53 protein-coding genes and 5 tRNA genes are annotated in these 56720 nt (G+C 43.8%); 27 read left to right on the forward strand and 31 right to left on the reverse strand.

Going from position 1 to position 56720, the window contains the following annotated elements; genetic code table 11:
• Window positions 1-149: 149 nt before the first annotated feature.
• The gene (locus G3569_RS11470; protein WP_165269250.1) at window positions 150-851 is read left to right on the forward strand and encodes a potassium channel family protein; all 702 of its coding nucleotides are present in this window, start codon (window positions 150-152) and stop codon (window positions 849-851) included.
• Window positions 852-853: 2 nt separating this feature from the next.
• Here G3569_RS11470 and G3569_RS11475 read toward each other — a convergent pair whose 3' ends face one another.
• From G3569_RS11475 to G3569_RS11485, 3 genes are all read right to left on the reverse strand, one after another.
• Window positions 854-3088 (reverse strand): amino acid permease, encoded by a 2235-nt coding sequence (locus tag G3569_RS11475; protein ID WP_165269251.1) that lies wholly within the window; start codon window positions 3086-3088, stop codon window positions 854-856.
• 238 nt (window positions 3089-3326) lie between these two features.
• Window positions 3327-5333, reverse strand: a complete 2007-nt coding sequence (locus G3569_RS11480; RefSeq protein ID WP_165269253.1) for a monovalent cation:proton antiporter family protein — start codon at window positions 5331-5333, stop codon at window positions 3327-3329.
• Window positions 5333-5935: a DUF3124 domain-containing protein gene (locus tag G3569_RS11485; RefSeq protein WP_205720167.1), complete on the reverse strand. Its 603-nt coding sequence runs from the start codon at window positions 5933-5935 to the stop codon at window positions 5333-5335. The genes G3569_RS11480 and G3569_RS11485 overlap by 1 nt, the downstream gene beginning before the upstream one ends.
• A gap of 118 nt (window positions 5936-6053) precedes the next feature.
• On the opposite strand from G3569_RS11485, the gene G3569_RS18415 reads away from it, so the two are divergent.
• From G3569_RS18415 to G3569_RS11510, 6 genes are all read left to right on the forward strand, one after another.
• Complete coding sequence (locus G3569_RS18415; protein ID WP_205720168.1) at window positions 6054-6224, forward strand: hypothetical protein; 171 nt, start codon at window positions 6054-6056, stop codon at window positions 6222-6224.
• 253 nt (window positions 6225-6477) lie between these two features.
• The gene (locus tag G3569_RS11490; protein WP_165269257.1) at window positions 6478-7074 is read left to right on the forward strand and encodes a DUF6088 family protein; all 597 of its coding nucleotides are present in this window, start codon (window positions 6478-6480) and stop codon (window positions 7072-7074) included.
• 57 nt (window positions 7075-7131) lie between these two features.
• Window positions 7132-7482 (forward strand): nucleotidyl transferase AbiEii/AbiGii toxin family protein, encoded by a 351-nt coding sequence (locus tag G3569_RS11495; RefSeq protein WP_165269258.1) that lies wholly within the window; start codon window positions 7132-7134, stop codon window positions 7480-7482.
• A 163-nt stretch (window positions 7483-7645) separates the two neighbouring features.
• On the forward strand, window positions 7646-8332 hold the full coding sequence (locus G3569_RS11500) for a CUB domain-containing protein (RefSeq protein WP_165269259.1): 687 nt from the start codon (window positions 7646-7648) through the stop codon (window positions 8330-8332).
• Entirely contained in the window at window positions 8329-8847 is a 519-nt protein-coding gene (locus G3569_RS11505) for a hypothetical protein (protein WP_165269261.1), read from the forward strand. Before G3569_RS11500 ends, G3569_RS11505 begins: the two co-directional genes overlap by 4 nt.
• Window positions 8848-8858: 11 nt before the next feature.
• Entirely contained in the window at window positions 8859-9785 is a 927-nt protein-coding gene (locus G3569_RS11510) for a ComEC/Rec2 family competence protein (protein ID WP_165269262.1), read from the forward strand.
• 148 nt (window positions 9786-9933) lie between these two features.
• On the opposite strand, the gene G3569_RS11515 is transcribed toward G3569_RS11510, so the two are convergent.
• The 10 genes from G3569_RS11515 to G3569_RS11560 form a co-directional block, all read right to left on the reverse strand.
• Complete coding sequence (locus G3569_RS11515) at window positions 9934-11052, reverse strand: Shedu immune nuclease family protein (RefSeq protein WP_165269264.1); 1119 nt, start codon at window positions 11050-11052, stop codon at window positions 9934-9936.
• 203 nt (window positions 11053-11255) lie between these two features.
• Window positions 11256-11340, reverse strand: a tRNA-Leu gene (locus tag G3569_RS11520).
• Between the two features lie 379 nt (window positions 11341-11719).
• On the reverse strand, window positions 11720-12265 hold the full coding sequence (locus G3569_RS11525; RefSeq protein WP_165269266.1) for a tetratricopeptide repeat protein: 546 nt from the start codon (window positions 12263-12265) through the stop codon (window positions 11720-11722).
• A gap of 88 nt (window positions 12266-12353) precedes the next feature.
• On the reverse strand, window positions 12354-12632 hold the full coding sequence (locus tag G3569_RS11530; RefSeq protein ID WP_205720169.1) for a hypothetical protein: 279 nt from the start codon (window positions 12630-12632) through the stop codon (window positions 12354-12356).
• A gap of 36 nt (window positions 12633-12668) precedes the next feature.
• Entirely contained in the window at window positions 12669-13313 is a 645-nt protein-coding gene (locus tag G3569_RS11535) for a deoxynucleoside kinase (RefSeq protein WP_165269270.1), read from the reverse strand.
• Window positions 13314-13316: 3 nt separating this feature from the next.
• Complete coding sequence (gene folK, locus G3569_RS11540; RefSeq protein ID WP_165269272.1) at window positions 13317-13805, reverse strand: 2-amino-4-hydroxy-6-hydroxymethyldihydropteridine diphosphokinase; 489 nt, start codon at window positions 13803-13805, stop codon at window positions 13317-13319.
• A complete protein-coding gene (folB, locus tag G3569_RS11545) occupies window positions 13790-14152 on the reverse strand; it encodes a dihydroneopterin aldolase (protein WP_165269274.1) in 363 nt (120 codons plus the stop codon). The genes folK and folB overlap by 16 nt, the downstream gene beginning before the upstream one ends.
• Window positions 14153-14154: 2 nt before the next feature.
• Complete coding sequence (gene dnaA / locus G3569_RS11550) at window positions 14155-15606, reverse strand: chromosomal replication initiator protein DnaA (protein ID WP_165269276.1); 1452 nt, start codon at window positions 15604-15606, stop codon at window positions 14155-14157.
• A gap of 395 nt (window positions 15607-16001) precedes the next feature.
• Window positions 16002-16865, reverse strand: coding sequence for a peptide chain release factor N(5)-glutamine methyltransferase (gene prmC, locus G3569_RS11555; protein WP_165269278.1), 864 nt, complete (start codon window positions 16863-16865; stop codon window positions 16002-16004).
• An 18-nt stretch (window positions 16866-16883) separates the two neighbouring features.
• Window positions 16884-17276, reverse strand: coding sequence for a hypothetical protein (locus G3569_RS11560; RefSeq protein WP_165269280.1), 393 nt, complete (start codon window positions 17274-17276; stop codon window positions 16884-16886).
• 205 nt (window positions 17277-17481) lie between these two features.
• Between G3569_RS11560 and G3569_RS11565 the strand changes: the two genes are divergently transcribed.
• From G3569_RS11565 to G3569_RS11585, 5 genes are all read left to right on the forward strand, one after another.
• Complete coding sequence (locus G3569_RS11565) at window positions 17482-18372, forward strand: hypothetical protein (RefSeq protein ID WP_165269282.1); 891 nt, start codon at window positions 17482-17484, stop codon at window positions 18370-18372.
• A gap of 302 nt (window positions 18373-18674) precedes the next feature.
• Complete coding sequence (eno, locus tag G3569_RS11570) at window positions 18675-19961, forward strand: phosphopyruvate hydratase (RefSeq protein WP_165269284.1); 1287 nt, start codon at window positions 18675-18677, stop codon at window positions 19959-19961.
• 101 nt (window positions 19962-20062) lie between these two features.
• Window positions 20063-21193 (forward strand): DNA replication/repair protein RecF, encoded by a 1131-nt coding sequence (gene recF / locus G3569_RS11575; protein ID WP_165269286.1) that lies wholly within the window; start codon window positions 20063-20065, stop codon window positions 21191-21193.
• A gap of 12 nt (window positions 21194-21205) precedes the next feature.
• On the forward strand, window positions 21206-21508 hold the full coding sequence (locus tag G3569_RS11580) for a DciA family protein (protein ID WP_165269288.1): 303 nt from the start codon (window positions 21206-21208) through the stop codon (window positions 21506-21508).
• A 71-nt stretch (window positions 21509-21579) separates the two neighbouring features.
• Window positions 21580-22581: a CdaR family protein gene (locus tag G3569_RS11585; protein WP_165269290.1), complete on the forward strand. Its 1002-nt coding sequence runs from the start codon at window positions 21580-21582 to the stop codon at window positions 22579-22581.
• 13 nt (window positions 22582-22594) lie between these two features.
• Here the strand turns inward: G3569_RS11585 and G3569_RS11590 are convergent, their stop codons facing one another.
• The 8 genes from G3569_RS11590 to rplM all read right to left on the reverse strand — a co-directional run bounded on the left by G3569_RS11590 (window position 22595) and on the right by rplM (window position 31850).
• The gene (locus G3569_RS11590) at window positions 22595-23845 is read right to left on the reverse strand and encodes a 4-hydroxy-3-methylbut-2-enyl diphosphate reductase (RefSeq protein ID WP_165269292.1); all 1251 of its coding nucleotides are present in this window, start codon (window positions 23843-23845) and stop codon (window positions 22595-22597) included.
• Window positions 23846-24052: 207 nt separating this feature from the next.
• Window positions 24053-27574, reverse strand: coding sequence for a chromosome segregation protein SMC (gene smc / locus G3569_RS11595; protein ID WP_165269294.1), 3522 nt, complete (start codon window positions 27572-27574; stop codon window positions 24053-24055).
• Window positions 27575-27655: 81 nt separating this feature from the next.
• Window positions 27656-28225: a ribosome recycling factor gene (gene frr, locus G3569_RS11600; RefSeq protein ID WP_165269296.1), complete on the reverse strand. Its 570-nt coding sequence runs from the start codon at window positions 28223-28225 to the stop codon at window positions 27656-27658.
• 64 nt (window positions 28226-28289) lie between these two features.
• Complete coding sequence (gene pyrH, locus G3569_RS11605; protein ID WP_165269298.1) at window positions 28290-29015, reverse strand: UMP kinase; 726 nt, start codon at window positions 29013-29015, stop codon at window positions 28290-28292.
• Between the two features lie 119 nt (window positions 29016-29134).
• Window positions 29135-29968 carry a translation elongation factor Ts gene (gene tsf / locus G3569_RS11610; protein ID WP_165269300.1) on the reverse strand — a complete coding sequence of 278 codons (834 nt, stop codon included), beginning with the start codon at window positions 29966-29968 and terminating at the stop codon, window positions 29135-29137.
• 54 nt (window positions 29969-30022) lie between these two features.
• The gene (gene rpsB / locus G3569_RS11615; protein ID WP_165269302.1) at window positions 30023-30865 is read right to left on the reverse strand and encodes a 30S ribosomal protein S2; all 843 of its coding nucleotides are present in this window, start codon (window positions 30863-30865) and stop codon (window positions 30023-30025) included.
• A gap of 148 nt (window positions 30866-31013) precedes the next feature.
• Window positions 31014-31400, reverse strand: a complete 387-nt coding sequence (rpsI, locus tag G3569_RS11620; protein WP_165269304.1) for a 30S ribosomal protein S9 — start codon at window positions 31398-31400, stop codon at window positions 31014-31016.
• 6 nt (window positions 31401-31406) lie between these two features.
• Window positions 31407-31850 (reverse strand): 50S ribosomal protein L13, encoded by a 444-nt coding sequence (gene rplM, locus G3569_RS11625; RefSeq protein WP_165269306.1) that lies wholly within the window; start codon window positions 31848-31850, stop codon window positions 31407-31409.
• 261 nt (window positions 31851-32111) lie between these two features.
• Here rplM and acnA point away from each other — a divergent pair, with 261 nt between their 5' ends.
• Window positions 32112-34826, forward strand: a complete 2715-nt coding sequence (gene acnA, locus G3569_RS11630) for an aconitate hydratase AcnA (protein ID WP_165269308.1) — start codon at window positions 32112-32114, stop codon at window positions 34824-34826.
• 151 nt (window positions 34827-34977) lie between these two features.
• Entirely contained in the window at window positions 34978-36129 is a 1152-nt protein-coding gene (locus tag G3569_RS11635) for a histidine kinase dimerization/phosphoacceptor domain -containing protein (protein ID WP_165269310.1), read from the forward strand.
• Between the two features lie 8 nt (window positions 36130-36137).
• Here the strand turns inward: G3569_RS11635 and G3569_RS11640 are convergent, their stop codons facing one another.
• The 4 genes from G3569_RS11640 to G3569_RS11655 form a co-directional block, all read right to left on the reverse strand.
• Window positions 36138-37304, reverse strand: coding sequence for an FAD-dependent oxidoreductase (locus G3569_RS11640; RefSeq protein ID WP_165269312.1), 1167 nt, complete (start codon window positions 37302-37304; stop codon window positions 36138-36140).
• 2 nt (window positions 37305-37306) lie between these two features.
• Window positions 37307-37993, reverse strand: coding sequence for a class I SAM-dependent methyltransferase (locus G3569_RS11645; protein WP_165269314.1), 687 nt, complete (start codon window positions 37991-37993; stop codon window positions 37307-37309).
• Window positions 37990-39099: a type III polyketide synthase gene (locus G3569_RS11650; protein WP_165269316.1), complete on the reverse strand. Its 1110-nt coding sequence runs from the start codon at window positions 39097-39099 to the stop codon at window positions 37990-37992. The genes G3569_RS11645 and G3569_RS11650 overlap by 4 nt, the downstream gene beginning before the upstream one ends.
• 666 nt (window positions 39100-39765) lie before the next feature.
• Window positions 39766-41115 (reverse strand): MATE family efflux transporter, encoded by a 1350-nt coding sequence (locus tag G3569_RS11655; RefSeq protein ID WP_165269318.1) that lies wholly within the window; start codon window positions 41113-41115, stop codon window positions 39766-39768.
• 261 nt (window positions 41116-41376) lie between these two features.
• On the opposite strand from G3569_RS11655, the gene G3569_RS11660 reads away from it, so the two are divergent.
• The 4 genes from G3569_RS11660 to G3569_RS11675 all read left to right on the forward strand — a co-directional run bounded on the left by G3569_RS11660 (window position 41377) and on the right by G3569_RS11675 (window position 45920).
• On the forward strand, window positions 41377-42255 hold the full coding sequence (locus G3569_RS11660) for a hypothetical protein (protein WP_165269319.1): 879 nt from the start codon (window positions 41377-41379) through the stop codon (window positions 42253-42255).
• Window positions 42256-42315: 60 nt separating this feature from the next.
• A complete protein-coding gene (locus G3569_RS11665; RefSeq protein WP_165269321.1) occupies window positions 42316-43845 on the forward strand; it encodes an esterase/lipase family protein in 1530 nt (509 codons plus the stop codon).
• Window positions 43846-43929: 84 nt separating this feature from the next.
• Window positions 43930-45159 carry an outer membrane protein assembly factor BamB family protein gene (locus tag G3569_RS11670; RefSeq protein ID WP_165269323.1) on the forward strand — a complete coding sequence of 410 codons (1230 nt, stop codon included), beginning with the start codon at window positions 43930-43932 and terminating at the stop codon, window positions 45157-45159.
• Window positions 45160-45203: 44 nt separating this feature from the next.
• A complete protein-coding gene (locus G3569_RS11675) occupies window positions 45204-45920 on the forward strand; it encodes a hypothetical protein (RefSeq protein WP_165269325.1) in 717 nt (238 codons plus the stop codon).
• On the opposite strand, the gene G3569_RS11680 is transcribed toward G3569_RS11675, so the two are convergent.
• The 6 genes from G3569_RS11680 to G3569_RS11705 are packed head-to-tail and all read right to left on the reverse strand — an operon-like array spanning window position 45917 to window position 52662.
• The gene (locus G3569_RS11680) at window positions 45917-49804 is read right to left on the reverse strand and encodes an ATP-binding protein (RefSeq protein WP_165269327.1); all 3888 of its coding nucleotides are present in this window, start codon (window positions 49802-49804) and stop codon (window positions 45917-45919) included. The two genes, G3569_RS11675 and G3569_RS11680, sit on opposite strands and share 4 nt — an antisense overlap.
• Window positions 49805-49847: 43 nt before the next feature.
• Window positions 49848-50822, reverse strand: coding sequence for a 2-hydroxyacid dehydrogenase (locus tag G3569_RS11685; RefSeq protein WP_165269329.1), 975 nt, complete (start codon window positions 50820-50822; stop codon window positions 49848-49850).
• 2 nt (window positions 50823-50824) lie between these two features.
• Window positions 50825-51247 carry a hypothetical protein gene (locus tag G3569_RS11690; RefSeq protein WP_165269331.1) on the reverse strand — a complete coding sequence of 141 codons (423 nt, stop codon included), beginning with the start codon at window positions 51245-51247 and terminating at the stop codon, window positions 50825-50827.
• A gap of 6 nt (window positions 51248-51253) precedes the next feature.
• Window positions 51254-51667 carry a ribosome silencing factor gene (gene rsfS, locus G3569_RS11695; RefSeq protein ID WP_165269333.1) on the reverse strand — a complete coding sequence of 138 codons (414 nt, stop codon included), beginning with the start codon at window positions 51665-51667 and terminating at the stop codon, window positions 51254-51256.
• Between the two features lie 6 nt (window positions 51668-51673).
• Window positions 51674-52126, reverse strand: coding sequence for a LytR C-terminal domain-containing protein (locus G3569_RS11700; RefSeq protein ID WP_165269335.1), 453 nt, complete (start codon window positions 52124-52126; stop codon window positions 51674-51676).
• Window positions 52127-52137: 11 nt separating this feature from the next.
• Entirely contained in the window at window positions 52138-52662 is a 525-nt protein-coding gene (locus G3569_RS11705) for a hypothetical protein (protein WP_165269337.1), read from the reverse strand.
• A gap of 363 nt (window positions 52663-53025) precedes the next feature.
• Here G3569_RS11705 and queA point away from each other — a divergent pair, with 363 nt between their 5' ends.
• From queA to G3569_RS11750, 9 genes are all read left to right on the forward strand, one after another.
• Window positions 53026-54072 (forward strand): tRNA preQ1(34) S-adenosylmethionine ribosyltransferase-isomerase QueA, encoded by a 1047-nt coding sequence (queA, locus tag G3569_RS11710; RefSeq protein WP_165269339.1) that lies wholly within the window; start codon window positions 53026-53028, stop codon window positions 54070-54072.
• Between the two features lie 3 nt (window positions 54073-54075).
• Window positions 54076-54762, forward strand: coding sequence for a 2-C-methyl-D-erythritol 4-phosphate cytidylyltransferase (ispD, locus tag G3569_RS11715; protein WP_165269341.1), 687 nt, complete (start codon window positions 54076-54078; stop codon window positions 54760-54762).
• 8 nt (window positions 54763-54770) lie between these two features.
• Entirely contained in the window at window positions 54771-55244 is a 474-nt protein-coding gene (gene ispF, locus G3569_RS11720; protein ID WP_165269343.1) for a 2-C-methyl-D-erythritol 2,4-cyclodiphosphate synthase, read from the forward strand.
• A 4-nt stretch (window positions 55245-55248) separates the two neighbouring features.
• Window positions 55249-55869, forward strand: a complete 621-nt coding sequence (locus tag G3569_RS11725) for a DedA family protein (RefSeq protein WP_165269345.1) — start codon at window positions 55249-55251, stop codon at window positions 55867-55869.
• Between the two features lie 159 nt (window positions 55870-56028).
• Window positions 56029-56100, forward strand: a tRNA-Thr gene (locus tag G3569_RS11730).
• A gap of 67 nt (window positions 56101-56167) precedes the next feature.
• Window positions 56168-56250 (forward strand) — tRNA-Tyr (locus G3569_RS11735).
• A gap of 6 nt (window positions 56251-56256) precedes the next feature.
• Window positions 56257-56329: transfer RNA gene (locus tag G3569_RS11740), tRNA-Gly, on the forward strand.
• Window positions 56330-56358: 29 nt separating this feature from the next.
• Window positions 56359-56430, forward strand: a tRNA-Thr gene (locus G3569_RS11745).
• A 63-nt stretch (window positions 56431-56493) separates the two neighbouring features.
• Window positions 56494-56720 (forward strand): GTP-binding protein (locus tag G3569_RS11750; RefSeq protein WP_240894696.1); only part of this gene is annotated, 227 nt, incomplete at its 3' end.

The raw sequence follows: 56720 nt of genomic DNA on the forward strand, positions 1-56720 counted from the left end.
GAGGAGATAGTTCTTAATATGCTGTTAGAACCGCACTGAACTTTTTGGCAGATGTTGATAAATTAGTTTTTCATATAGCGAAGTTGTTATAAATGAATTCCGGCGATTTAATTTTCGTCTCTTAATGTTAATCACCTATTTTTGAAATTATGAAACGACGAAGTGACCTGCATTTTGCAATTATCGGTATTGGAGCTTTTGGCAGTGCCCTGGCTAAAAAGCTTTCCGAGGAAGGAGCGTATGTAATCGCTATTGATAATAATATGGAGCATATCAACCAGGTCAAAGAATATGTCTCTGATGCCATCTGTTTTGATGCCACCGATCCGGACCTGCTGGAAAACCACGGTATTACCAACGTGGATGTGGCAATTATAGCCATCGGGGAAGCCTTTGAGCCGGTGGCTCTTATAGCCATGCATCTGATTAATTCGGGTGTCACTGAGGTATATGGCCGGGCCGGCACCTATATTCAGGAACAGATTTTGAAACAGATCGGCATTACCGATGTCATCCACCCCGAGCGACAGGTCGCAGAGCGCATGGGAGTGTCACTGGTGCGCAGGGGGATGTCCGATGTGTTTGATATTGGGGAAGGACTGGCGATGTTTGAGATAGAAGCCCCGGAAGCAATGGTGGGATACACGCTGGCAGAACTCGAAATACGTAAGCGCTATGAGCTCAACTTAATCACCATTAAACGACCGGTAGAACTGGAAGGGGAGATCGGTCCCGAGAAACATTATAAACCTATCGGTATCCTGCGAGGTTCAACGGAGGTTAAAGAGGGAGACCAGTTTTTACTGGTGGGACGCAAAGAAGATGTCGACAAGCTGCTTGAAACCAATTAACGCTACCTCGATAACCGTTCAATAATACCCTCCGTTACAGAGCGGGGTTTATATTCTCTGCTCCTTGTTATAATTAAGTTTCCATCGGTGTGTTCGCCAATCTCTTCGGGAATAGAGCCGAATAGCGCCTGCCGGATGGCTGTGCTGCGCGTTGCCCCGATACAGACCGTGTCATAGTCTTCTACGGCTTCCAGCAGTGTTTCACGTACGTTGTCGGATACAATGACTTCTGTATTGTACTGATCGGAGCTAATCCCGGCCTCATGGGCTACTGAATGAATATATCCCTCTCCCTTCGATTGGGGATCGGTGTGGCCATCGGTACCCGGTGTTTGGACCATCAACAGGGTAAGAGAAGTATCGTCGGCACTGGAGGCCAGGTCGTAACCTCGTTTGACGGCCAGTATCGTGTTTGGACCGGTTCCAACTAATACAACAATATTTTTCACCGGTTGTTGCCCGGCTTTTACAAGCGTTATTTCACAGGTGGCTTCATCCACAATATGGTCGATATTGGAGCCCAGGATATGTTCATATCGTTTGCGTTTACCGCTCCATCCTAATATAAGATGTTGGGCTTGCTCTTCTTTAAGCACGTTCAATACGGTAGAACTGATGCTGTGGCCCACAATAGCCCGGGTACGAAGCCCTAAGCCAGCTTGCTCGGCTGTTTGTCGAGCACCGTTTAGCAGCTCTTGTTGGCGCTGAATACGTTCGTCTTCATACTCTATACTCTGCTGAAGAGAGGTCTGCTGAGGAACCTGCAGAACGCTTACAGCTACAATTTCCGCTTCGCCGTAATTGCCGCCAATCATGCCTCCAATATTGATAAGATGTTGCTCGGTCTTTGGGTTGGCCACGGGAATAACAATGCGATATCGCTCATTGGGCGCGGGCGTACGATCACGGGCGGCAATAGCATCTCCCACGAGGCTGGGTTTGATGGCACGGCTAGCTGCATATCCGAAGTACCAAAGTACACCTACTGCGATAATAATACCCCCGATGAGGAGTACCAGCGGACGCATCTGCGCTACAATAACCAAACATGATGCAGAGCCAAGAAGCGGGATCGTAGGATAGGCCCAGGAGGAGAGCTTAAAATCGGGATTATAATCCTCAGGCTCCGCCCGACGCATCACAATAACAGCTATATGAACTAATGCATAGGTGATCAGGTACAAGAAACTGGCGACATCGGCCAGCGTTTCGATACCGACGCCAATCGCGATAAGCAGCAGGATAACCGCTCCCGTAATAAGGATCGCCCGAAAGGGAGTGCGAAATTTGTCGTGAATTTTGTTGAGCCAGCCGGTAAGGATTTTATCGCGCCCCATCGCAAAGTTTACACGGGCCGCCGAAAGAATGGAGGCGTTGGCACTGGATACGGTAGCAAGCAGGGCCCCGACGACCATCATCAAGGCTCCAATAGTACCCAAGTACTCGCTGGCTACATCGGCCACCGGAATATTGGATCCGGCCAGCTCAGCCACCGGCAGTACCCCGGTAGAGACCAGCATCACCAACACATAGAATATCATAGGGGTAAGTACCGAGGCGATCATAGAGAGCGGCAGGTTGCGGCCGGGATTTTTGATCTCTTCGGCGCTGGTGGCTATCACTTCAAATCCTATAAAGGAGACATATACCGTGGCCGCCGTGGATGCTACTGCCCCCCATCCATTGGGATTAAAGGGTTTAAATACGCCCCAGTCGATGTTGAAAACCCCGAAAGAAAGGAATACCAGTATAAAACCGATAAGAAGAATGACAATCAGGTTTTGCAGCGCTCCCGCTTCTTTTACACCCCGGTAGTTGACGCCAATAAGAAGAGCAGCCATCCCCAGGGCCGACCAACCAACGGCAATATTGCCATAGAAGAACGTCAGATATTGCCCGAAGCCAAGCATATAAAAGGCCGTGGCGAACATGAGTCCCGCCCACATGCTCCATCCCACAATAGAACCAAAGAAGCTGCCCATAGCCCGGTTCACATAATAATAGCTGCCGCCGGCCTTGGGCATGCCGGTTGCCAGCTCAGAAAGGGAGAGAGCAGTAAGTAATGATACAACCCCGCCAATGATAAACGAGATCATCCCCGCCGGACCCGCATTATTGGCTACGATACCGGGCAGCACAAAGATTCCGGCCCCGATCATAGTTCCTACCCCAATAGTGTACGCTTCCAGAAAGCCAAGATCCCGTGCTAACTCTTGGTCAGCCGTTGATTCTGTCATATGATATACCCACTGATATTGAAAAAAGATAACGACCGAAAAGGTACAAAATTCTATTTATTTCACAATAGAATTCTGACATCCTATTTATGGCTGATTCCCTTTAGCCAAAAAGGTAGAGGTTTAACTGTTGTTTATAGCAGTCTGATGGCAAGTTTTTCTCCATGGCATAGTCCTGAAAGCCGATTATACCCTATCTCACGTAGATATTTGGAAGGTTGGTCGATGCAAATAGTTATTAGTTTGATAACCGAAAAAGTTCACCACAATTTACAAACTGATCAGCGTTGCCAACTAAAATCAAACGATCATCAGGCTGTAAACGAAAATCCGCAGAGGGATTGCCGATAGTTTGCTCTCCTCGTTTAATTGCCAAAACAGTTAGGCCATATTCATTGCGAAGTTTTAATTCCCGAAGTGTTTTCCCGGCAGCAGGAGAATGCTCTCGCACGGCCACTGCGCGGGTATGAAGACCTTCCTCGTCAAGCCCCTGCAGTACCATCAAATGGGCTTCCTGAATACTTCCCCGAACAATTTCGTAATCATCGGCACGAAGCGCTTGTACATGCTCCTGTATTTCCTGCTGCGGAACTCTGTAAGCACCCAGGACATGGGAAAAAAGTCGCACTGTGGTTTCCATCTCTTCGGGTACAACAATATCGGCTCCCAGCTTTTCAAATCGTTCAATTTCACTCAAATACCGCGTGCGAACCATTATCTGCAGAGTGGGATTCAAGTGGCGAGCCTGCTGGATGATACGGGGGCTCGAAGCCGGATCATTGGTAGCAATTACACAGAGCTTAGCCCTTTTAACGGCTGCCAAATTAAGAATATGCTGCCGGCTTGCATCTCCAAATATGGCCGGAATATCGTTTTTGTGCATCTCTTCCACCGAGTCCGGGTTCATTTCAATAACAATATAGGGGATACCGGTATCGTGTAAGACCTGAACTAAATGGCGGCCCGCCGGGCCGTATCCTACTATAATAACGTGATCCTCTAGAATTGTCTTTGGCTTTTCAACCGAAGCTTGTTTTGAGGCCCGGGCCAGATGTCTCAGAAATGTCTTGCTGAGCAGTTCTCCCATCCAGCTGCTCTTGTGAAGCATAAAGGGAGTAGCAATCATCAACAGGACCGCCACTGCAATAAATGTTTGTACGCCGTCTTCTCCCAGTCCCGCAGGAGTAATTCCGGCTGTACGACCGGCTCTTTCAAGTACAAATGAAAACTCCCCGATTTGGGCCAGTGTAAGCCCGGAAGCGGCAATAATCCGGATCGGATATTTTAAAGTCATTAAGCTGGCTGTAGTAATTAAAAATTTAATGATTACCACACTTACAGCAGTTCCGAGAATGATCAACGGGTTTGCAATGACAAAGTTCAGATCAAGCAACATGCCTACTGATACAAAGAAAACCGCATTAAATATCGTGCGCAGCGGCAATATTTCGCTGATGGCCTGTTCACTAAAATGACTCTCACTTACAACCAAGCCCGCCAAAAAAGCTCCCAGCGCAAGGCTCACACCTGCTAAATTTGTAAGGGCTGCAGTACCAAAGCAGATGGCAACTACCGTTAGCAGGAAGAGTTCTTGTCTCCGGGTTTTAGCTACCTGCTCTAAAATCCAGGGGACAATACGTTCGGCTAATAATAGGACGACCGTTATTAATACTCCTGCTTTGAGCAGTATCCATCCAATATTGGTTATTGATTCTGACTGGCCGGCCAGCATGGGTACGAGCAATACCATCACAATAATGACAAGGTCTTGGAAGATAAGTACAGCCAGCGATAGTTGTCCGGAAGGCGTGTCGGTCTTGTCCTCATCGCTAAGTAAACCCAATATAATAGCAGTACTGCTTAGGGCTACAAGACAGCCGGTATAGATCGCAGAATTCCAGCTAATGCCCCAGTACCATAAAATGAAAGTAACTATGCCAACAGTAATCCCGACCTGTAATCCGCCTCCCAGGAATATGGCCTTTTTGATACGTGAAAGCTTCTCCAGGCTAAACTCGATACCAATGGTAAAAAGAAGAAGGATGATACCAATCTCAGCCAGCATATCTACCAGTTCCTGGTTTTGGACTAGTCCCAGGGCATTGGGGCCAATAATAACACCTGCAATTAAAAAGCCGACGATAGGCACAATCTTAAGCCGGTAACATACGTAGGCAATACCCACGCTTACCGTAAATAGAGCGACGAGTTCTGTCAAGAAAGGAAGCGTAACAGCAAATACCATTAGTTACCACTTGCTTCAGTTGATGAGCGTTCCTGTAAAACGCGTCCCACGCTTAAGAAAGAGATCCCTTGGTTACTTGAAGTGCTGATATTGACGGCTTCAATCACAGGCGGTATTACTGGTTCTTTTGATTTCCAGCTAACCAGAAAGTTTGCCCCTACACCACCCCGCAGATCGCGCTCTTCAATTACGTAAGCTGTTGAAGCCAATGGACTTATTTCGATTTCTGAATCGATATATCGCTGAACGAGTTTTCCCTGGGAATCATAGTACAAAACTTTTGTGAGTGTTAAAGGGCGATAGGGATCAGCATTACGTATACTCAGGGTGGTTGTTAAATTAAACGTTCTTTTTCGATCCTGTTGGTAGATATGAGAATAAACCGGTACATAAACCATTTGGCCAATACTGGTGGCATCACGAGTGAATGAATCTGACTGTTTAATCAAAACAGAGTCAACCACAGTAGTATCCGGTGGCGCCGACTGTTCAACCGGATTGGATTCCTGCCGTTCGGTGCAACTGATGATAGCCAATATCAATATAGTGGAGTAAAAGAATTTCATTGTCATCCAATTATAGTATTCATCAAAACCATGCATTATAAATATAATTAAATTATAAGCAACAATGTTGCACCCTTTTCTCGAAGAGATAGCGGAGAGTTTTGGGGGCAGTGAGGAATACTAAGGTTGACGGAAACTAATTTTGAAGGGACCTTTGCAAAACCAGGCAGTCATTCTGAATGTAATGAAGGATCTCCCTTTCAACGACAGCAGATGGATACTGGAGATTCTTCGACAAGCTCAGAATGACGAAATCAAAGGTTTTGCAAAGCGCTCTTTGAAATTGGTGCTTGTTCTCACAGGATTAATACTACTGAGAAATTAGGTTTGTGTAAAAATTAATATAAGGGAGGGGCAGGGAGGCTCGGATATTTTTAAGAGATCTTTGCAAAACCTCCAGTTTTCAGCCCGTCATTGCGAGTGCAGCGAAGCAATCTCCTGTTAGAAGCTGCAAAAGGGGATCGCCGTATTTTATTCGCGAAGACAACAAATTGCAAAGTCTTCTTAAAAAGATATTTAGGTGTTCATTTTGTCAGAAATATTTACTAAATTTCTGACAAAATAAGAGGTTTTATTTTATGGAATCCGTTCAAAATCAGATACTTAGTAAGATAAAGAACTATAACCGTGGAAAAATATTTTTCCCTGATCATTTTATAAAAATTGGTAGTGAAGATGCTATTCATAAAGCATTGTCCCGGTTAGAAGATGATGGGGAGTTGATTCGTTTAGCTCAGGGAATTTATCTGCGTCCAAAGAAAGACCCCGATCTTGGTGTTTTATATCCGTCCATCGATGAAATTGCCCGGGCTATTGCGAAAAGAGATAAAGCAGAAATTATCCCAACCGGCACCTATGCTTTGAATAAGTTAGGACTTACCTCGCAAGTACCTATGAATGCGGTCTATTTAACCGACGGATCTCCTAGAAGCATTCAGGTGGGGAAGAGGAAAATTAAATTTAAGCGGACGGTACCTAAAAACCTTGCGGTAAAGGGAGAGATTAACGGATTAGTGATACAAGCGCTCAAAGAAATTGGCAATGGTAACGTGAGCGAGGAACAGCACCATAAAATTGCAGAAATTCTTGCCGAAGAGGATTCAACTACGGTTGAGCACGATGCTAAGCTGGCCCCGGTCTGGATTCGAGAGATAATGTTAAATGCAATAGAATAGATATGGAAAAGTGGTTTGATTTATCAAGGGAGCGAAAGAAACAGATATTTGATCAGGTTGCGGCTCAAAAGAGCTGAACGGTTGAGCAGGCATATCTATGATGTCGAAAAAATGATGGATGAAGAACACGGGAAGCAGGCACTGGAGGATGAGCAGTTGTATAGCGATATCATTAATCACCGACGAAATTTAATTGGAATTAAAGGCATCGATTATGACAGCCATTGGCCCGGCACGGTCAGTCTCATTCCGCCGGGTACAGCCAAGAACCAATGGAAGAAAGATTATAGAAATATGCGAGAGAGTATGATCTATGGGGATACACTGAACTTTGAAGAGTTACTGGAACGCATGCAGGAGTTAATGGAGCGGATTAATTCACTGAAGTTTGGGAAAACAAAAAAGTGAATTTTAATTAGCGTTCATGATATGTGATTATGGGACAAAGGTGGGGCTCTGCCCCTGGCTTGTTTTTAGTCCCAAAATTCACCGATTTGAAAATGGAAGGAAATTTGTAAGGATCAATAAATTTATATATGATGTCATATCATGTTCATCATACATAATTAAGATGCACGAGTTAAAAGCTGAACTCCAAATAAAATATCACACAATTACTGATTTCTCATCCCATGTGAGAAAATTGGTTTCTCCTTATAGTAGTTATGCAAAAAATATTGGGTTTGAAAATGTCAATAAACCTAATGAGAGAGTCTTACTAAGGTTCCCTGATGAAAATTATATAATATCAGTTGATTGGAATCACATTGCAGTCGCTGTATCTGGAAAAACTAAAGATCTAGATAAATATGAAGGGAAATTGAGGTTTATGTATGATTTGATTGAAGATATTAGGGAATTAGATACTTTTGAGGGTATCGAATTTTCTGTATTTCGCACTTGGGATTTATTGCCTAATATACATTCTGATGCAGATTCATTTAGAGAAACTTTTTTTACTGAATCAGTACCTAGTTTAAGCAATACAAATGATTGTGCAATTGTTATAGATGGGGAATTGACTGACTCTAATTTGAGTTTCAGTACTACATTCGGCCCACTAGATTACCCAAGAGACATTGAAAGACATAATTTATCTATTTTTGAGCGTTCAGCTTTTGATCATAATAATATAGATTGCACCGAGGGTTGTTTGATTAATAGCACTCTTAGAAGCACAAGCACTAGTTTTGACTACCTGGAAGTAAGAAAGTTTTTAGAGGCAAATAAAAGAATCATAAATTCTATAGAAGAATGAGTGTTGATAAAACAATAGGTGAAATAATAGGTGACTTTGTTGATTCCAATGAGGATCTGTGGGAAACTGAATATGACTTGAATCCAGAATCAGGTGATATAGGACAGGATCAGTTTGACATAGATACTATTATCCAAGATTTTGGAAAATTAGAGGATTTAGTAAAAGAGAGTGTTCCTCATTTTGCTGGAGTTAATGAAAGTTGGGATACTGTTAAAACATTTGATGCCAGGGTTATAGAAATAAATGATCCAAATGTAGTATTAGATTGCTTAATTGATAGAGAGAATAAGCGGTTTGAAACTCGTATTTTCAGGCTGGAATTGTTTAATAACTTTGAAAAATTAAGAGAAGGGCAATACATACTTATACGTCAATTTACTAAACCCGGTAAAGTATCATTTACTATTAATGATGGTGAAAAGCTAGTCAATAAAGAATATTTTGAAAGCCACCCTGAGCTTTCAGAAATCGATGAAATAGAAAATCAAGAAATTGATCTAAGTAAGTTATAAAAAAATAGTTTGTGAGAGTTACATTTAAGTATGTTGGGTCAGGAGATAGCATTATAATAGAGTGGGAGGATGGAATAGGTTTTATAGATTGTAAAAAGTTGCATGGTGAAAATCCTTCTTTAAATTATCTTAAAGCTACAGAAGAAAACAACATAAGATTTGTTTTCATGTCTCATCCTCATCAAGACCACTATTCTGGGCTTTATGAGTTCTTAGATTATTGTGATAGTAAAGATATTACTATTGATTTATTTGCCTTCACAACTGATGTAAGTAAAAATTATTTGGAAACTGTTTTAATGCCTTATGATGCAAAGAAAAGTTTGCAAAAGATTCTTCTTAAGGCTAAGAGTCTAGAGGATAAAGGAATTATAAAAACGAGAGGTCTAGTTAATAATTTAAGTCAAAATTTAAATTTAAATGATGAAATATTTTTAAGGATTCTCTCACCTTCTCAGCAAGAAAAAGATGAATTTTATAAAACTCTTTTTAATAAAGATTTAGATTTTAAGAGTGCTCCCAATCCTAATTTGCTCTCATTAGTAACATCAATTGAATCTAATGATTGGCAAATTCTTCTAACATCAGATGTTGAAATACAAAGTTTAAGAAGAATTGGGATTAAGGTGTTGAAACATTTTGATAAAGAGGTCTATTTAGGACAAATACCTCACCATGGATCACTAAAGAATCATTATAGAGAGTTTTGGAAAAAAAGAAAATTCAAAAATGATACACCGGTAGCAATTTCTGTGGGCCCGAACAAAAATGGTCATCCTTCTGGTAAGGTTATTTCTGACCTTGAAGATTTAGGATATCAGGTTGATTTAACTGATGAAAGGCAAAGAGAATCTAACGAAAGTGCAAGCCAACTAGGTCTTATAAGCAATAAAGTACCAGAATCAAATGAAGGTTCTGACTTGGTTTATGATATCTGACAAATTGAACCAGTTGATTTGTTGTACCTGTTATTATACTCTTCCCTTTTAAAAAAAATGTAAATAACTGCAAGGCAATAACTTATTGGGTATAGGGCGTTTGGAAGTATTCATGAAGAAGAATGCGAATGCTAAAAAACGAATCAACCTATTTAATAGATTGGTTCGCTATAAATTTTGCTCTGTTATAAAGTTCATCGTAGGTAATTATTTCAACATTTCTTGAGTCTCTTCGATAAAGTTCGAAAGTTTTACCTTTTATTATTTTTTCTTTAGGGTTGTCGTATGTGACTTTATCCCAGTTGCCAATTATCAGTATTACTTTTGAATCATAACTTTTTTGAATAATTGGTTCTCCCTTATCATCGTGTAAATCTTTTTGTTCCAATCTAATTTGTCCACTAGCTTTCTGTTCTAGTATTTGGGATACAGAGTCTATTAAATCATTTGATAAAGCCCAGGCGTTTGATCTATTTTTTGAGTTCCCAAACAAAGGAGTACTAGGCTTTTTTATTTCTACAAATGTTGTAAAGCGTTTATCCCCTATAAGGAAGTCACCAATAACAGCACTAGAACCATCAGCTTCAGTGCTTGACGCATGAAATTCTTTTTGGAGAATTCCTTGAAACCGATAATCTAATCCATAACCAAAAATCCATTCATTTTTGGAAAAGAAGTGTTGCCATGTTTTTTCTTCTTTTTGACTATTAATCTCTTCGTCATTTGAGTATTGTTTCCAATAGTTTTTTTCAGTTAGAAGTCTTTTGAATTCATTTATTTGCCTCTTCCTGTATCCTGTATTTACGATATCTTTAGATGTGACTATTCCTTCAGATATTAAACTTTCTATAATTTCTTCACCACCTTCTTGGGCAAGCAAAGTTTTAATTTTCTTTTTAGTTCCTTCGTCTAATTTATTTTCTTCATCTAGCTTTAATCGTCTTTCGGTTATTGCTCCAAGATCAATCTCATCTATAAAGGCAAGAAAAGCTTTGAGTTGAGCAAAATTGAATTTATTAAGTTTAACTCTTTCTTTTTCGTCCTTATTGACAAGTTTTATGATTTCTAGACCTTCTATATCTCCTTTGTTTTTGATATAGACAACCTTGAACATTGTTCTGGGAGCAAGTCTTACTTCAAAGCCATTTTTATCTTCGTGTACTACTTGAAAGTATCTTCCTCCACCGAAATCATGGGAGTAAAGATGGTTCTCTTTAGATCTCCTGATTATCTCTTCTTCAGTAGGTTCCTGATTCGATTTACTCATATTGGGTAGGTAAAAGGAGAAATTAGTTAATTAATAAATAGTAGGTATTAAATAGATGAGATGAAATTATTCTTATAGATTTAATGTGTAGAGTTTTATTTGATCTATGGGAGTAAATATAACTCTCAATTAGATAGGCCTGAGTATTTCCCCCAACAAAAAAAGCCTTGCCTTCTGAACCTGTCAGAAAGCAAGGCTTTAAGTGCCCTGGACTAGAGTCGAACTAGCACTCCCAAAATGGGAACTGACCCCTCAAGCCAGCGCGTCTACCAATTCCGCCACCAGGGCATAAAACTAAAAGTAGCTACTACCCCAAGCTCTCCGAAGCTTCAGCGCAGGAGAACCACCAGGGCATAGGTCAAAAAATCAATATGTCAAATGTAGCCCCGGCCGGTCAGTTCCCATTGCAGAAGCAAGAACTGACCCCTCAATCCCGACAGCCGTCGGGATACCAATTCCGCTGAGCTCTCCGAAGCTTTAGCGCAGGAGGCCCACCAGGGCATAACAATCAATAATTCAAAAAAGCGCTCCGAAGTTCTGCTAAGTGAGCGCCATTTCAACGGCTTCAAATATAGTGGTTTTTCCACTGAAATTGAAAGAGGAAATTACAAAAAGTTTATGCCGGAACGGCCAAAGCCGATCCGGGCACAAACCGTTTGCCTATATCCTACATCTCTTCGAGCTGCTTCTTCACGTACTCGTTCTCCGGATCCATCTTGGAGGCCTGCTCGTAATAGGTACGCGCTTTGGCTCCTTGTCCGGCACGCTGCATCAGGTCGCCCATCAGAATCCAGTTTTCAACATCCTTGGGATTCTGCTTAATGCGGTTCAGCAGGTATTCGATAGCTTTGTTGCCCTTATCGGTCATAATCATATGCAGCACCTTGTTGCGGTGTGCCGCAGGGGAGTCGTCCAGGTCAATCGCTTTTTCGAAATCTTCAATAGCGAGGTCCAGGTTTTCGAGCTGGAGGTTTGCAAATCCGCGAAGATTATGATAGCCGCTGTTCTGGTCTTCGAGCTCCACGGCTTTGTCCAGGGCGTCAATACTTTTTTCCCACTGGTTAAGCTTCTGAAAAACCATGCCTTCCAGGTGGTAACCGTCAGCCGATTCGGGCTCCATCTTCTGGAGCTGGTGCGAAATATCGAGCGCGTGATCATAATCCCCTTCGTGCAATAGGGCTAATCCTTCTTCGAGCTGTTCTTCAAAATTCATGCGTAAAAACTACTTTCGAGTTAATTTTGGTGTATAAAATGTTAGGTAATATATGCTGCTGCCCCCAAAGATAAGCAAAGTTTGGGCGTTAATCAGACGTTTTGTCGCCGGTTTTTTCCTCTTCGACAATCTCTTCGAACTCGGCTTCTTCGATCTGCTCAAAGCGCTGGGGTCCGTTGCCGGTGTTGCCGGTATTGGTCTGCGAACTGCTGCTTGTGCGGTCTTGTTGCTGCTGTTGGCGCTTTTTCTGTTGCTGCCGGGCCATCTGCTGCATCATACGCACAAAGGTGTTAGGTCCGCGACGCTTTTTGGGGTCGCCGGAAGATAGAAATAAGCGGCTGATGACTTTCACGAGAAAGTACATCACCACGAAAAATAAAAGAGTGCGTAAAAACATGTACTGCTAATCGGGAATGATATGAATATGTGTGTTGCCGCGAATGGGCTCGTTAAAGATCTGTTCTTCTATATAATCTAAGTGTTTTTCGTTACTAACGAAATCGATCTCTGATGTATTAATGATCATCAGGGGTGATTTATTGTAGTGATGGAAAAAATGGTTGTAGGCATCACTCAGTTCCTGCAGGTAAGAGCGTGAGATATGGCGCTCATAGTCTCGGTCGCGCTGACGAATATTTTCCATCAGCCGGTCTACATTAGACTGCAGGTAGATCACCAGGTCGGGCTTGGCCGAAATGCCGGTCATGATATTAAAGATCGAATCGTAGAGCGCTAACTCATCGTCATCGAGATTGAGCCGGGCAAAGATTCGGTCCTTTTCAAAAATATAGTCCGAAATAGTGAGCTGCTGAAACAGATCTTTGCTCAGCATCTGTTGCTGCTGCTTAAAACGGCTGGCCAGGAACGACATCTGGGTGGGAAAAGCATAGCGCTCACGGTCGTTATAGAACTTGGGCAGAAAGGGATTCTCGTCAAATTCCTCGAGCACCAGCCGTGCATCGCGTCGCTTGGTAAGTAGTTTAGCCAGCGACGTTTTGCCGACGCCTATAACGCCTTCTATTGCAATAAATTCAAATTGGTTCTCCATAGTTTACCAACGTAAATCGGATTTTTTTACTCGGAGGGGGTCAGCCTCAGCAATAAGTTTGGTAATAGATCTACCCGTCTGGGGATCTTGCCACTGGGGAATAACCTCTTGCAGCGGTTCTAAAACAAACAGCCGTTTGCCGTATTCCGGATGGGGAATGATAAGATTATCCGTTTGAATCACCAAGTCGTCGTACGAAATAATATCGAGATCGATGGTTCGGGCGCTCCATCGCGGATGATCGGCTTTGCGGCCGTGTTCCTGCTCAAACTTTTTAAAGGATTTGATGAGCGGTTCCGGCTCCATTGTGCTGCTGAGCACCACTATTGAGTTATAAAAGTCGCGCGTGGAGGGGCCCACCGGTTCGGTAATATAGATAGCGGAATGCTGGATGGGCGTCTTGGAAAGATCGCTCAAAAAAGCTTTGGCGTCGGAAAGATGTTGTTGCCGGTCTCCCACATTGGAGCCGAGTGCGACTACGACCGTTGCCATGTCATGCTAATTTCGGAATGAGCAGTTTCGGTGTCGAGGGGAGGGGCCAGCTTTCGAACGGCCACGGTAAGCTCGTGTACCTGCGGCAGGCTTTCAAAGAGATTGTCGCCAATACTTTTGGCCAGGGTCTCGATAAGCTTTACCGAGGGCCCGTGCATTACGGAAGAGACAATTTCTTCGGCCTTTTGATAATCGATGGTATCGGCAAGTTCATCGGATTCACCTGCCCGGCGCAACGGGGCTTTAAAAGTGAGGTCAACTTCAAAATCGTTGCCCTCATCGCGCTCTTCTTGGTAGTAGCCGTGGAACCCCCGGTAGCTAAGTGCTTTAAGTGTGAGCGTTTCCATGGTTAGATCGTGGATACTTCAATTTTTTGGTGCAGTTCATCCACAACACGCTTATGCTTGGCTGTGGTCTGCATACGCTCTTCTACCGTTGAGATGGCGTGTATCACCGTAGAGTGATCACGGCCCCCAAAGTGAAGTCCGATCGTTTTCAAACTGGAATCGGTAAACTGTTTGGCCAGGTACATTGCAATCTGGCGCGCTTCCACGATCTCTTGCTTCCGTGTTTTTTCGCGAACTTTGTTGGTCTCGATGCCGAAATATTCGCAGACGTAATTTTGAATTTGTTCAATAGAAACCGTGGTGTGCGATTCCTGTATCATATCCTTAAGCACGCGCTTGGCCATCTGTGGCTCAATTTCATCCACATGCTGTAGCGAGGCGAAGGCGAGTAACTTAATAATGGCTCCCTCAAGGTCGCGCACGTTAGATTTAAAGTTGTGGGCTATAAATTCGAGCACATTGTGCGGCAGCTCAATGCCGTTGTCGTTGGCTTTACGTTCCAGGATGGCGTATCGTGTTTCATATTCCGGAATCTGCAGATCGGCACTTAATCCCCAGCTAAAGCGAGAGATCAGTCGTTCTTCAATGTCAGGGATCTCGCGCGGTGAACGGTCACTGCTTAAGATAATCTGTTTGCCGTCTTGGTGCAGGGCATTAAAAATATGGAAAAACTCTTCCTGTGTTTTTTCTTTACCGCTAAAGAACTGGATGTCATCAACAATAAGCACATCGATCTGGCGGTAGAACATCGTAAATTCACTGGCCCGGTTATTTCGGATGGCCTGTACAAATTCGTTCGTAAAACTTTCCGACGATATATAAAGAACGGCTAAATCATCTCCGTGCTCTTTCTTAACCCTGTTCCCAATACTTTGGATAAGGTGTGTTTTGCCAAGGCCGGTACCCCCATAAATAAAGAAAGGGTTGAATGAGTTGCTTCCCGGGTTCTCAGCAATAGCCATTGCCGCCGAGCGTGCCAGGCGGTTGCAGTCTCCTTCAATATATCGGTCGAAGACATAGCTGGAATTGAGATTAGAATCAATTTTTGTTTTTTGAATTCCGGGAATCACAAACGGATTTTCAATTTTCCCGGGACTGTACTCAGAATATCCTTTTACATCTTGTTGTTGATTACTGTCTGGCGGCATCGGTTGCTGTGGCAGCCGAACCGACTTGTTTTTACTCTCATCCTCGGATTTCTCCAGAAGAACGGAGTATTCAAGTTTTCCCTCTTCGCCCAACACTTTTGCCAGTGTTGAACGTAACATCCCATAATAATGCTCTTCTAGCCACTCGTACCAAAATTGACTGGGTACTTCTATTGTGAGTGTGCCATTTTCAAGCTTTACCGGATCAATGGGTTCGAACCAAGATTTATACTTCTGGTAGCTTATGTTATCCCTAATAATTTCTAGGCACTGCTCCCACGCAGTATCGGCAGAAATGTTATTCAACGTCCCGTAACCTCCTCTAAAGATTAATAATTATTACACTTGGACTCTTATAGTTATCCACACGTTTTAAGTGCTGACCTTATTTGGCGTGAGATGAAGATGATAATTTCAGCGGCAGATGTCAAAAAAATATTGGGGGTGGTTGCAAAAGTTATCCACATTGCTCTAAACATTATAAAGCCATGCGCAGCAACGACTTAGTATTTTATGCACATTTCTATCAAATAGTACTTGACAGTACGTAATACTACGCTAACAATGATTTTACCTTTGATTAATACATAGCGTGACCTCTAAAAAAAGTTTTCAACAAGTTGTCCACATCCAAATGTTGATTGCTGACGGGTGGGTAAAATTACCTAAAAATGGGCTACGAATTTTTTTATAAAAGAGCTTTATTTGAGAAATGCAGTAATAAAGCGAGGCTTTTTGTCGTAGTCTTTTTCTATGCTGGCCTTCCAGATGTTGGTATCAAAAAGATCCAGTATTTCGTCTGCATAGCTCTCGTGGAGTTCAAGGTATAGAGACCCCTTATCGGTAAGGTGATCGGCGGCGAAATTGATGATGCTGCCGTACATGCGCTCCATGTCATCAAAGAAGAGGGCCTTGTGTGGTTCGTACTCTTTAACCTGGGGTTCCAGCAGTTCTTCTTCATCGGGCCTGATGTAGGGTGGATTCGAAACGATGATCTCGAAAGGCTGCTCGGTGGGTATGCTTTTGGGATCGAGAATATCGGCCTTTGTAAAAGAAACCGTTACCTCATTTTGTGTGGCGTTCTCCCGGGCAACGGTGAGTGCTTTGTCAGAGATCTCAATTCCGGAAACGCTCCACTCGGGTCGCTCCATTTTGAGCGCAATGGGAATGCAGCCCGATCCGGTACCCATATCCAAGACATTCCGGGGGTTGTCATCGCTGTGGTTATCCAGGATAATCTCTACGAGCTGTTCGGTTTCTATACGTGGAATCAGAACACTCTCATCTACCGAGATCTTGGCGTTCATGAAATCGGTGAACCCAATAATATATTGGAGTGGTTCATGTTTGGCCCGACGTTTTACCATCGGCCGTAATGTATTGAGTTCTTTAGGTGAGAGAGGACGGTCGTACTTTAGATATAAGTCGAGCCGTTTAATATCCAGGGTGTGAGCCAGCAGCCATTCGATACTGTGCCGGGGGTCGGGAATGTCTTTTTCTTTAAAAAAGTCAGTAGCCCATTCCAACATGGAAAGGACCGTCCATTCCTCGACCTTGGAGCTCATGGCAACAGTTTGCGTGGTTTACGACTCGTCTTCTTGTGGGCTCTGTTCTTTTTCTTGTTGAACAGTGAGACCAAATCGTTTACCGAAATCAAGAATAAAGTCAACTACTTCGTCATCAATGGTGCGCTTCTCTTCATCCAGAGAGCTTCCGCGAAACCCCATACGTCCGCCGGTTTTTTTGAGTTCAAAACGACTCTGTTTACCGGTGAATTCAATAATACAGGTAAGGGTTACACTTGCGTTTATCTGTTTCTCATATTCTTCATAAACTGCAACGTGAACCTGGTCACCGGTATCCGACGATTTGTAGTCGTACAAGTATTTCGGTTCAATTTGTTCAAATAGTTGGTTCGGCATGCGTCTTAAAGTATCTGCCGGACCATAAACAAGATACTTGCTTACAGTTGCCATAATGTGTTAACTTCTATTGGTAAATTACTTAGATTGTAAAGAGCCTGAATAAAAGTTTTTATTCAACCATAGTCAAGTTTATTTAGTGCTTTTTTCTGACTTATTTTTCTATACATTAAAAGATGTATAATTTTTTGTGCTTAATGACTGTTATACTAGTAACATTTGTTATGTGTACGCGAATATGAATTGTGACAATTATATTATGATGATTTCTAGAACATTGAAGTTTAGTATTGCCTTGCTAGTGCTTTTGGGTATGGCATTGGCTAATGATGCGCATGCACAGCTTGTAGAACCAGAGGTGAAAGAAGCACTTGAACCCAAGACCCCTTTCTCTGAAGATAAAAGTAATGAATACGGTCTTGATCTGTTTGTTAATAACTTCGGCTTTGGCCTGGGTGTACATTATGCAAAGTATGTAGGGCCATTTACTGCTATTACTTTTCGGTCCGGGATAACAGGGGTTCGGGACGATAGTGAACAAACTTTTCAAAGTTATTTTACCGGCAATAAAGTTATTCCTAATAAATATAAAAGGGCTTTCGGCTTCCCTTTTTTAATGGGAATTAAGCACCGTATTTTTCCGGCTAAAATTGAAGATAATTTCCGTGTGTTTGTTAGTGCGGGGTTAGGACCGGCCATGGTTTTTACCTATCCGTACCTCCAGGATAAGAATAATAATGGGTTTCGAGATTTTCGATTGATCAAAGTGCGAGGCGGTGGTTCGGTTTTACGACCGGTTGAACAGGTCAATGACTTTTTTAGTGGATGGAAAAACGGGAGCACACACTGGGGGTTCAATGGAGAAATTAAAATCGGGGCCGACCTGGGAAGCTCATTTGGCGGCCAAACGACTGTCGAAATCGGATACTTTTTCTATTATCTCAAAGATGGCTTACAAATAATGGAGCCTTACAAGCCATATGGTTATACAGAGCCTGATGGCTCCGATCCTGGATTTCCAATAGCATGTATGAAAAATAATACGGCAGTACCGTGCCAAGTAGAAGGAGCCAATCGTAATTCTTTTAATCCGGCCCAGAAGTATTTTGGAACCCCACAAATTAAAGTCACGATCGGCGGCATGTGGTAGTGCTACAGTATACGGTACAAGATGCAGGATACGGGATGAAGGAGGCAGAATCGCTGTGATCAGCACACCTCAGGGATTGCCTCCTATCTCTATCCCCTCCCCATCCCATATCTCATAATCTCAAATCTCATATCTCATAATCTCACATCTCATATCTCATAATCTCACATCTCACACCTCACATCTCACTATCTCAAATCTCAAATCTCATAGTCTCACATCTCACAATCTTCTCTTTACCGATAGATAAAATCCTTGTACCTTAGTCCACAATTCTACAAGTAATAAACAGATATTTTAACATGAGCTTTATAGACGAAGTTATAGGTCGCCAGATTATTGATTCACGCGGAAATCCAACCGTAGAAGTTGACGTTGTGTTGACAAATGATATGATGGGGCGCGCGGCCGTTCCATCCGGAGCATCAACAGGAGAATATGAGGCTGTTGAGCTTCGGGATTCCGATTCCGATGCCTATTTAGGAAAGGGGGTTAGCCAGGCCGTTGAAAATGTCAATACTATCATTGCCAATGAGCTACGCGGACTGGAAGTTTTTAACCAGGTAGAAATTGATAACACCCTGCTAGAAATCGATGGGACCGAAAATAAAAGTAAGCTCGGTGCCAATGCAATGTTGGGGGTTTCGCTGGCTGTGGCCGATGCCGCCTCAAATGCTATGAATCTTCCACTTTGGAGGTACATCGGCGGGGTGAACGCAAAGGTGCTCCCCTTGCCAATGATGAATATCATCAATGGGGGTTCGCATGCCGACAACAATGTAGATCTGCAGGAGTTTATGATTATGCCCAGCGGAGCGGCTTCTTTCACCGAAGCTATTCGAATGGGTTCCGAAATTTTCCATCACCTAAAAAAGGTACTGAGCAGTAAAAACTACAGTACAGCAGTAGGAGATGAGGGTGGCTTTGCTCCCGACCTGAATTCCAATGAAGAAGCTGTTGAAGTGATTTTGCAGGCCGTTGAAAAAGCAGGTTATATCCCTTCCGATGAAGTTGTTATTGCCCTGGATCCGGCAACAGCAGAGTTCTATAACGCTGAGAAAGAAGTGTACGAGTTCCGATGGAGTGATGGCAGTGAACGTACCAACGAAGAGATGGTAGAATTCTGGAGCAGCTGGGTAGACAAATATCCCATCGTATCTATCGAAGATGCCCTTGATGAAAATGACTGGGATGGTTGGAAAAAACTTACCGACGCCATTGGCGATAAAGTTCAGCTGGTTGGTGATGATCTGTTTGTCACCAATACCGACCGTCTTGCCCGGGGCATACAGATGGGAGTAGCAAATTCTATCCTGATCAAAGTGAACCAGATTGGTACGCTTACAGAAACATTGGATGCGATTGAGATGGCCCATAAAAATGATTATACCGCAGTGATTTCACATCGCTCGGGAGAAACAGAAGATACCACTATTGCCGACCTGGCAGTAGCGACCAATGCGGGGCAAATTAAAACCGGTTCAATGAGCCGTACCGACCGTATTGCAAAATACAATCAGCTGCTGCGTATCGAAGAGCAGTTGGGTGATAATGCCATCTTCATGGGAGCAGATGCATTTGGGGTTTAAGTTTTAGCAACTTTCAGCGTTGGGCAGTACCCGGCGGAACGGTCCGGCGCTGGCCTACTTTTCGATATTCATATAAGAATTGGTGCACATAATATTTTTGGATGCAAATAACGAGCCTGAAGCTGCAAAACTTTCGAAATCACGTTGAGACGACGGTAGATTGGGCTCCGCATATGAATGTTATTATCGGGCAGAACGGGGCCGGTAAAACCAATCTTATTGATGCTATCCATTACCTGTGTATGAGCCGCAGTTTTGTATCCAGCAGCGATATGTATGTGGTAAATCAGGATGCTACCTTTTTTATGATAAAGGGGCATTTCGAAGGGAATATTCGCTCCAGTTTTGATGTGGGCTGTTCCTATTCCCGGGGAGAGGGCAAAAAAATATTTGTCAACGAAAGTCCCCTGGATCGCCTTTCCGACCTTATTGGCATGGTACCGGTTGTAGTACTTTCGCCGCGGGATAAAAAGTTAACCAGCGAGGGACCCAGTGAACGCCGCTCTTTTGTCGATTCTTTTATCAGCCAAATTTCTCCGGCCTACCTGCAAGATCTGCTGGATTTTCGAAAGGCGCGTAAGCAGCGAAATAAATTACTGCAGCAGTTTAGGGGCAGCAGAGAGGTGCTTGTTTCGTATCTTGAACCCTGGAACGTACAGCTCTTGGAATACGGTTCGCGTATTGTAGCAAAGCGTACGCAGGTATTGAATAAATTCCAGGATTTCCTGGCACAAGAGTATGAAGTGATATCTGGGATGCGCCACGAGCCTCACCTGGAGTATCAAACCTTTTGTGAGCCCGACGAAGGGGAGGCCACAATACGTGAACGCTATAAGGCCAAGCTCGAAGAAGAGCAGGATCACGAAATTGAACGTGAGCTCACACTGGTGGGGCCGCACCGCGACGAGATCGTTTTTTACCTGGATGATTTTGAACTGCGCAAATATGGCTCTCAGGGTCAACATCGGCTTTTTGCCCTGGCTTTGAAACTGGCCCAGCTTTTGTATTTTTCAGAAGAGCTGGATGATCTGCCCATTTTTTTGCTGGATGATGTTTTTGGGGATCTGGATGCCCAACGCACGGATGTGTTATTAAATGCGTTAATTGAGCATGCCGGGCAAACCTTTGTGACGGCTGCTAATCCTATCCCTTTTGATGATTATCTTACATTTGATGGGGAACGGAACCGTAAATTTAAAGTCGAAAACGGCAATATTAATCGCTTAAAATAGAGATATACTGTTGTGGGACGTTATCGATCAAATACTCCTAAATCGCTGAAAGATGCCCTCAAGGATTTCCTTGATGATTACCCGCATCGTAAGCGGCTAAAGCGCGGCATGATTCTGTCGATGTGGGAGCGTACCGTGGGAAAGAAAATTGCCGAACAGACTGAAAACGTCCATTTCGAACGGGGCAATTTAGTGGTTCATGTGAAGAATCCGGCCTGGCGACAAGAGATACATATGAAACGATTCAGCATTGCCAAAAAGTTGAATGACAAAGTAGAGGAAAAAATTATTAAAGAAATTGTGGTGCGTTCTTAAACGCTTGTGCAAAGTCCTCTTGCAATGGATTAGGCCTCGAATTATATTGGCTGAAACTTTAATGTGTTGTGATGTCCAAATTTGAAGAATATAAAGAGAAATTTATATCAGGCTGGTGGAATGACTTTGTCAAAAAATCTGATGAAGAAGCCGAGCTGGAGATCGGCCGTGAACGTATTGTTGTATTTGCTGTTGCGTTAATTCTCGCCTTTTGTTTTTGGCTGATGGTAAATCTAAGCCGGGAGTATAATTTGAATGTGGAGTTACCCATAACATTGGGAGCTGTACCGGAGGAGCAGGCCCTGGTCGAGGATCTGCCCGATAAAGCGACAGTAAGTGTGTCGGGCGAAGGGTGGAAGCTTATCAGTCTGTACAATAATCCCCCTACAATAAATGTGGACGTTACCAATGCAGAAGTAAATGTATACGACCAGGTTCAGCAACGCATGAATACGCTTCCTGATATTAATGTGCAAAAAGTGCAGCCGCTTATTTTGGATGTGGACCTTGAAGAGCGGGTATCAAAAAAAGTACCGGTACGTTCGCGTGTTAATGTCTCTTTTGATAAGCTATATGATTTTGTAGGATCCCCTGAACTTTCTCCCGACAGTGTTGTCATTAGTGGTGCGCGTTCGCTGATTGCTAATATCAAAGAATGGCCGACGGATTCTGTTAACGTTACGGGGGTTGCCGGTGATTTATCACAGTTGGTGCAGCTTAAAGAATCCGGTGAGCTGCTTAACATTTCCAATGAACAAGTAACGTTTTCCGGGAAGGTATCACAGTTTACCGAAGGGGAAAAAGTCATAGATGTTTCCACTCGTAATATGCCATTGGGGCGCAGTATTAGTTTTAGCCCCTCGTCCATCACCGTAAAATACCGGGTGCCTGTCGGAGAGTATAACGATGTGCAAAAGTTGAATCCCTTTGAGGCATATATCACAAACAGGCAGATTCAACAGGATTCATCCGGTTTTATTACGCCCAAGGTAGAACAGGTCGAGACCAAGTATCATATTAAAATTCGGTCGTTCCAGCCGCGAAGTGTCGCCTATTTTATGGTGCTGGATTGAGAGCAACGAGCTGTTAGGCTACTTCTTCGAGCTCCTCTTCAAAAGGTTTGATAATTTCTTCTACCTCTGCTGCTTCATCAAAGAAAGAGAGTATCTTCAAGATAACTTCATCCACCAGCACATCAGGACAGGATGCACCGGAAGTAATAGCAATATCAACCGGATCGTTCTCCATGGGGAGCCAGTCTTCGGTGTTTTTAAGCTCCTTGTCCCACTGATTAAAATGCTGAATGCTGTCGGGCGAAGAGAACTCTTCGGCATCACGCAGGTGGTAAGTAGGGAACGAATGTTCCAGGATTTCTACCAGGTGCATAGTGTTCGACGAATTGTAACCGCCCACTACTATGGCAAGATCACTGTCGGTTTCGCCCAGGGCCAGGGTCGCCGATTGGTTTTCGTTTGTAGCGTAGCAGAGCGTATCAGAAGTATCGGCGAAATGATCGAGAATATCGGCTTCGCCATACTTTTCAATGGCAGCTTGCTTTAGGATTTCCATTACCTCTTCGGTCTCGGTGGCCAGCATAGTGGTTTGGTTGATCACCCCAAAATGTTCAAGGTCTTCATGCGGGTCAAAACCGTCAGTGCTTTTATGACCAAAATGTTTTTCAAAATCAGATTTGGGCCGATCACCGGTTAGAATATCTGCCAGGATCTGCGCCTCCTCGGGGTTTAAGACCACCACGCATGCAGAATGGTCTGCACTGTGAGAAAAGGTGGCCCGGGTCTCTTCATGGCGATGTTTGCCGTGAATAACGAGAGCATGTCCTTTTTTGCCCAGCTGCTTGCCGCGCTTCCAAACCTTTTCCACAAAGGGACAGGTCGTATTATATTCGTATGGATCGATTCCCTGCTCTTTAAGACGTTGTTGCATCTCCAGGGTAGTACCAAAAGCGGGTACAATAACAATATCATCTTCGTCCAGCGACTCTATGGGGATCAGTTCTGTACCGTCCGTTTCAAACAGGAATTTTACTCCCCGATCCAGCAGGTCCTCGTTAACCGTAGGGTTATGGATCATTTCGCTAAGCAGATAGATATCCTTATCCGGATTTTTAGCTACCGCCTTGTAGGCAATGTCGATCGCATTTTCTACCCCATAACAAAAACCGAAATGACGAGGTACATGAAAACGAACCGGCCCAAAGTCCAGCACACTGGGTTCCAGATCCTTTTTGCGGGGATCTATCACTTTATTAGCATCTTTCACCTTACGAATAATCGGTGATTGATAAATTTCTGGAATATCGAACGTCTTGCGACCCATAGGTAGTAAAACTGTCTTAAATTTAGCTCCTGAATATACGGAGCTTAAGGCGAAACATCACGAATTATAACAGAAGGAAAGAGTCAATCGATCAAATAAAACAAAGAGAATTCAGCCAGCCACATACTCCCCACCTAAACCCCACATCTCACAATCTCACATCTCATAATCTCATATCTCAATACTCAAAGTCTCACATCTCAAAGTCTAAACCTCAGCTACCTCATCCAACTTAACACCCACAAGCTGGCTGACGCCCGTCTCCGGCATCGTTACCCCGTACATCATCTCTGCCTTACTCATCGTTTTCTTATTGTGCGTAATGATGATAAACTGCGTGTCTTCGCTAAACTGCTTAATCATGGCAGAAAAGCGTTCGATATTCGCATCATCGAGAGGGGCATCAACCTCATCCAAAACACAAAATGGAGAAGGTTTTACCAGGTAGATGGCAAAGAGTAGTGCAATAGCCGTCAAGGTTTTTTCGCCGCCCGACAGCTGGTTGATAGTAGAGGGCCGTTTACCCTTGGGATTTGCCTTGATTTCAATACTGGCATCCAGGGGATCTTCCGCATCCTGATCAATGACAAGATCACAATAGTCATCATCATTAAAGAGCGTATGAAAGACCTTCTGGAAATTAACCCGGATCTTTTCAAAAGTTTTGTTGAAGCGTTCGGTGGCCGTTTCATTGATCTGGTCAATAGTTTCCCGAAGTTCTTCTGCAGCTAGTTGCAGGTCAGCAACTTGCTCTTCATAAAAGTCCAGGCGCTCTTTTTCCTCTTCAAACTCTTCAATAGCCAGCGGGTTGACCTCACCGATCTTATTGAGCTTTTGTTTGAGCCAGGAGATCCGTTTTTTGGCCTCATCGGGCTCGGTATCTTCGGGGAGCTGCTCGTTAACCTGGTCCATCAGGATACCGTAGGTTTCCCAGATGTGATCAGAGAGGTTTTCGATCTGCATTTCGTACTTCTCCTTCGACATTGCCAGGTGGTGTACCAGCTCCATATTTACCTCTTTGCGGCGGCGCACCTCTTTAAGTTCTTTCTCTATCTCATTAATTCGTCCGCGCTGTTTACCGGCAGCTTCTTCGGCATCTTCGAGATTCTTGTCGGCCTTTTTCTTTTGTTCTTTTAAGGTTTCAAGCTGATCTTCGGCTTGTTCAATAGCCGAGCTGTATTTTTTGATTCGCTTCTTCGATTCCTTGGTCTTTTCGGAGCGAATTTTGAGTCGTTCTTTCAGGTTTTTAATCCCCTCTTGTGCACGCTTAATGTCGCGTTCGTGATTTTCAACCTTGTTCTTAAGGTCCTGATGCTTCAGCTTGGCGTCATTGAAGCGTTCCTGGGCAATAGATCGTTCTTCTTCGAGCTCTTGCAGTACCTCTTTCTTTTCTTCCTGCTGTTCATGCAGGTCTTTCAGCTTCTGCTGGAGCTCCTTTTGGCGGGGCTGCAGCCTGTCAAGTTCTTGTTGCGAATCGTCTTCGCTGTTGATGAGGTTTTCGCGACGGCTCTTCAGTTCCCCGATATTCTTTTCATAGATCTCAATTTTCTGGGTAAAACTGTTGATCTTGTTACTGATTTGACGCGCTGCCTTTTCTTTCTCTTTGAGCTCTTTTTCAATAGCAGGGAGATCGATAGCCTGGTACTGCTGCTGCACTTGTTCAAGCTCAGCTTTCGACTCCTCAATGGTACTGCTAATTTTTGCAGCCCGTTCTTGCAGCTTAGAAATTTTGTCTTTGAGGCCAACACGTATGCCGGCATTTTTGCTTTTGCTTCCGCTCTGCAAAAATTGGTTCCCGGTCACAACTTCACCATTCAGGGTAACCCCGATAGTACCGTCGCCGGAGACCCCATCATAGGCCTGCTCAACAGAATCGTACAGCTCTACGTTACCGAGCAGCAGCTCTTTTAGGGCTGAGAACGTTTTGTCACATTCTACCTGTTGGGCCAGAGAGCCGGAAACGGTTTCGTAAGAATCAGACAGTTGATCCAGCGGTATAAAAGTGGCGCGCCCTTCTTCGTTTTCTTTTAGCAGCTGAGCCGATCGGCGGGCATCATCGAGTGTATTGACCACCACATAGTTGAGCGCGTCGCTAAGCACCGATTCCAGCGCAATAGCGTGATCCTCATCCGTTGACAGCAGGTTGGAAACAACATCCAGCAGCTCAAACTGTTCGGCATAGTGTTCGAGCAGGAACTGTACGCTCGAGGGAAAAGCCTCATTGGAGCTTGCAATATCCTGGAGCAGCTCAATTTCAGATTCTACAGAATCGAGCTTGCTTTGCTCACTGCGTATCTGGTCTTTAAGTTCATTCTGCTTTTCTCCCAGCTCTTCTCGCTTATTTCGAGACTGCTCCAGCTTCTCTTGCTGTTCGTTACTCTTTTGTTTAGCCTCTTCCAGCTTTTCGCGCAGTAGCTTCGTTTCACCGCGGAAATTCATGATCTCATCTTCCAGGTCCTCAATCTCTTCCCGGATACGGATAAGATCTCCTTCGGTATTTTCCAGCCGCGATTCAATTTTTATCCGTTTGGTTTGCAGGTCATTGAGATCCTGGTTGGCTTGCGAGAACGACCGCTCCAGCTTCTTGAGCGTTTCTCGTTCATCAGAGTACTGCTCCTGAATTTCCGAATATCGCTCTTTGGAATCACTCAGCTTCTGTTCAGCCTTCTGGAGATCACCGTCAAAGTTTTCTAGCTTCTTTTTACTGCTTTGAAAAGCCTCACGCAGATCTTTAAGGTCTTTTTCTCCCTGCTCAATATCTTTGGTGTACTGCTCAATAACGCCCTTTTCATTGTTTATCTTTTCACGCGTTATCTGCAGGTTGGTCTCGGTATCCCGTATTTTAGAGTGCAGTTGGCTTACACGCCGTTGTGCTTCTGACTGCTTGCGCTCTTTTTCATTGAGCGTACTGCGGGCCGATTCAATCTCTTTTTCAAGCTTCTCTGTTTTGGATACAATCTCTTTCTTCTCCTTGTCGGCATTATCAATGCGTTCTTCAAGGGGTTCCAGCTCCTCTTTTACCTGCACATATTCATGCTTGTTGAGGGCTTTATCGAGCTGTTCCAGCTCTTTTTTAAATTTCTTTGCTTTTTTCGCCTTCCCGGCCTGTTTTTCCAGTGATTTTGTCTTCTTTCGTACCTCAACAAGAATATCCTCTACCCGCTGGAGATCCTCTTCCGTTTCATCAAGTTTACGGAAGGTTTTTTTGCGCTTTTCTTTGTAGCTGGTAATACCTGCTGCTTCTTCAAAAAGGCGTCGCCGGTCGTTATTTTTATCATTGAGAATTTCCTCTACCATCTTAAGCTCAATCACCGAGTAGGCATCAGAACTCATGCCGGTATCCATAAAGAGTTCGGTAATATCTTTAAGACGGCAGGTAGTACCGTTAATCAGGTATTCACTTTCGCCGGAACGGTATAGGCGCCGGCTAATGGTAAGTTCGTTATATTCGGTGGGCAGCAGTCCCTTGTTGTTGATAAAAGTGAGGGATACTTCGGCCATGCCCAGGGCATTCTTCTTGGCCGTACCGTTAAATATGACATTGGCCATGCTAGAGGAGCGAAGCAGGGTAGGGCGCTGTTCACCCAGTACCCAGCGCATGGCATCAACGATATTGGATTTTCCACAGCCGTTGGGGCCAACAATAGCCGTTATCCCTTTATCAAAAGAGACATTGGTTTTGTTGGCAAAACTCTTAAATCCCTGTAGTTCCAGTTCGGATATATACATGCATTAGGTATCAAATGAAAAGACTCAAATAATAATCCAGAATTATTTGAGTCTTGTATAGTTGTATATGGCAGCCTTGTGTTAAACGGTCATTATTTCTTTTTCTTTCTTCTCAGAGAGCTCCCCAACTTGTTCGGTGTGTTGATCAGTCAGATTCTGGATCTCTTCTTCTGCCTCATAGAGCGAGTCTTCGGGAAGAGATTCTTTCTTCACTTTCTTTTCGATCTCCTCATTGGCATCCCGGCGGGTATTTCGGATCGAGATCCGGGCCTCTTCTGCCAGTTCGTTAACCCGCTTTACCAGTTCTTTACGTCGTTCTTCTGAAAGAATCGGAAGGGGGATACGAATAATATTTCCGTCATTACTGGGGTTTAGCCCCAAGCCTGCCGACATAATAGCCTTTTCAATTTCTTCAAGGGCCGATTTATCAAAAGGCTGTACGGTAAGCAGGCGTGCTTCAGGAGCGCTTACGTTGGCCAGCTGATTTAGTGGGGTTTGTGAGCCGTAGTATTCAACCTTGACCCCATCTAGGATAGAGGGCTGAGCCTTGCCCGCACGGATATGTGACAGTTCTTTGCGATAGTGTTTTACCGCGCGATCCATTTCTTGATCGGCAGATTTAATAACAGACTGTAATTCTGGAGGAATCATAATATTCGCGTATTATTAATAGTCTTTTTTAATACTGATATCAATCAAAATGAATTTAAGAAATTCAGGAATCTTCCCAAACTACTTCAGACCCAACAGAGTTATCACCGTCCAACACCTTTTTGAGGTTTCCGACCTTGTTCATATCAAATACAATAATCGGAGTTTCATTTTCGCGGCATAGGGTGAAGGCTGTAAGATCCATAATATCGAGTCGGCGACTGAGTACTTCTTCGCCGCTGATTGTATTGAATTTTTCAGCATCGGGGTTCTTTTCCGGATCAGAATCAAAGATACCGTCAACACGGGTTCCTTTGAGAATGACATCGGCTTCAATTTCAATAGCACGAAGCGAAGCTGCAGTATCGGTAGTAAAGTATGGGTTTCCGGTTCCCGCCCCGAAGATAACAACTCTTCCTTTTTCAAGGTGGCGAATGGCCCGTCTGCGGATATAGGGTTCGGCAATTTCTTCCATACGAATAGCAGACATCAGGCGGGTATGCACACCCATACGTTCGAGCGCATCTTGCAGGGCCATGCTGTTAATCATTGTTGCCAGCATACCCATGTAATCGCCCTGAACCCGATCCATTCCTTCGGTAGCGCCTTTAACACCTCGAAAGATATTGCCGCCGCCTACAACAACAGATACTTCATACCCCTCGTCGTGGATGGATTTAACTTCTTCGGAATACTGCGTCAAAACATCACCGTCAATACCGTGCCCTTGTTCGCCGAGCAGTGCTTCACCGCTCACTTTCAGTAAAACCCGCTTATACTTATTTGCCACTTTCTTTATTTGTTGGAAGTTGAATTAACTGTTTACGTGCTGATATCTATCGTAAGTTGTAATCCCTTAAGCATAAAAAAAAGGCTACCAAATTGGTAGCCTTTTGAAAAAGAAATGTTTTAGGAGTCTTCTCCAAGCTGGATCCTGTGAAATGACTTCACAAGAGGAGTATCATTTTGTTTGAGATACTCTTCAACAGAAAGACTGTTGTCTTTCACAAATTTCTGTTCCAGCAATACGCGCTCTTCATAAAAGCGTCGAAGCTTGCCTTTAGAGGCTTTTTCAGCAATTTCTTCTGTCTTGCCTTCTTCGAGAAGCTGCTCTTTGGCAATTTTTAGCTCTTTTTCGACTACAGAGCTGTCAACGCCGTCGCGTGTTACGGCAAGTGGATTCATGGCAGCAACCTGCATAGCCACGTCTTTGCCGATACCGTCATCAGAAATTTCATCTTCAAATTCTACTAACACGCCCAGTTGGTTACCGGGGTGGATATAAGAGATAAGGTATCCGTCAGACTCGGTAAAGATCACACGATTGATCTTGATCTTTTCGCCAATCTTACCAACCATATCTTTTACTTGGTCAGCAACAGTAAGGCCATCTACTTCTGTTTCGAGAAGTTCATCGACAGATCCGATTTCGTTCTCAAAAACGATATCAAGAAAGTTCTGTGCATCTTCCTGGAAGTCATCATTGCGAGCAACAAAATCGGTTTCACAATTGATTTCCAAAGCAGCAGCTGTGCTACCGTCGTCACTTACACGGGTAACAACAAGTCCTTGATTAGCTTCACGGTCTGCTCGCTTTTCAGAAAGCTTTTGACCTTTCTTGCGAAGGATTTCAGTGGCTTCCTCAAAGTCGCCATCTGCTTCTTGAAGGGCCTTTTTACAGTCCATCATTCCGGCCCCGGTTTGTTCGCGTAGTTCTTTTACGTCTTTTGCAGAAATACTCATTTTCGCGTTACGCTATTTAAAAGTTCGTCTTGTATTTATAAATCGAAATGGATTTTATTCTTCCTCGTCAGAAGAGTTCTCATCCTTTTTATCCTTACGTCGTGAGCGACGTTTGCCGGTAGCTTTGATCTTTTTCTTTACTTCTTGCTGTTCGGCTTTTTTGGCATCTTGGGCCGCTTGTTGCATCATCTCTTCTTCACTGTGAGATTCACGCTCAGCATTGCCTTCGATAATAGCATCAGCAACTTTAGAAGTAATGAGTTGGATCGTACGGGCAGAGTCATCATTGCAAGGCACAATGTAATCCGGAATATCGGGATCACTATTGGTATCTACCATCGCAACGATAGGGATGTTTAGCTTCACAGCTTCGTTGACAGCAATATGTTCTTTAATAGTGTCAACAACGAATATAGCTCCGGGCAGGTGTCCCATGTTGGCAATACCGCCAAGGGTATCTTCAAGCTTATCTTGCTCACGCTTTAGCATCAGAGCCTCTTTCTTGGTCAGCTCGTCAAAGGTACCGTCTTCACTCATGCGATCGATCTCTTCCATACGAGAGATACTCTTCTTCACCGTAGAGAAATTGGTGAGCATTCCACCGAGCCAGCGATGCGTAACATAAGGCATGCCACAACGGACAGCTTCGGTTTTAACGATATCTTGAGATTGTTTCTTGGTTCCTACAAAAAGGATCGTTTTCCCTGCGCGGGCAAGCTTGGTTACTTCGTCCAGCGCTTCCTGGAAAAACTTCTGTGTCTTTTTGAGGTCGATAATGTGAATCCCGTTACGCTCCATGAAGATAAATTCCTTCATTTTGGGATTCCATCGGCGGGTAAGGTGCCCAAAGTGGGCGCCCGATTTCAATAGTTCTTGTAGATCAGGTGTAGTAGGCATAGGTATGATTTGTTTTTGAGTTAATCCTCTATACAGGTCGTCCCCGGCGCTAATCTGCCCAAAGGCAGACACTCGGCGCACTGAGTCTCTGTATATGTGTGATTAAATTGTGTGTTGGAAAAAAGAAAGCGTAAAAACGCGCGGTATATTAACGCTTGGAGAACTGGAATTTCTTACGAGCACCAGGTTGTCCGTACTTCTTGCGTTCTACCATACGATCATCACGAGTAAGAAGGTCATGTGCTTTCAATACATCATGCCATTCTTCATTGTGATCATCAAGAGCGCGAGCAAGCGCATGCTGAATGGCTCCGGATTGCCCGGTAATGCCACCGCCGCGAACCGTTATCTTGATATCAAACTGGTCTTCCGACTCAGTGACTTCAAGAGGTAAGGTAGCGACATTGCGATGTGCTTTGGTCGCGAAATAATCTTCCAGGGGGCGGTCGTTTACAATAAAGTCGCCCGATCCTGGTTTGATGTATAATCGTGCCGTAGAAGTCTTTCTTCTTCCGATGAAGTTTTTCTGTTCCATTCGTTATTAAAGCTCGATTTTTTCTGGTTGTTGTGCTTCTTGTTCATGTACTGGACCAGCATAAACGCGCAGGTTTGTCATAAGCTTATCACCCAACTTGTTCTTGGGTAACATTCCTTTAATAGCTTTTTCCATGACAATCTCTGGCTTGTGCTCCAGCAACTCTTCAGCCGAAGTAAAACGTTCACCACCGGGGTAGCCGGTATACCGGAAATATTCCTTCTGCTTCAACTTGTTGCCGGTCAGCACTACCTTGCTGGCATTGATGACTACAACATTGTCGCCGGTATCCATATGAGGGGTAAATTCGGGCTTATGCTTGCCTCGCAGGTACGTTGCTACTTTAGAAGCAACGCGTCCGAGAGCATGCCCTTCGGCATCAACAAGAACCCATTTCTTTTCGATATCACTCGGTTTAGCGGAGTAGGTCTTGTAACTATTCGTGTCCACGGTTAAAAATTGTTTAAAATTGCTTTTCAGTGAAGTCCCGCAAAATAGGCTTATTTATTTCCATTTGCAATGGTGAAGATATTAAAATTTTTATTAGGGGGCTTACACCACCAAGTTATTGGAATATGCCACTACATTAAATAGAAGGAGAAAAGTTATCTTTTTTGAAGACAAGAAACTCTTAAAAAAAAGTTGTATCTTTAGCTAACCTTAAAAAGACGTGCTTAAGAAGTAGAGTGTTAATTTGAAATGAAGATAGAAATGAGCAAAGAAAATAAGTTTGCAAAAACGCGAATCCCCTTTGATACGGGATCTGGAAAAGCCGATATGTACAGCTTGCAGAAGCTGGAAGAGATGGGGTACGGAAAAATGGAAAAGCTTCCATTCACCATCCGAGTATTGCTTGAAGCGGTACTTAGAGAATATGACGGCTATGCGTTTACCGAAGATGATATTAATAGTTTAGCAAATTATAATGCCGAAGATCCGCAGGGAGAGATTCCTTTTAAACCCTCGCGTGTGGTACTGCAAGATTTTACTGGAGTACCCGCTGTTGTTGATTTAGCAGCATTGCGTTCTGCTATGGATCGCATGGGCGGACCTCCAACTTCTATCAATCCAAAGGTGCCGGTTGATCTCGTTATTGACCACTCGGTACAGGTTGATGAATTTGGGCAGGAATATGCCTTTATGCATAACGTGGAGAAAGAGTTTGAGCGTAATCGCGAGCGTTACGAATTCTTGAAGTGGGGGCAAAAAGCGTTTGATGACTTTCGGGTTGTACCTCCCGGGCGCGGAATTGTACACCAAGTAAATCTTGAGTACCTGGCTAAGGGAGCATTTGCCCGTGAAGAAGAGGACGGTTCTACTATTGTATATCCTGATACGTTGGTGGGAACTGACTCGCACACTACCATGATTAACGGTCTCGGTATTCTTGGCTGGGGCGTTGGTGGTATTGAAGCGGAAGCTGCTATGCTGGGGCAACCAATTCATATGTTGGTTCCCAAAGTTGTGGGCATGAAGCTAACCGGTGAGTTGAGAGAAGGAGTTACAGCCACCGACCTTACCTTGACGGTAACAGAGATGCTGCGTAAGCATGGCGTAGTGGGTAAGTTTGTAGAGTTTTACGGAGATGGTCTCAGCAGCATGAGTCTGCCCGACCGCGCTACTATTGCGAATATGTCTCCCGAGTATGGAGCAACAATGGGCTTCTTCCCAATGGATGAAGAAGCGATGCGTTATATGCGAGCTACCGGACGTGATCCTGAGCATGTTGAACTGGTAGAGCGTTACATGAAGGCGCAGGGACTGTATCACACAGAAGATATGCCCGACCCGGAATTCTCCAGCACTTTGGAACTGGATTTGAGCACGGTAGAAACATCGCTCGCCGGCCCCAAGCTGCCGCACGATCGTATCACCCTGCCAAATATGAAATCTACCTTTGAAAGCAGCCTTACCAGTGATGACCCAACAATGGGTTTCAACCTGGAGCAAGAAAAGCTGGCTAACAAGGGAACATTTAAGAATGGTCAGGAGATGGAGATGACCCACGGAGATGTGGTTATCGCAGCTATTACCTCTTGTACCAATACTTCTAACCCAAGTGTAATGTTGGGTGCCGGAATTGTTGCCAAGAAAGCGCTGGAAAAAGGACTGGAAGTTCCTCCATATGTGAAGACTTCATTGGCCCCCGGATCACGCGTAGTAACAGAATATCTCGAAGAGGCCGGCTTAACCGACTATATGGATAAGCTAGGATTTAACCTCGTGGGATATGGATGTACTACTTGTATCGGTAACTCCGGGCCTTTGCCACAGCCTGTTGAAGATGCTGTGAAAGAAGGCGACCTGATTGTTGCCGGTGTACTGTCCGGGAACCGAAACTTCGAAGGTCGTATCCATCCTTATGTAAAAGCTAATTACCTGGCTTCTCCACCTTTGGTTGTCGCTTACGCTCTTGCCGGTACTGTTGATATCGATCTGGAGCATGAGCCTGTTGGACAAGACAAAGATGGCAACGATGTGTATCTCAGAGATATCTGGCCAACAACCGAGGAAATTGCGGAGCACCTTGACAGTGCAATTCGTCCCGAACTCTTCGAAGAGCAGTATGGTGATATCTTTGAATCAGATGAGTGGGATGAAATTCCTGTTGACGGTGGAGAACTCTACGAATGGAAAGAGGACTCTACGTACATTCAAGAGCCGCCATTCTTTATGGATATGGGAGAAGAACCCGATGCTATTACTTCTATTGAAGATGCACGTGCTCTTGTTAAGGTTGGAGACTCTATTACTACTGATCACATTTCGCCTGCCGGTAATATTAAGGAAGATAGTCCGGCCGGTGAGTATTTGAAAGATCATGGAGTAGAGTACGCAGATTTCAACTCTTACGGATCGCGCCGCGGTAACGATCGCGTTATGACTCGTGGTACCTTTGCCAATGTTCGGTTTAAAAACCAGCTGGCGCCCGGAAAAGAGGGAGGTTATACCAACTACTTCCCCGAAGATGAGATTACCACTATCTTCGATGCTGCTACCCGATATAAAGAAGACGACACTCCACTAGTCGCTCTTGCCGGTAAGCAATATGGTACGGGCTCATCTCGCGATTGGGCTGCTAAAGGTACCGACCTGTTAGGCGTTGAAGCAGTTATTGCCACTTCTTATGAACGTATCCACCGATCTAATCTGGTAGGTATGGGCGTGCTGCCACTGCAGTTTAAAGAAGGCGAATCTGCCGATGCTTTAGGCCTTGATGGATCGGAAGAGTTTACCATCCATCTTTCTGATGACCTTAAGGCACAGGATACAGTAAAGGTAGACGCCAAGAAATCGAACGGAGAAACGATCTCTTTCGAGACCGAATGTCGTATCGACACCCCGGTTGAGATTGATTACTATCGTAATGGAGGTATTCTGCATTACGTACTGCGAGAGTATCACCGCGCAGAGAAAAATAAGTAAGATCGGATAATCGTTTCTTATTGTATTCTAAAGCCCGACTGTTTTGGTCGGGCTTTTTATTTATATACTATTTTTGCTGACCTGTTTAAGTTTTGATAAAAAAATGGTAACGTGAAATAATAATAGGGAAACCCAAAAGAGATAGTACATTATGCCATCTGCCAATAAGGCTTACCCCGGCAGTATCAGTGGTGATAGTCTTCGAATGTTGTTAAAAGAGTTTAGCAGCCTGAACAGAGCTGTTGAACTCAAGGGAGTACTGCAAAAAAGTCTCGGCATTATAAAGAAAGTGATGGATTCTGAGGCGAGTTCGCTGATTTTGTTGGATGAGGATTCGCAAGAGTTGGTTGTGAGTATTCCTTCAGGGCCGGTACGTCACGAAATACAGGGTATACGCATTTCACGCGAGCAAGGTGTGGCAGGCTGGGTACTGGAAAATGACCAGCCTTATTTTTCAAATAGCCCCAAAGAAACGGAGATATTTGCCGGAGAGCTTTCTGAAAACTTTACAACGGAAAGTATCATATGTGTGCCTCTTTCCGGTAAAAACGGTAAGGTGATCGGTGTATTGGAAGCAATTAACAGAAAAGGGGGCAGGGGCTTTTCGGAAGATGACATTCCTGTTTTTGAAGCACTTTCAGAACATGTTGCTCATACTATTGAGCGCACCAGGGAGCTCGAAAACTTACAGCAGCGCGTCGAGGATAAGGAGATTATGCTTACGGAGGTCAGCCACCGCATTAAAAATAACTTACTGACGCTGACGGCACTTATCGAGATGGAAATTCCTGAAGTTGATGAAGTATCCCGCGAGGTGCTTCAAAAAACATGTGCACGTATCGATTCGATGGCCGAGATCCATGACCTCTTATATCATAATGATCTTCAAAAGGAGATTGACCTTGGAGAGTATATCGGACGGCTAACTAAAAAGATATCCTCAATGCTCGCCAACCCTTCTCAGGATATCTCCGTTAAGATCGAAGCAGAATCAGTACAAGTGGACTCGGAACGGTGCATGTGTTGCGGGCTACTGTTGAATGAACTGCTGGTCAATGCCTATAAACATGCATTTAAAGATGATGTGGTTACCGGGGAAATCCATATCGATCTCGTGGAAAATGAAGAGGTAATACGGCTGGAAGTTGCCGATAACGGGGAAGGGCTAAAAGAAGACTTTTCGCTTGGTACCAAGGAATCGGTGGGAAGCTGGCTTATTGATGTGTTGCTTCGCAAGTTAGAAGCATCTATGGAGATTGATAGCGAAGGTGGAGCCAGTTTCGTTATTTCATTTGATCAGTAACCTCTCTTTTAGATAATCCATCGGTCGACGCCCCGCATTGTAAAAAGCTTTGCCATAAGGTGTGATATCGGCTTTTTGAGCATCAGTGTTACAAGTAGGTTACGGGCAACAGGGAAGGTGGCTCGGCGTCCCAGTCGCATGTTAAGTTCTGTTCTCCTCATACAATTTCTAGCTGTTTTAGCATGTCTGTGTTCAAAATCTTTAAGGCTGGAGCAGTCGGCCACATTATTGTTAAGAATACAATCGAGATATTGTGTGAGTTTCCATGCTCCCAGCCAACCCAGGTTCATTCCTTGCCCCCCAATAGGGCTTACTACATGAGCGGCATCACCGGCAAGTATGATGCGACTATTTACCATGGGAGTGGCCATCATTTTCTGAACACCGAAGCTGCTAAGCATCGTGGGGGCTGTGTTTTTCAATGAATGGTTGATACGATGCTGCACGCGTTTTTCTATATCTACCTGCGTTGGGCTCGAGATATACTCTTTCGTTTTAACAACCCACCGCCGTTTTTGCCCGGGCAGGGGGAAAGATTCTATTAAGCCCTCATCACACAGAAAGATAGCGGCATCGGATCCAAAGTCAGTGTTATCTTCAAAGTCGCCCATTATATACGTATCCGGATAGGAATAGCCCTCAAAAGAACTCTCCATCTGCTGCCGAACCAAACTGTGCTTGCCATCGCATCCTATAACATAGTCGGTGCAAAGTGTTTGGGCTTTGCCTTTGTAGTGGTAAGAAATGGTCGCCTGTTCATTGTCTTGTGCTATTGAAGAAACCTCTGCGCCACGCTTTAGAATATCAGGATTAATAGTGTTGAGCTCTTTTTGGAGAGTGCGTTCTGTAGTATCCTGCGGCAGTGCCAATATAAAATTGTATGGGGCTTGATCATCTTCAAAGGAGAGGGTGCCTAATTTTTTGCTGTTAGAAAAGGCATGTCCTTTGGAAATGTGTATACCTTTTCGGAGAAATGGATCTGTAATATCCAGTTTTGAAAAGAGTTCTAACGATACCGGGTGGATGCCCAGAGAGCGAGATCCCTTCCTGACTTTTTTACGTTTTTCTAAAATGATACAAGAGATGCCCGCTTTTTCAAGGCAGATGCCAAGGAAGAGTCCTACTGCTCCTGCACCGACAATGGCCACTTGATATGTTTGGGAATGGTTATGCATGCTCAAAGGGTAAGTATCAATCGAAAGGGAAAAACAGGGCTTACTTGCCAGCCATTGGGTACGACATTACGCAGTTCTGCCAGCGTGTAACTTCTTTTTATTGAGGTTAATCCGTCTTCGGTAATAAAAGAGCTGCGAAAAATTGGGCGGGCCAATAAGTTGAACAGAAGATATGCCCAATCGCTGCGTTTAATATCATTAAAAATGACCTTTTTACTACTCAATGCTTTTGTTCGATCCAGCATCTCTTGTAGTTCGTTGCTACTGAGGTGATGAAGCAGGTGGTTGGAGATGATCATATCAAATTGGTCCTGTTTCGGATCAAGTTCGGAAAGTTCACACTGCAAAAACGAAATGTTATTGGGATAGGATAACTGTTGCACATAATTAAATGCGCGGGGATCGGGGTCAATAGCGGTGATCTGAAGGTCAAAGCCGTCGTCTGCTGCCCAGTGAGCTATTTTTATTGGGATGTCACCGCCCCCAAAACCGATATCCAGTATGGTATTTGGTGCATGTATATCCAAAAGGGGACGAATTTCTCTTTTATAGATGCGATGCCATTGCGAGATCAGGCTGTTGATGATACGAAATTGCCTGTAGGTATTCTTCAGTTCTGAAAGGTCACAATGGGGGTCATCCATTCGTTCTGTACTGGCGGTATCCCGGGTAGATAAGAAGAAAGTCATGAGCACGGGCTGATTTTAGTCAACAAGCCGCTTTCCATGGTAAGTCCCGGACCAAAAGCCATTGCTAAAACGGTTTCAGCTTCTTCGGCTTTGGATCGGTTCAGAAGATCTTCCAGTACAAATAGAATAGTGGCACTGCTCATATTTCCGTACTCAGCCAGAATATTTCGGGGTGAGGCCAGTTGTGCTTCTTCTAAGGAGTAGCTCTGTTCAATCTTATCAAGTATGGCACGTCCGCCCGGATGGATGGCCCAGTGTTTTATCTGTTCGGGTTGCAGCTGGTAATCTTCAAAAAGTGGTTTTAGAGCTTTGGGCAGGTTTGATTCAATAATTTCCGGCACATAGGTCGAAAGGACCATGTCAAAGCCGGTATCGCCAATAGTCCAGGCCATATCTTTTTCGCTTTCTTCGGCAATAGTTGTAGAAAATTGCGTCAGTTCATATCCGTCAGTTTCGGGCTTTCTTCCAGTGATAAGCATTCCTGCTGCCCCATCCCCAAAAACGGAAGCAGAAATGAGGTTGTCGGTGGAGATTGAATCTTGCAGGTGCAGGCTGCAGAGTTCCAGGCAAACGACTAGTATCGTAGCGTCGGGATCAGCGGCAGCAAATGACTTGGCCATTTTCATAGCCGGGAAGGCGGCAAAACATCCCATAAAGCCAAGATGAAAACGTTGAGTGGAGGCAGAAAGTCCAAGCTCTTTGATGATCTCGAATCCCGGTTCAGGGGCAAAAAAGCCGGTGCATGAGACCGTTATAACATGGGTGATCTGATCCTTGGTTATGCTGTTATTTTGTTGGATCGTATTACGGGCAGTAGTAACGAAAAGTTCTTTGGCTTTTTTAGCATAAAAGTTATTTCGAGTGCCGGTAGACGGTTTGTTAAGAGAGCCATCCTTTTCAAAAAAGAAGCGTGAAGCTCCATTTTTATCAAAATCGTTGATAACGGTATGGCGCTTTTTGATGCCGGACTTTGAATAGATACGATGAATAATGCGCTGAGAAGTTTTGCCGTTGCCGACATATTCCTTCATCCGGTCGCGGAGGTATTCCTGTGTATAAAAATGCTCCGGAACTACTGTAGCAATATTGTGAATATAGGCAGCCATTGATAGTACATTGGTGAACAGTTACAGCTTATACTGTAATACTCTAAATATGCGGGAAAAATTCCCAATTCCAATTCTTATAAAACGAGGCTTTGCAAAACTTTCTAATTAAATTGATAGAGTCCTGCTCTGTCAATTTGTTGCTCTGGGACTTTTGTCAATCTGTTACTTTGTAACTTAATCACTCAATTGCATCTTTCTATGGAAGCCCGACGAAGTAATCTCCCGGAGTAAGGCCGTGTAGCATCTAAAAGGGCGCATGCATCATAAAGTTATTTTTACCAAAAGAACACCTCCCGACCAATTCGAAGCCCCACGAATTGTCCACCCTCCTCAAGGAGGGATTTTCTTGAAAAGGTTGGCCTAATATCTAAGATAGCTTTGAGCTATTTTCGGGGAATTATAATGTAGGTCGTGCTTCAGTGCGGCCATGAGACGCCTTGGATATTTCCCAAAGTAAGAATAAGTATATTTATGCGCCTTTTGCCGTGCCCCGTCCAACGAGCGCTTGATCCGTCTGCCGGCAGGCGAACCAGCAAGCTGGAGTAAAAAGGTCAAGACGGGTTAGCACTATCTTTCGTCGGGCGGCTGGGTTTGCCGTCCGGCGAATTGTATAAGCAATCAGAGACGTAAAGAATTTATACACCTCTTTGGATGAAGGAATCTTCACCGTTTCGTCAACTTGTAAAACCGAATATTGTGGAGAATTGCAGCAATGGTAAGTCCGGCAATAAGTCCCATCCACAAGCCCTGGGGGCCGACGCCGCGAATAAGTCCCAGGTAGTAACCGAGGGGCAAACCCACCATCCAGTAAGCAATAAAATTAACGATCATGGGGATAGTAGTGTCCTTGAGTCCGCGGAGGGCGCCATATCCACTTACCTGCAGGCCGTCAGAAATCTGGAAAATAGCGGCCATGTAAAGCAGGCTGATGGCTACATCCTGTACGGCTTTATCTTGGGTATAGATGCTGGTGATCACATCCGGGAAAAGATACATGATAACAGCAGTTACACACATAAAGGAGGTGGCGAGACCAATACCAACATAGCCGCGGTGCCGCGCTTCGGGCATATCTCCTTTTCCAATTGCATTTCCTACGCGGGTTGTTATTGCCGTGGACAGGCCGAAGGGGACCATAAAAGTCATAGCTGAAAAGTTGATAGCAACTTGGTGGCCCGCTACGGCAACGGCACTCAACGATCCCATTAGCAGGCTGACAAGGGCAAACATGCTAACTTCCATCGTGGAGCTGAGCCCTATAGGAATACCTACCTGTAGAATTTCTTTGAGATATTTCCATTCGGGCAATCGTAGAGACGAAAAGATATCGAACCGGTGGTAAGGTTTGTGTTTTACGGTAAACAGAAGCATCCCCAAACACATAACGTAACCATTTACTGCTGAAGCATACCCGCAGCCCACGGCACCCATTTCGGGGAATCCCAGCTTGCCGTACATGAAGATATAGTTAAAAATAACGTTGACAAACACGCCAAGGAGGGCAAAATACATGGCCGGACGGGTTACCGACATCCCTTCGTTGAAAAAGCGCAATGCCATATATCCAGAGATCCCAAAAACGCCCCACGAAATAGCATCCAGATATCCTTGCGCTATGGGGATAATGGTAGGAGTTACATCCAGAAAATGCATCACAAATTCGAGATTTCGGATCAGGAAAAATACAGGTAATGACAGAATGAGAGCGAGCCACAGGCTTTGCCGAACATTAACCCCGATCTCTTTAAGATTTCGTCCTCCTACCAGCTGTGCCACAATAGGAGTAATGGCCATCAGAATGCCAGCAATTAACATCATAAAGGGAATAAAGACGGCTCCACCAACGGCCACCGCAGCCAGGTCTTCGGCAGAAAGGTTCCCGGCCATCACGGTATCAACAAAGTTCATCGACATCTGTAGCAGCTGTGCGATGATAACAGGTAGCCCGATTTTGAGGGTCAGCCCTGCTTCTTTACGTATGTTGTGTTTTTCAGATTTGATGTAAGAGAGCATTAACAGAGAAAAGCCTTGGCAGTTTGGCAGTAAAAAAGATCAATCCTAAATAATCGCATATGGTACAAAAAAAGTAGGGGAATAGTAAGGGTGGTGGAATGAAATATTAATTGTCTTTATTTGCCAAGGCAGAAGTGTTTTTTTTGATAAAAAAAGGGAAAAATTTGTAACAATCGGACGTGTTAATGCTCTTGATATTGTTGAGGGAGATAAATCTCTGTAGAGAGTAGAGACCCTATTAAAATTTAAAATACTAGAACTATGAAGAGATCTATAATCCAAATTATTTGCATATGTGTGTTAATGTTGTTTGGAATAACAGCCTGTGATACCCAAGATGGACTTGAACAGGATGATAGTATGACAAACATTACGAGTGCAAATCAGGTACCGGGCAAAGTAAAGTCGGAGGCCTCAGCAAATGGCTTTTTATCAGCATCGGGATCCTCCGATTTTTCCTTAGAGATTACGCCCACTAATACAAATTTGAATGGCAAAGCAAAAAAGCCGGGGTCTACTAATCATTTGTTATTAAATGGGCAGACCTCAGATCCACTCAATGTGACAGGAAATCTGCAGGTAACAAAAGGATCAGCAAGTCCGGCATCAGATTTAATGCAAGTAAACCCCACATATCGTGCATACCAAGATATACCTGAAACGATCTCGTATAGTGGAAACTCCGTATTGAGTTACACTATAAATGGCACTTCTTATTCAACATCTCTAACTACCAAGCAACAAGATATATTGGCAGATTTACAACAAAAACTGGATGAAGCTCGAACATATGGAGATGATCCACCCAAGCCTTGTCCAAGGGGAAGTGAAGTTAATATTCAGCGTTGTATTGAAAAGAATAGTATGTCTGCCAAAATCAAAAAAGGACATTCTCTAAAGGCTATGACCGACCAACAGGTTAAACAGTGGTTAAAAGAGCAAGGATATAAAAAAGTAAAAGCTATGGGCAATCGTAAATTCCAGGTAACCAAGGTCTATAGTAAGAAGAAGTTTGGTCGAAAAATGAGTATTACAAGCATTTTTAATGCTAAAACAGAGAAAATGGGAGCAGATTATTCTGTTTCAGAAAATGGGAAAACGGTATCACGTCAAGTGCCTGCTGGATTTTTAAAAGAGTAAAGGTTGAAAAGTTAATATATCATTTGGTTTGATCTTAATATTAAAGATGGAGAGTTTGTTATGAAACGACTATTTATATTCATAATCTTTAGTTTTATGTTTGTAGCAATTGGCTATGGACAGTCAGACCAAGTATCCTTTATTCATGGTTTGGGTGATGATTCTAGTGTATGGAATACCATGGCTAATGAGTTAGATAATGAGTTTGACTTTGTTCGAGATAATGTAAGTTATAATTCTAGCTCAGCAATAAGTAATTCCGCCTCAAGTGTATATTTCCCTTCCAATGGGGTAACCGTAGGACATAGTTTGGGAGGGCTTGTAGCTCGGGAGTATTTGAGACAGAAAAGCAATAGTGCAATGAAGGCCCTTATAACAGTGGGAACCCCTCATAAAGGAGCACCGGTAGCGGAAACAGCTCAAAATGGAAAGGTTGGGCAAATTGTTTCTGATTGGATTGCCGACATGGCAGCCGGACCGGCTATCTCCCTTGGAAGTCTTGGGGGGCGTCAGTTTGCTAAACAGTTATTAGGCAAAATTGACTATTCTGCTAACGCAGCAGGTACAAGAATAAATAGGAGGCTCGAAGGGATGTTTGGTAATGTTGCTTCTGTTAATAACATGAAGCCCAACAGTTCATTTCTTACTACCCTGAATAATGTACCCAACAACACTTTACCTTCAGCACGGTATGCTATCTTTGGGGCAGAAGACAACTTTGAGTATGTGCGTATTGCTGAGTCGTTCAGGAATAAGAATAATGACAAAAACCCCGTCGAAAGTGGGGTGTTTCTTCGTATCCACCATGGAATCGCTTCTTTTTATTTTGTTGCTACTTCTTATTATGCATACCTGTCTGCAAAATATTTTTATAAATATAATCAATCTGACCCCAGTGATCCTTTTTATAACTCATACTATAATCGGGCAGTATTTTACCTGAGTGTTGCTCGTGAATGGGCCCGTGGTTTTGCTTCATTAGTGTATTACCAGCAGCGCGACTGGGACAAAAAAATAATAGGCGTAAACTACTATTCGCATAATGGCGAAGTGTTTAAGGATGCCAATGATGGTTTGTTACCGGCTAAAACCCAGGCACCGAGTTTCTTTGATACTCCAGATGAAATTGATCGACGCTTACCTGCTATAGGCGCCAACCATGTGGAAGAAACCGCTCATCCGAGTGTGAGACAACGACTTGAACAAGTTTTTCAAAACTCGGACGTTAATATTCCGGAAGAAGGCGCAAATGACCCGCTGGGGGTTGCCGTCAACGGCCCGCCCTATATCAATGACGGGCAAACGGCCTATTTTTACAGCGATGTTAGCAATGCAGAGGGATCCGTCAGTTATCAATGGTATTATCGTCAAGAACCGTATTCTTCCTGGATAGCCGGCGGTACCGGAATTTCATTTGAGCATACCTTTTACAGCGCTCCCGGGGGTGAAACTGCCCATTCAGCGGTCAAAGTAGAGGTGAGTTCCGCAGGAGAAACGGCTGCCGATATCCACTCGGTAGATGTTTACGGTTGTGAAGGCACCGGCAGCAATTCGGTCGGTGCGAATATCATTATTCCGTGTGAGCAGTAAGTCGTTTTGGTTAGCAATTTGGAGATGTCGGTCTCTAAGAGGCCGACATCTGTATTAATTATAACACTTAGAATATGATAAATCATGAAAGGTGTACTATTAAAAATAGCTACCTGCATTCTCGTATCAAGTAGTCTACTAAGTTCCTGCGAGTTGTTTGGCGGTGGAGGAAGTGATAAAAAGGGTGGCGAAGTGGTGTGGCGCCTTGAAAATGAGCGCGAAAATACAGTTGGTACACAACCTTTGATTCAAGATCAAAGGGTATATTTTTTACAAGATGGTCAATTGAAGGCTTATACTCTTGAGGAAGGAAGTTATCTATGGAGTCGCAGAATTACCCAAGAGGGAGATGGAGATTACACTCATAAAATCATCCATTCAGGAGACAAGCTTTTTATTGATCACGGATTTAGAATACAAGCCTTTAATAAAACCGGCGGAGCACTTGTATGGGAAACGGACATTACTGAGGATGCCAAAGAGGTATCCGGTATTGGCAGCCCTATTATGAGCCAGGACGAAGACTACCTGTATGCTGGGCGAAAGGGGTATGTGCTACAGCTTCGCAAGAGCGACGGGCAAATCGTCCAACGCTATCCGCTGGATCGACTGGTGCCCAATGGGGTAACACAGGGTTCTACCGAGCCGATTATTTCACCTTTCGGGGATAATATTCTTTATGTACCAACGCAGTACTATGACCGGACCACACCTGGCGAAGAGGAATTCGGGGCCAATATATTTGCGTTTGATGCCCGGACCGGGGAGATACGTTGGGAGACGAGAGTAGAATATAAAATCGAAAATCATTACTCGGAGGAACCCGGCGATTCACTTGTGGTGAGCCCGCCCATCTACGATATCGAAGTGACTGAATCTTCCATTGTTGCTCTCCAAGGCAAGTCAGTTATAGTATTAAATCGTTCAAATGGAGATGTGCGCTGGTTTAAGAATTTTCCTAACAGCGGTTTTGACGTGGGGTTGGATGTTCAGAAAGGAAACATTTATGCTGCTTCGGTAGGAAATTTTGCTTACCGGTTTGATTTGCAAACAGGAGAAGTAATATGGCAGCGGGATATTACGTATGCCAACACCAGTATCCCCACGGTACAAAACGGACGAATGTACTTTACCAATTCCGGAGGTGGGAGTATATGGGTGTTGGATATAAAGGATGGAGCAACAATCTACCATGAACGACCTCCCAATTATAACAAGGACAGCTTTGACGTCTATATCTCTTCGCTGGGGGTGGGCGAAGGATATATGGTCAATGTGGGCAGCAAAGCGGTATATTGTTTGCGGGTGCCGTAATATTTGGTACATGATAACTATTTAGAAAAACAACTAAGAGAGCAATGGATAAGAGATACAGAAAAATCGTTTTCGGGTTGGTTTTAATGATTTTATTAACGGGCTGCGGTATTCAGATGCCGGTAAGTGAAGGGTTGGTATTTTCATCTTCTTCTCCGTACGGGCAGACGCATGATGAGATTTTGCCCTTTATTCGTTACGGCGCTTCAATAACTCTAACCTCCACTTTGCCGGGGCATATTCCTTTGCAAAATGCTGCTGTAGATGAGTATGGAAGTAATCAAAAGAGGTATCTAAACGATTATTTTATGACATCGGTAGGTAATCCCGGTTTTGGCATCTCTTTTGGTAACGGTCGCCGCGTTGCTATCGCTTTTACCCCTGGATATCTTGTTGCAGGTACCCATGTTGATGGAACTGTGCGCACATTTGAAAAGGTGTTCTTTACATTTAATCAAAATATCTCAATAAATGGTGGGAGAGAGCTTATTTTGCAGCGACCCATTTGGGAAAAAGATGGGGGCGGACTCAGTTTGGGTGCATTCTATAGAAACCAACCGATGGAGTTTGTAGAGAAAGAAGATCAGTGGGATATGGGGATCGCAGATTTTAAAGTTCCATGGTATGGGGTACGGCTGATGGGGCAGACGCCCGATCGGTATAGCAAGAGAGCTCACGTCCGGGGATTTATAAGCGTCGGCTATGTCGCTGAATATAAAGCCCCATTGCTGGGGGTAGGTATAGCCCTGTCCGCTGATTAGTACTGTGGCAGTTTAATCACAAACGTAGTGCCTTCTCCTTCCACCGAAGCAAAGCTGATACTCCCTTCATGGGCTTCGATGATCTTTTTGCAGATCGCAAGCCCCAACCCGGTGCCGCTGGACTTTGTTGAGAAGTTGGGTACAAAAATATTGTCGCGACTTTCTTCGGGAATGCCACTTCCATTGTCTTCAATCTCTATGAAGACATGCTGATGTTGCTGGTAGATCTCAAGGGAGATTTCCCCACCATCCTCGGGCATCGCCTCGTACGCATTTTTGACTAAATTGATGATTACTCTTTTGAGTTCATCTTTGATGCCGTGCACATATATGGCCTTGTTTTGGGATTGAAGCTGTATGACCACTTTTTCGTCGTGTTCATATAAGGCTGCAACGGATGAGGCAATCTGTACGACATCGGTTTTTTCAAAATCCTCATCCAGGGGCTGAGAAAACTTGGAAAAGTCGGATGCAATATTATTCAGGGTCTGGATCTGTTCTATAAGATTTGCCGTAATTTTTTGCACTCTTTCTTTAAGTTCTTCCGGATTTTGAGTGCCATCTTTGAGTTGCCGCTCCAGGTGTTGCACATTGAGCTTCATCGGCGTAAGCGGATTCTTAATTTCGTGAGCAACCTGTTGGGCCATCTCTTTCCAGGCGGCTTCACGTTCGGCTTCAGCCAATTCTTTTTGCAGGTTTTTAAGTTGGGAAACCATCTTGTTGTAGGCATTGGCAAGGGTCCCAATTTCATCGTTACTGGTGACCGGTATTTTTGTATCAAGATTGCCTGCCGAAATTTTGTTAAGCCCACGCTGTATATACACAAGGGGCCGCGTTAGTTTTTTAGAGATAAGTGTGGAGGCAAGAATAAATAATCCAAAAACAAACAGGTAGATAAGTATAAGGTAGCTGGTGGTTTCCAGTAGTTGTTGGTCATATTTGGGTGATTGCAGGAATGTCGGTATTGCGATAGTGCCGATAGGATTTTTTTGCTTATCCAAAATAGTTCTATACCCGATAAGCAGTGATTGGCCAGCAAGTGTCACAGTTGAGAATACATCAGTTTGACGATCGTTATACAGCTCCTCATAGATATCATAGGGCAGTGCCGAAGGTAACAGGTGTTGCTGGTAGATTTGTGGCGTAGTGGTCTCTGAAACAGTACGCCCGTTATAAAAGCTGGCATCTACATTAAGTGCAGACGTAAGGGCATCGAGCGAAAAGGTTCGGTCAGAAGTGGTATTAGAGTTTGTGCTGCGGTTTGTAGCTACAGTGGTAGATAAACTCTCCAGCTTATCGAACAACTCTTGTTTTACTATATTTTGGTTTTGCTGTTTGATAGCATAGTGCGAGCTTATAATTAGAAAAATGAGGAAGACTAACGTAGCCAAGAGAAAGTTGTCAAGAATACGGTCTTGAAATCGCTTGTCTTTACTTAAGAAGGAGCTGTTTTTTGAAGTAAAGAGCTGTAGCTGTTTTATCATCAAGAGTAGACCACTTACAAGCAGGAGTATAAAACTAAAGCGGAAAAAAGTGAAAAGGATCACTCTATAGTCAGAAAGAGGAGTGCTAACTTTAATTGTTTGGTCTTCAGGAGTATGCCACAGTAATGTACGATAATGGTATTCCGGAGTCTCCTTGTTGAGGTAGATAAGCGTATCTTGTTGAAGGGCTCGGATTTCGGAATTTTCCAGTGTGCGTTTAGCATGTAGATGACCGGTATAGCCCTGGCGTGCCGAACTGACTATTTCACCATTTTCATATTTTTGCATCAGGTAGGCAGTATTCCAGTTTTCATAGGTTAGTGATGCCATTACTGCCCGTATAGGCTTGTTGAACTCGGGGCGTTCTTGGTAAATAGAACATAGTATCCAGGCGATAGGGGTACCTTCGGAGGTGCCAAAAACGGGGATCCAGCCACGGTAAAAGGTTCGATAATCTTGTTGGTTTACTAACTGGGGCAGTTGGACGATAGGGTGGAGAGATGATTTTGTTATCTGCTCAATATCGGTAACACTTTTCAGGGTGGGGATGTTATAGATTGCCGTCCAATTGGGGGAGTTGAGGTCGGTTGCGTAGTCGGCAATTAAATTGCCTGAGTTATCAACGAGCTGAAGGTTAAAAGAGTAAGTATTCCATTTTGGAGAGATGAAGTTTTGAATGGTCTGGGTAAAGCGGGTTTGCAGGCCAGAACGGTTTTCTTCCAATGCCGATGGAGATAGGTTATGATACTGTTTTTCAAGGGTGGTAAGGATATCTTTGGTGAGTTCTTTGGCCCGAGGGTCTTCTCTTTGAGCATAGTCCTGAGCCGTTTTAAGAAGTTTTTTATCCACTTTTTTAACCGACGCCTGGTATAACACAGGTATGCACAAACCGGCGATGATAAAGCTTGCTGTTATAATTTTTCGAAGTTGAGATATCTTAGAAATCCACCCGAAATAATGGAAATACAATACAGAAATGCCCAGGATAAGACTAAAGCTTAGTAAGCTGGTAAGCATTATAATATCAAAGGGGAGCTTTAGCGATAAGAGGAGAGGGGCAGACAGCACGCTTATAATAAACGATAGAGACAGTATAGTTACGGTAAGTTTAAAATGTTCTGAAGTGGCCCTGAAGAGTAGCCTGTTTAGGGTTATGAGAACAATCGTTAAAGCCAGTACCGTCATGCCCATAGCAAAGTAGAGGATAATAGTTCCCCATTGAGGAAGTATTCGTAAATCGAGTAAGGGGATATTACTGGCTAGGCTGTTATGATATAAAAGATTAAACACACTAAGTATCCCCAATGCACTGATGCCACCCGTTATGCTGGCAAAAAGTATGGTAGTAAGATAAGAGTCGGGGGATATCTGTTTTTTCAGATTGTTTATTTTTCGGGCAATGGTAGTGGCACAGATAAGTGCAAAAAAGGCATTGGTGCAAGTATAGCTGATACTTTCAACCATCGCCCCCCAGGTATCAGTGGATAGCCCTCCAAGAGTGAGTACCCAGTAGGCGAGCATATTTGTATAGTATAATATACCCCAGCCGATACCTATAAATAATAGCTGTATAGATAAGCCCTGCCACAGCGGCAGTAGATCGGCCCCCCAGAAGAGTAAGCAACTGAGAATAACGAAGCTAAACAGGGCAAAAACAGATCTCCAAAACCTGTTCCCTTGTTGCCACTCTTGCTGTGTCTGTTGAAATTTTTCGGCAGTGGCATAGACTACTCCTACAGAATCACCGTTTACATTAGTTAGCGGCTGGCTCTGAACATAGTCTGTAGGTAACGAACTAAATATGCTGAAGCTAAGTGGGTAAGAGGAAAGTTGTGAAGAGTTGAAAAGGTTAAACTCGTGGCGGTTACCTATGGCAAGGGGATTGGTCTGACGAATTCTATAGCTTGTCAGCAGATTATAGTCGATACTCCCGGAACTGTCTTGAATGCTAAATGGAACATGGAACTGCCAGTAAATGACATTATTATGCTTTTTAATAAATACCCGTTGTTCCTCTTGGCTTTTTATCAGTTGAAGGTCCTGTTTATCCCCAAGAGCAAAGCCATTCCATACAATGGGTTCTTCTTTTTGATATAGGGCAGTACTCCAAAATTGCGGGAATTGATTAGCAGTGCTATATAACTGTTGGGTATTACCTTTTTGCAGTAAACGTTGGAGAGTAGCTGCTAAGGTTTCAGTATCATTTAACAGCTCTTCCTGTTTTGATAGAAAATAGTCAGAAGCTTCGGAGAGGCTTTGTTCAATAACCTGTTCATTTTGTGCCACGGATGGCTTTATGGCATATCGCCAGCCTTCTAATACCAACAAAGTAAGCAGGAGTCCCAATAGTGTCCATCCCAAGAGATGGTTAAGCCGGTTGGTATCCAGAAAATTATACATGGCAATAGGGTCAATTCAGTAGATACCTGAATATGAACCGAAATTAGGGCTGAATCAAGTTGGGGATTTCAGAATCGGCTTTGCCATTTAGTACACCAATAATAGCGTTTGCCGCAAGCATGCCAATATCTTCTCGTGTTTTGTAGCTGGCGCTGGCCATATGGGGTGTAAGTAAACAGTTGGGGGCATCTTGAAGGTTGGGATGAACTTCGGGTTCATTTTCAAAAACATCAAGAGCTGCCCCGCCAATAGTGTTATTATGTAAGGCCTCGGCTAAAGCCGCTTCCTCTACCACCGGTCCGCGTGAAGTGTTAATGAGAATAGCGTGACGAGGCATCAACCTTAAAACTTCAGCATCAATAAGGTGCCGCGTTTCATCGGTAAGGGGACAGTGAAGGGTAAGAAAATCGGTTGACTGCGCGAGCTCTTTATGCGAGGAGTAGTAACTCGCATTCAGCTTTTGTTCGGTCTCATCACTCACGCGACTTCTGTTGTGATAGATGATATCCATCCCCATAGCACGGGCCCGTTTGGCAACAGCTTGGCCGATACGTCCCATTCCAATAATTCCAAGTGTTTTGCCCTGTAGTTCCATGCCCAAAAATCCAAGAGGTTCCCAGCTTTCAAACTTGCCTTCCAGGAGATACTCTTGCGCATCATAAAAACGGCGGGCCACCGCGAGCATTAATCCAAGGGTAAATTCTGCACAAGAGTCGCTTAGTACGCCGGGGGTGTTGGCTACTTTAATATTGGATTTTTGGGCTGCATCCAGATCGATATTATTGTAGCCTACCGCATGATTTGCAACAATTTCAAGATTTGTTGCTTCTGAAAGAACGCTTTCGGTAATTGGGTTTGAAAGCATCGGAAGAATGGCATGATAGTCAGAAATATTCTCTTTAAGCTGTTCTTCTGTGTTATACTTGCCTCGTTCACCTACATCTACTGTAAAATGTTTTTGTAGCTTTTCAATGACCGATGGAATGATAGGTTCAGTTACCAGTACGCGTTTCGCCATAATTAATAACTATATTCAGTGTCGTTAATAATAATGCTCGAATGGGCTGAAAGCTGTTTTTTCGTAAGCTTATCGTAGATGTAATTGAATGGGGTAAGTACCTGGGCACACATGGTATCCGGATCTCTCCAAGCTATTATTTCTAATGACAGTTGTTCATTACTAATGCTGTGTGTTACTTCTTTTAACTTGGTGCAGGCATCAGGAAAGGTGCCACTAATGAGGAGGGCAGGCTGCTGTTGAACCGTTATTTTTTTTACGGAATCTATATATACAGTCGCTTTTTCGTGCTGTTGTATATTGGGTTGTTGCAGAGATACAAGGTTTTCATACTCCTCCGGGCCATCTTCTTCATTATTCGAAGAAGATGAGGCACAACCTGCTACAGCGATTAACGTAACAATTGATAGGTAGATAAATTTCACAACGTATTATTGTTCATCTTCAATTTTTCGGACAGAGGCATCATTCCACATGCGTTCGAGAGCGTAATATTCGCGTAGTTCTTTTTTGAAAATATGGACGACTACATTCACATAATCCAGTATTACCCAGCGGCGTGTTTCACGGCCTTCTTCTTTCCAGGCCTTCTCGCCAAGTTGTTCTTTTGTTTCTTGATTTACATTATCGGCAATAGCTTTTATTTGCACATCCGTTTGGGCATGACAAATAACAAACTTGTCGGCTAGCGTAGTAAGGCCATTAACATCAAGCACTACAATATCTTCTGCTTGTTTATCGAGTAAAGCCTCGGTTATAACATCGATTAATTTGTCGGCATCGGCCGTTTTGGCTTTATCGACAGTAGTAAACTGCTGGTCTGCTTTTTGAGAGCTGTTGGTCATATAGTATTAGTTAAGTTTTAGGGTTTGATAATCAGATCCGATAACCACGGTAGCGTCCAAATAATAATCTTCGGATGCTTCGATGAAGATATTTTCCGGGTCAATACCCAGGGCATCGGCAACGCGATGGGCGTTTTCTGAATCAAAGTTTCGTGCTATTACAACAGTATGTTGCATGTCAAAGTTTTTAAAATTCCCGGTTTCCACTACATCAAAACCATTTTGGCGGAGGGTAGCGGTGAATTCATTAGCAAGGCCGGGAACCCCGCATCCATTTAAAACCTCCAGTTGTATCACATTGCCAATAAGGTCGGTATCTTCTTCTGCTCGCTGGTTTTCAATTCTGGGATAGATAATGCGTGTAAACAATCCAAAAACCAGTAATACCAGCAGAAGGCTTAGGAAGCCGATAACAGCATTAAGGGCAAAAGAATGAGATTCGCTGTTTCTTGGGCTCATTTATATTGTTATCACTCAAAAATTCGATCGTTGAAAGGCGAGTTATATGAATTGCGATATAGCCCTGAAGACCAAGGATTCATCCCATAGCTAGGTACCTGCTGAAAATGGATGCTGATATTACTCTTATCATTAATTTGGTAATTAAGTTCCGCATTGCGAATCAGGAACTTCATATCCATTCCAGAATTATTGTTAGGCATAAAGCTATTCCCAAATGGAGAGTGTAAAACTTGTAAGTCAACACGCCCGGTCAGATCCTCTGAAAAGAAGAACTGCATGGTATTGGTATAGGCATTCATGTTTTGAAACTGCCCACCCCAGCTGGCAAAATTCATAGAGTATGAGTGGCTCATCTGCATGTTGAACAGATTGCTGAAATTTGCACCTTCACTGGGATTCTCCTTTACGATGGGGCCCATTAAGTCAGTTGACCTCGTCTGCTGGTCACGAAGTTGTGCCTGTGATACAATGCTAAGCCCTAGCACAAATATCGTGCACAAAGTAACCGCAGATAGAACAGAATTTTTTTTCATAGTCGATACCGATATTGGTTGATTGCCTAACATCAAAATAGCGCTTTTAATGATAATAAAATATAATAAAGTATTAAGCTACAATAAAGAGGCGAACAGCACATACTTAGCCATTTAACGGTTTCTGTCATACTTTATTTTATTTAGTGTGAATGAAATAGCTGAATTTAAAAATTGATAGAAAGTGCTATTCTACTACAATTGAGAACGACTTTGGCTAAGAATGGGATTTTGTGGGAGGGGGTTTTTGTTTCTTAAATAATGATACTTGTCCTGCGGGCTAAAATCGAGTATATTTGGAACGCTTTTCAATCCAACAAAAATGCTGGTTCATAAAACCAAATAAAAGGCAGTAGTTCGATAATGAAACTTACCGATTTTAAGTTTGATACAGATGATTTTAATGTTCCTGAAAAACCCGTTCAGCCCCGCGATGCGGCAAAACTGATGGTTCTGGACCGGGAGGAACAGACCATCTCTCACGAAAAATTTTCTGATATCCACAAGTATATGAACGAGGGCGATGTGCTCGTTTATAACGATACCAAGGTTTTTCCGGCGCGCCTGAAAGGTAAAAAGGAGAAAACAGATGCCGATATCGAAGTTTTCTTGCTGCGTGAGCTGGTGCCCGAAAACATGTTGTGGGATGTACTTGTTGAACCGGCACGTAAAATCAGGATAGGTAATAAGTTGTATTTTGGACCAAATCTGATGGCCGAAGTTATTGATAATACAACTTCGCGCGGACGTACTATTCGTTTCTTATTTGAAGGGTCTAATGAAGATCTGTACCATATTTTAGATAACATCGGTGAAATGCCATTGCCACCTTATATTGAGCGAGAAGCCGATGAGGAAGATAAAGAGCAGTATCAAACCATCTTTGCTAAAGAGCGTGGCTCTGTGGCTGCACCTTTTGCAGCAATGCACTTTACCGAAGAGTTGGTTGAGAAGCTGGAAGATAAGGGAGTTCAGATGCTGCCCATTACAATGCATATCGGATGGGGAACATTCCGACCCTGTGAAGTAGAGGATCTCACAAAGCACCGGACAGATTCAGAGAACTACTATATATCTGAAGAAACCTCTGACAAAATTAACGAAGCGTTAGCAAGTGATGAACATAAGGTAGTTGGCTGTGGTACAACGGCTGTTCGTACCATTGAAACCAGTATTATGGCCAGCGGTATTTCCAAGCCGGGTACCGGATGGACCGATAAATTTATTTTTCCACCTTACGATTTTAAAATCACCGAAGGAGTTATTACAAACTTCCATCGCCCGGAGTCAACGATGTTGATGTTGGGTGCTGCTTTTGCCGGTTATGACTTTTTAATGGAAGCTTATGAAGAAGCACAGGAGGAGGATTACCGGTTCTTCGCTTTTGGTGACTCAATGTTGATTATATAAAAAGTGACTACGAAATCTCTTATTATTCCGGCAGCGGGATCAGGAAGTCGTATGCAGCGGGAGGTTCCGAAGCCCTACTTGAAGTTGGCAGGAGACTCCATATTAGAGCACACCGTTCGTCGGTTTCTGTCTGTTGATGGGCTTGCGCAGGTAGTAATTGCAACCTCGCAAGAATATCTTGACCAGGCGAACGATATGCTGGAAAAGGTACTTCCTGATACAGTTGCTGCTCGCTGTGTGGCAGGGGGCAACGAGAGGCAGGATTCTATTCGCAATGCATTAGCAGTGCTCTCGGATGTTGATTTGGTAATGATTCATGATGCCGTTCGTCCTTTTGTTGAGGCGAAACATATTGCCGAGTGCTGTCGTGTAGCCTCTGAAGCAGGTGCTGCAGTGTTGGGGGTTCCTGCAAAAGATACTATTAAGCGTGTTGATGGAAGGCGGTATGTAGAAGAGACGCCAACACGAAAGTTTTTATGGCAGGCGCAAACGCCTCAGGTCTTCCGTACGAAAGTTATACTTGAAGCTTTTGAAAAAGCAGAGGAAGATAGTTTTTCGGGCACAGACGATGCCTCCCTTGTAGAGTATTTGGGTCGCAAAGTGAGAATGGTTGAGGGATCACGCTCCAACTTTAAAATCACTTACCCGCTGGATTTGAAATTGGCTCGTTTATTAATTGAAAAAGAATAAAATAGAAGATGCGTATCGGATATGGATATGATGTTCACCGCCTGGAGGCTGGTGAATCGCTTATTTTGGGCGGTGTCGAAATCCCTTTTGAAAAGGGATTGGTCGGCCACTCCGATGCGGATGTATTGCTGCATGCTATTTCTGATGCTCTGCTCGGTGCAGTTGCCTTGGGCGATATTGGGAAGCATTTCCCGGATACCGATGAGCAGTATAGTGGTATTGATAGTCGGCTCCTACTAAAGGAGGTTGCGGGACTTATCAGAAAAGAAGGTTATGATATAGCGAATATTGATGCAATAGTGGTGGCAGAGCAGCCTAAACTTGCACCCTATATTTTGGAGATGCGACAGTGTATAGCAGAAGACCTTGGCCTGGGTAAAGGGCAGGTGTCGGTAAAGGCAACCACTTCTGAAGGGATCGGATTTGAAGGGCGGCAACAGGGAATTTCTTCTCGAGCTGTGGTATTACTTCAGGAGGCTTAGCGATATGGTTGAGCAGTTTGTTCAGGAGTTTGTGAATATTGTGAATACGCTTCCGCCGCTGAGTATCTACACGGTATTTTTCTTAATTGCATATTTTGAAAATGTGATTCCTCCTATCCCAGGGGATGTGCTTGTCGCTTTTGGCGGGTACCTCGCTGCTGAATCTATTATTGGATTGGTGCCTATTTTGCTATTGACAACCATTGCATCTGTACTGGGATTTATGAGCATGTACTGGATTGGAAGTCGCTGGGGTACCCAGATTGAGAAAAAAAATAAACGGATATGGTTGTTACGTTTCATCCCGCTAAAATATATTAATAAGACGCGTTCGTGGATGCAGCGTTGGGGGATGGGGGTCGTGCTGGCAAATCGTTTTTTGGCAGGTACCAGGTCTGTTATCTCGTTGACGGCCGGACTGAGTCATACCCGTATAACTCCGACGGTAATTAGCTCTACTATAAGTTCGATTCTGTGGAACGGTATTTTACTTGGATTTGGATGGGTCGTGCACGAGAATTGGAAGGTTATAGGAGATTATCTTTCAGTTTATGGTCAGATAATCTTGGCTGGCATTGCATTATTCCTAATTATTCGGGCCGGTATCTATTACTATCGCAAATAGAGCCACTTTTTTTATGGAGTTGAGGATACAGAAGAAAATAGATTTAATTTTGATTTCAGTGTTGACAAAAATATAAACAGTACTTAGTTTTCGAGTCTTTCGACCAGAGGCTGATAATCGAATGAAAATCAGCTGCAAAGAAAGTAATTATCTCGATAAGCCAACGTAGCTCAGGGGTAGAGCAGCTGTCTTGTAAACAGCCGGTCGTCGGTTCGAATCCGGCCGTTGGCTCACAAGAAAAAATCGAGATTCGATCTGATTTTTTGGGTCGAATATTTTTTTGACATATTGAAAACGCGGGGGGATACCAAAGCGGCCAACTGGGGCAGACTGTAAATCTGTTGTCGTGAGACTTCGTAGGTTCGAATCCTGCTCCCCCCACATTAAGCGGGCGTAACTCAATTGGTAGAGTGTCACCCTTCCAAGGTGAATGTTGCCGGTTCGACTCCGGTCGCCCGCTCATCCCCTTATCGGGGAGCGCACCCAAAAGCCGTTATAGCTCAGGGGTAGAGCACTTCCATGGTAAGGAAGGGGTCGTCGGTTCAATTCCGACTAACGGCTCACGATGTGTTATAATTATTACTAGGATGATTATTTAACAATTAACTGTAAACTCATTTAGCCATGGCAAAAGAGACATTTGAGCGGAATAAGCCGCACGTAAATATAGGAACCATTGGTCACGTCGATCACGGGAAAACAACTCTGACAGCTGCTATTACTACGGTAATGGCGAAGCATCACGGCGGGGTTGCCAAGCAGTTCGTTGATATTGATAATGCGCCCGAAGAAAAAGAACGTGGTATCACCATTTCTACTGCTCACGTTGAGTATGAAACCGAGGAGCGCCA

It is taken from the genome of Fodinibius halophilus (assembly GCF_011059105.1).
Lineage (GTDB): Bacteria > Bacteroidota > Rhodothermia > Balneolales > Balneolaceae > Fodinibius > Fodinibius halophilus.

Coding starts and splice junctions, on each gene's coding strand:
- G3569_RS11470 (WP_165269250.1), top strand. CDS start 150: ATGAAACGACGAAGTGACCTGCATTTTGCAATTATCGGTATTGGAGCT.
- G3569_RS11475 (WP_165269251.1), bottom strand. CDS start 3,088: ATGACAGAATCAACGGCTGACCAAGAGTTAGCACGGGATCTTGGCTTT.
- G3569_RS11480 (WP_165269253.1), bottom strand. CDS start 5,333: ATGGTATTTGCTGTTACGCTTCCTTTCTTGACAGAACTCGTCGCTCTA.
- G3569_RS11485 (WP_205720167.1), bottom strand. CDS start 5,935: ATGCATGGTTTTGATGAATACTATAATTGGATGACAATGAAATTCTTT.
- G3569_RS11490 (WP_165269257.1), top strand. CDS start 6,478: ATGGAATCCGTTCAAAATCAGATACTTAGTAAGATAAAGAACTATAAC.
- G3569_RS11500 (WP_165269259.1), top strand. CDS start 7,646: ATGCACGAGTTAAAAGCTGAACTCCAAATAAAATATCACACAATTACT.
- G3569_RS11505 (WP_165269261.1), top strand. CDS start 8,329: ATGAGTGTTGATAAAACAATAGGTGAAATAATAGGTGACTTTGTTGAT.
- G3569_RS11515 (WP_165269264.1), bottom strand. CDS start 11,052: ATGAGTAAATCGAATCAGGAACCTACTGAAGAAGAGATAATCAGGAGA.
- G3569_RS11525 (WP_165269266.1), bottom strand. CDS start 12,265: ATGAATTTTGAAGAACAGCTCGAAGAAGGATTAGCCCTATTGCACGAA.
- G3569_RS11535 (WP_165269270.1), bottom strand. CDS start 13,313: ATGGAGAACCAATTTGAATTTATTGCAATAGAAGGCGTTATAGGCGTC.
- folK (WP_165269272.1), bottom strand. CDS start 13,805: ATGGCAACGGTCGTAGTCGCACTCGGCTCCAATGTGGGAGACCGGCAA.
- folB (WP_165269274.1), bottom strand. CDS start 14,152: ATGGAAACGCTCACACTTAAAGCACTTAGCTACCGGGGGTTCCACGGC.
- prmC (WP_165269278.1), bottom strand. CDS start 16,865: ATGAGCTCCAAGGTCGAGGAATGGACGGTCCTTTCCATGTTGGAATGG.
- G3569_RS11560 (WP_165269280.1), bottom strand. CDS start 17,276: ATGGCAACTGTAAGCAAGTATCTTGTTTATGGTCCGGCAGATACTTTA.
- G3569_RS11565 (WP_165269282.1), top strand. CDS start 17,482: ATGATGATTTCTAGAACATTGAAGTTTAGTATTGCCTTGCTAGTGCTT.
- eno (WP_165269284.1), top strand. CDS start 18,675: ATGAGCTTTATAGACGAAGTTATAGGTCGCCAGATTATTGATTCACGC.
- recF (WP_165269286.1), top strand. CDS start 20,063: ATGCAAATAACGAGCCTGAAGCTGCAAAACTTTCGAAATCACGTTGAG.
- G3569_RS11585 (WP_165269290.1), top strand. CDS start 21,580: ATGTCCAAATTTGAAGAATATAAAGAGAAATTTATATCAGGCTGGTGG.
- G3569_RS11590 (WP_165269292.1), bottom strand. CDS start 23,845: ATGGGTCGCAAGACGTTCGATATTCCAGAAATTTATCAATCACCGATT.
- smc (WP_165269294.1), bottom strand. CDS start 27,574: ATGTATATATCCGAACTGGAACTACAGGGATTTAAGAGTTTTGCCAAC.
- frr (WP_165269296.1), bottom strand. CDS start 28,225: ATGATTCCTCCAGAATTACAGTCTGTTATTAAATCTGCCGATCAAGAA.
- tsf (WP_165269300.1), bottom strand. CDS start 29,968: ATGAGTATTTCTGCAAAAGACGTAAAAGAACTACGCGAACAAACCGGG.
- rpsB (WP_165269302.1), bottom strand. CDS start 30,865: ATGCCTACTACACCTGATCTACAAGAACTATTGAAATCGGGCGCCCAC.
- rpsI (WP_165269304.1), bottom strand. CDS start 31,400: ATGGAACAGAAAAACTTCATCGGAAGAAGAAAGACTTCTACGGCACGA.
- acnA (WP_165269308.1), top strand. CDS start 32,112: ATGAGCAAAGAAAATAAGTTTGCAAAAACGCGAATCCCCTTTGATACG.
- G3569_RS11635 (WP_165269310.1), top strand. CDS start 34,978: ATGCCATCTGCCAATAAGGCTTACCCCGGCAGTATCAGTGGTGATAGT.
- G3569_RS11640 (WP_165269312.1), bottom strand. CDS start 37,304: ATGCATAACCATTCCCAAACATATCAAGTGGCCATTGTCGGTGCAGGA.
- G3569_RS11645 (WP_165269314.1), bottom strand. CDS start 37,993: ATGACTTTCTTCTTATCTACCCGGGATACCGCCAGTACAGAACGAATG.
- G3569_RS11650 (WP_165269316.1), bottom strand. CDS start 39,099: ATGGCTGCCTATATTCACAATATTGCTACAGTAGTTCCGGAGCATTTT.
- G3569_RS11655 (WP_165269318.1), bottom strand. CDS start 41,115: ATGCTCTCTTACATCAAATCTGAAAAACACAACATACGTAAAGAAGCA.
- G3569_RS11660 (WP_165269319.1), top strand. CDS start 41,377: ATGAAGAGATCTATAATCCAAATTATTTGCATATGTGTGTTAATGTTG.
- G3569_RS11665 (WP_165269321.1), top strand. CDS start 42,316: ATGAAACGACTATTTATATTCATAATCTTTAGTTTTATGTTTGTAGCA.
- G3569_RS11670 (WP_165269323.1), top strand. CDS start 43,930: ATGAAAGGTGTACTATTAAAAATAGCTACCTGCATTCTCGTATCAAGT.
- G3569_RS11675 (WP_165269325.1), top strand. CDS start 45,204: ATGGATAAGAGATACAGAAAAATCGTTTTCGGGTTGGTTTTAATGATT.
- G3569_RS11680 (WP_165269327.1), bottom strand. CDS start 49,804: ATGTATAATTTTCTGGATACCAACCGGCTTAACCATCTCTTGGGATGG.
- G3569_RS11685 (WP_165269329.1), bottom strand. CDS start 50,822: ATGGCGAAACGCGTACTGGTAACTGAACCTATCATTCCATCGGTCATT.
- rsfS (WP_165269333.1), bottom strand. CDS start 51,667: ATGACCAACAGCTCTCAAAAAGCAGACCAGCAGTTTACTACTGTCGAT.
- G3569_RS11700 (WP_165269335.1), bottom strand. CDS start 52,126: ATGAGCCCAAGAAACAGCGAATCTCATTCTTTTGCCCTTAATGCTGTT.
- G3569_RS11705 (WP_165269337.1), bottom strand. CDS start 52,662: ATGAAAAAAAATTCTGTTCTATCTGCGGTTACTTTGTGCACGATATTT.
- queA (WP_165269339.1), top strand. CDS start 53,026: ATGAAACTTACCGATTTTAAGTTTGATACAGATGATTTTAATGTTCCT.
- ispF (WP_165269343.1), top strand. CDS start 54,771: ATGCGTATCGGATATGGATATGATGTTCACCGCCTGGAGGCTGGTGAA.
- G3569_RS11725 (WP_165269345.1), top strand. CDS start 55,249: ATGGTTGAGCAGTTTGTTCAGGAGTTTGTGAATATTGTGAATACGCTT.